This window comes from Streptomyces sp. NPDC057136 (assembly GCF_042670885.1).
GTDB lineage: Bacteria > Actinomycetota > Actinomycetes > Streptomycetales > Streptomycetaceae > Streptomyces.
Map to the genome: position 1 here is coordinate 1 of NZ_JBHUUV010000017.1, position 56868 is coordinate 56868.

Below are 56868 nucleotides of genomic sequence, written 5' to 3' on the forward strand. Positions count from 1 at the left end.
ATTCTGGGGGGGCCCCGCCTGTACGCAGGGGGCGCCGCTCCTGTTCTGCTGCCGTTCGCCGCCGGTTCGCTGCCGGTTCGCTGCCGTCAGACCAGCCGGATCATGTTCCAGGACATCGGCTCCAGGGTGGCCTTCAGCGTGGAACCGGTGAGCGTGGTGCCCCCGGCGAGGTGCGGGGTGACGCGGTCGGGTTCGGCCAGGGTGTTCCGGGCTTCCGGGTCCGCGTCGGCGAGGACGCTGTGCTCGGCGACGCCCGTCAGGCCGAGGCCGTGCAGCGCGACCTCCAGCGGCAGGGACTCGGTCTGGCCGCGGTTGACCGCGAACACGGTGACGGTGCCGTCCTCGGCGCGTACCGCCGTGGCGTGCAGCAGGTCCGCCTCGCCGTACTTCGCCGTCTCGTACGTGGGCGAGTCCACCCGGACGTCGAGGACCTGGCCCCGCCCGTGCTTCGCCGCCTGGGCGAAGGGGAAGAACGTGGTCTGCCGCCACGCGGGGCCGCCCGGCTCGGTCATGATCGGGGCGATGACGTTGACCAGCTGGGCGAGACAGGCGACCGCCACCCGGTCCGCGTGCCGGAGCAGGGCGATCAGCAACGAGCCGAAGACGACGGCGTCGGTGACCGAGTAGACGTCCTCCAGGAGGCGGGGGGCCTCCTGCCACTCCTCGAAGTCGCTCGGGTTGGGCTTGTCCAAGTACCAGACGTTCCACTCGTCGAAGGAAATGTTGATCTTCTTCTTGGACTTGAGCCGCGCGCCCACGTGGTCGCAGGTCGCGACGACGTTCTCGATGAACGCCTCCATGTCGACGGCGGAGGCCAGGAACGAGTCCCGGTCGCCGTCGGTCTCCCAGTAGTAGGCATGCATGGAGACGAGGTCGACCAGGTCGTACGTCTCCTTGAGCACCGTCGCCTCCCACTCGGCGAAGGTGTCCATCGAGGAGCCGGAGGAACCACAGGCCACCAGCTCCACGCTCGGGTCGAGCCGGCGCATCGCCCTGGCCGTCTCCGCCGCGACGCGGGCGTACTCCTCGGCTGTCTTGTGGCCGGTCTGCCAGGGGCCGTCCATCTCGTTGCCGAGACACCACAGCTTGATGCCGAAGGGGTCCTTGTCGCCGTGCTCGACACGCTGGTCCGACAGTGCGGTGCCGCCCGGGTGGTTGGCGTACTCCTGGAGCTCGATGGCCTCGGCCACACCCCGTGTGCCGAGGTTGACCGCCATCATCGGCTCCGCCTCCGGGCCCGCCTTCCGTACGAAGTCGACGAACTCGCTCAGCCCGAAACGGTTGGACTCGGTGGTCCGCCACGCCAGGTCCAGACGGCGCGGGCGGTCCTCGACGGGGCCGACGCTGTCCTCCCAGCGGTAGCCGGAGACGAAGTTCCCGCCGGGGTAGCGGATGGCCGTGGGGCCGAGCTCACGGACCAGTTCGAGCACATCACCGCGCAGGCCCGCCTCGTCGGCGGTGGGGTGGCCCGGCTCGTGGATGCCGGTGTAGACGCAGCGTCCGAGGTGCTCGACGAAGGAACCGAAGATACGGGGGTTCACCTCGCCGACGGTGAAGGCGGGGTGGAGGGTGAAGCGTGCGGGTCGGGTCATCATTCCCTCGTCATGTGTGTGCGAAATAGCGGGCGTCGGGATACCGGCCATGGAGACCTCAGACAACGGCCCGGCCAGCCGTCCTCGCCGTCGTAGCAGTGATGGACGATCACGTCGCGGCCCCGGTCCTTCATCTCTGTTCGGCATATCGAATGGCGCTCGTAACTTCGAACGGACCGTAAAATCGATTCAAGGGTGCGTCAATGGGTTACGCGAAGATTTCGAACAACAACCGAAATCCCGAACAGTGAAACACCGTCAGGCGACGATTCGTCCTGCCGCACGACAAAGGACCGCACCCCGAACAGGGTGCGGTCCTTTGGGCGTTATGCGGATCAGGCGGCCGACAGGGTGACCTTGATGTTGCCGCGGGTCGCGCTCGAGTACGGGCAGACCTGGTGGGCCTTCTCGATCAGCGACTGGGCGGTGGCCCTGTCGACGTTCGGGATGGTCGCGGTGATCGCGACCTCCAGGCCGAAGCCACCCGCCCCGGTCTTGCCGATGCCGACCGAAGCGGTCACGGTCGCGCCGGAGATGTCCGCCTTCTCCTGACGGGCGACCACACCGAGAGCGCCCTGGAAGCAGGCGCTGTAGCCCGCCGCGAAAAGCTGCTCCGGGTTGGTGCCCGCTCCGCTGCCGCCCATTTCCTTCGGCGGATTGACGACAACGTCGAGCTTGCCGTCATCGGTGGAGACACGGCCGTCGCGGCCGTTCTCCGCAGTGGCGACCGCGGTGTAGGCGACGTCTATCTGCTGAATGGTCATACCGAGGATTCCTCCTGCTGATGCGCCGCGACTCGCGCCCACGATCGCGACGGCCTGCCGGAGAGCCTAACGGGTGGCCCGGAACGGCCGGATGGCGGTCAGACCAGCGAGACGATCATCTTGCCGGTGTTCTCGCCGCGCATCAGACCGAGGAACGCCTCGAATCCGTTCTCGATGCCCTCGACGGTCGTCTCCTGGTACTTCAGCTCACCGGAGGCCAGCCAGCCCGCGACATCCCGGACGAACTGCGGCTGGAGCGCGGCGTGGTCGCTCACGAGCACGCCCTGGAGGCGCAGCCGCTTGCCGATGACCAGCGCGAGGTTGCGCGGGGCGGGGGTGGGCTCGGTCGCGTTGTACTGGGCGATCATTCCGCAGATGGTGGCGCGGCCGTGCACGTTGAACGAGGAGAGCGCCGCCTCCAGGTGCTCGCCGCCGACGTTGTCGAAGTAGACGTCGATACCGTCCGGGGCGGCTTCGCGCAGCTGCTGGCCGACAGGGCCGTTCTTGTAGTTGAACGCGGCGTCGAAGCCGTACTCCTCGACGAGGAGCTTGACCTTCTCGTCGGAGCCCGCCGAGCCGATGACCCGCGCGGCGCCCTTGATCTTCGCCATCTGGCCGACCTGGCTGCCGACGGCGCCGGCCGCGCCGGAGACGAAGACGGTGTCGCCCTCCTTGAAGGAGGCGACCTCGAACAGGCCCGCGTAGGCGGTGAGTCCGGTCATACCGAGCACACCGAGGTAGGCGGAGAGCGGGGCGAGGGAGGCGTCGACCTTCACCGCGTGCTTGGCGGGGACGTCGGCGTACTCCCGCCAGCCGAGCCCGTGCAGGACGTGGTCGCCGACGGCGAAGCCCTCGGCGTTGGAGGCGATGACCTCGCCGACCGCGCCGCCGTCCATGGGGTGGTCGAGCTTGAAGGGCGGGGTGTACGACTTCACATCGTTCATCCGGCCACGCATGTAGGGGTCGACCGAGAAGTGCAGATTGCGGACGAGGACGCGACCTTCGGCCGGGGCGGTGACGGGGGCCTCACGCAGCGCGAAGTCCTCGGCCACGGGCCAGCCGCTCGGGCGGGCGACGAGGTGCCATTCGCGGCTGGAGGTGGGAAGTGCTGCAGACATGGGCTCGGGCTCCTAGATGCCTTCCGGGGGAAGCAGAAAATGCTTCATGATGTGAAACAACCATGCGCCTGAATATTTCACCTTGTCAAGCAAGTGGGTATCCTGTGTGTCATGACCACCCCGCGCACAGACCCCGTGACCCTCGAAGTGGTCGAGCTGATCGGCACCGTAGTGGCGCGCTACTACGAGGAGTACGAGCAGGCGGCTGCCGCACACTCGCTCACCGGCGCGCAGGCCCGGGTGCTCGGGCTGCTCTCCCTGGAACCGATGCCCATGCGGAAGGTCGCCCGGAAGCTGCGGTGCGAGCCGTCGAACATCACCGGCATCGTCGACCGGCTGGAGGCCCGCGGCCTCGTGGAGCGGCGCCCCGACCCGTCCGACCGGCGGGTGAAGCTGGCAGCGCCCACCGAGGAGGGCATCGGGACCGCGCGCCAGCTGCGCGAGGCTCTCGGCTTCGCCCGTGAGCCCCTCGCCGAACTGTCGGACGCGGAGCGGACCGTGCTGCGGGATCTGCTGCGCCGCATGCTGGGCGCCGACGTCACCCCGTAGCCGACGTGACCCCGTAGCCGACGTGACCCCGTAACCGCCGCTACCGGGCGCGGCGGCCCGTCAGGTGCACCACCACAGGAACCAGTCGCACGTCTCGGTCGGCTGCGGGGTCGGGGTCGGGGCCGGGGCCGGGGGATCCTGCGGTGCGGACGGGGTCGGTTCGCCGGTGGGGCCCGACGGGCCGGCCGACCCGTCGGTGTCGTCAGGCACGGGTGGCACGGTCGTGGAGGCGGACCCGGAGGGCGAGGGCGTGGCCGAGGCGGTGGGCTTTTCGGCGCGCGGCGATTTCGTGGGCTTCGCCGCACCGGTTCCCGTGGCGCCGGCGGGGGTCGTGAGGCGTGCGGTGGGGCTGTCCACCGGTCCCGGGTGGTCGGGCGTGATGCTCCCCGAGGGCTCCGGGGCGGGCTCGGCCGTCGTGACGGACTCGCGCACATACTCCGCGGCGCCGCTGTCGCCCTCCGGTGCGGTGGCCAGCCGGGTCACGCCCAGCGCGCCGACCGCGAGCACCAGACCGAGCACCGCGAGCAGCGCCGTACGGCCCCGTCGCCGGTGACCGCGCCTGCCGCGGCCCTCACTCCTGCCCCGGCCCTCACTCCGACCACGGCCCTCGCGCTTCTTCGCGCCGCGTCCGGCACTCCGGCCGCGTGCGGGCTCGGCGGCACGACGGCGGCGCCCCGCGGCCACGGAGGGCTCACGGGTTTCGTCCCGCAGCTCCGGTTCATGGCCGGAGTACGCGGGGGCGGCGTAGAGGCCGAGCGCCTCGGCGGGGGTTCCGCATCCGGCGCAGGCCAGAGCGCCGTTGAGGTGTCGTCGGCACGGTTGGCAGTAATCCATGGCGCCCGCAGAGTAGACGTGCGCAGAACAACGGAGGAAGCCGCTCAGGTGAGGATCGTGTGTGGAAATCGCTGTTCCACGGCGTGGGAGTCCGATACGCGTGACACCGCTCCGATACGCGCCACACGCGGGAGGATGGGCGGCATGACCGCTCCCGCCCCGTTCGGGCCGCTCGAATTCCAGCTCGTCCTGCTGCGCCGGATGGCCGATCACCAGCCGGAGCTCGTCGAGGAAGCCCGGCAGGAACTGAGCGCATCGCTCGCCGATATGCGGGAGGCCAACCGTCGCTGGCAGGCCATGGCGAGGGCGCCCCGGGGGCGGGGGACGCTGCGGCGCTACCGCTCCGTACTCGGGGAGCCCGAGCTGTCCGTACGCCGCACGGTCGGCGATCTGGAATGCGACGCGCTGTTCTGGCCGATGCCGCTCTGGCCCGGTCTGCGGTTCGAGGTGATGGCCGCGCCGGGCGGAGCGGTATGGAACGAGTGGCTGGTCCGCGCGCCGGGGGCGACCGGCCCCGAGCTTCGTACCGTCGAGGATCTGCGCCCCTGGTCGTGCACCGTGGACGAGGTCGCCAGGGCCTTCGCGCCGGCCAGACCGATGGAGGGCAGCGCCCCGACCCGGTGGGCGCTGGCGATCACCGATCCCGGCAGCGGGCGGCCGTACGTCGCGGAGTTCACCTGGGGGCTGTTCCAGCGGCTACTGCCCGGCTGACCTGGCATCTCGTCAGCTCGATACCCTCCTACGGCTCATCCCAGCGGGCGTGACGCCTCCCCAGGGGCAACGATGCAAGGAGAACCGGCTGCCGCCGGTACCCCGCCCCAGCGTTCTCGGGAGAACCTGCCGTGACCGTCAGTCTTGAGCAGTTGCGCCGTTGCCACATCGCCGTCGATCTCGGGGCCGCAAGGACCCGTGTGTACGTCAAGGGGCTGGGGCTCGTCGTCGACGAGCCGAGTGTCGCAGCCGTGAACACCCGTACCGGTTCGCTCATCGCCGTCGGCGCGCTCGCCGAACAGATGACCGGCCGGACGCCCGCGTACATCCGGGTGGCCCGCCCGGTCTCCGGCGGGACCGTCGTCGACATCGATATGGCCCAGCGCATGCTGCGTCATCTGCTCGGCGACAAGCTCCGCCGCCAGTTGCGCCGCAAGCCCCGGCTGCGTGCCGCCGCCTGCACCCCGCACAACAGTGATCCGCTCGCCCAGCGCGCCGCCATCGAGACCCTCGTCGGGCTCGGTGCCCGGCGGGTCGAACTGGTCGACACCCTGATCGCGGCGGCTGTCGGCTGCGGTCTGCCCGTGGAGCAGCCGATCGCCACCATGATCATGGTGTGCGGGGCGGCCACCACCCAGATCGCGGTGCTGTCGCTCGGGTCGATCGTGACCGCCGTACGGATTCCGGTCGGGGGCAACGCCATCGACCACGCGATCATCCAGCACCTGCGCCAGCAGCACGAGCTGATGCTCCCGAGCCAGGCCGTGCGCCCCCTGCAACTGGCGCTCAGCGGCAACGGTCTGACGCCCAAGGGCCCAGCCATGACCGAGATCCACGGCCGCGACGTGGCCACCGGCCTGGCCCGCTCGGTGCAGGTCGACACCGCCGCCGTCCGGCAGGCCATCCACACCCCGCTGACCGCGGTGCTCGACGGGCTCGGCAAGGTGCTGCGCGACTGCCCGCCCGATCTGGTGGCCGACCTGGCGGACCGCGGCATCATGATGGTCGGCGGAAGCGCGCTGCTGCCCGGCCTCGACCAGATGCTGCGGGACGCGACGGGCATGCCCGTGAACATCGCCGAACGGCCCGACGTGTGCTCCGTGCTCGGTCTCGGCGCCATGCTGGACGGCAAGATCCAGCCAATGGTCCTCGACCCGCTCGCCGAATGACAGCCGGCGGCTCCTGAGGGGGAGCGCATGCCCGGGGATTGCACGGCACAGGACACGGCACTGCACACCGAGCAGGACACGGAGCAGGTCACGAAGCGGAACTCCGGGCGGGACGAGGAGGCGGCGGGCACGGGTGCGCGGCGCACCGCGCCGCCCCGGCTGCCCGAACTGCTGGAGGCGGTGCTCAGCGTCGGCTCCGATCTCGACCAGCGGGCCACGCTCCAGCAGATCGTGGACACCGCCACCGCCCTGACCGAGGCACGCTACGGGGCCCTCGGCGTCCTCGACCCCGTCCGCGACCGCATCACCGAGCTGTACACGACCGGTCTCACCGACGCGGAACGGCAGCGCATCGGCCGGCTCCCGGACGGCCACCACGGCGTCATCGGCCTCCTCGTCGACGATCCGCAGCCGCTGCGCTGCGACGACCTGACCACCGATCCGCGCGCCTGCGGCGTGCCGCCGGGCCACCCTCCGATGCGTTCCTTCCTCGGGGTCCCGATCCGGGTGCACGACGAGGTGTTCGGCAACCTCTACCTCGCGGACAAGCGCTCCGGCTCCTTCGACGACACGGATACTGGGCTGCTGCGGGTCCTCGCCGCCCAGGCGGGCATCGCGCTCGGCAACGCCCGCCTCTACGGGACGGCCCGCCAGCGGGAACGCTGGATCGAGGGCGCCGCCGCCGTGACCACGGCGCTGCTGACCCGCGCCGACGCCACGGACGCCCTGAGAACCGTCGCCGAGCAGGCCAGGGTGCTGGCAGGGGCCTCGGCCGGGGTGATCCTCCAGCCGACGGCGGAGGGCGGGATGGAGATCGTCACCGCGTCCACCCCCGACGACCCGGCCGGCATCGTCGGTACGGTCATCGAGCCCGGCTCCCCCGTCCTCGTCCAGCTCCTGGCCGGCGAACCCGTCTTCATCGACGACTCGGCCTCCGACCCCCGGATGACGACGCCGGTACGGTCACGGTTCGGCCCCAGCATGATGCTGCCGCTGCAGAGCGGGGGCCGGCTCATCGGCACCCTCGCCCTGCCCCGCGGGCGCGGCGAGCCCCCGTATTCGGCCGTGGAGCGGACGCTCGCCTCACAATTCGCCACGCACGCCGCCCTCGCGCTTGTCCTCGCGGACGCCCAGGACAACAGGGAGCAGCTCGCGGTCTACGAGGACCGCGACCGGATCGCCCGCGATCTGCACGACCTCGTCGTCCAGCGGCTGTTCGCGACCGAGATGATGCTGGAGTCGACCCGCCGCCGTTCCACCGCCCCGGAAACCGACGAACTGCTCGGCAGGGCCGTCGACGAGCTGGACTCCACCATCCAGGAGGTCCGCACCACGATCTTCGCCCTTCAGCAGCCGCCCGCAGAGGTGCCCACCACCTTCCGGGGCCGGGTCCTGCGCGAGACCGGGGGCGCGGCGGCCGTGCTCGGTTTTCAGCCGTCCGTGCACTTCACGGGGGCCGTCGACGCACTCGTCGGGGAACCCGCCGGCACGGATCTCCTCGCCGCGCTGCGCGGCGCCCTGGCCGCCGCGCACCGGCGGGCCGGGGTCTCCGCCATCGAGGTCGAGGTGGACGCGACGGTGCGTACGCCGACGGGCGGCACGGCGGTGCGTCTGGTGGTCGCCGACGACGGGCGCGAGGAGGACGGTACGCGGTCGCCGACCGTCACCTGGCAGGCGCCGCTCTGAGGGCGATCCGGGTGGTGGAGTGGGCGACGCCCGCCTCCCGTTTCAGCCGGCGCAGCAGCGTGTCCAGGGCACCCGGGTCCGCCGCCGTCGCGCGGACGAGGTAGTCGTGGCCGCCCGTCACATGCACCACTTCCGTGATGCCGGGCAGCATGAGCACCGAGCGCTCGAACTCCTCGTTCGTCGTGTCGAGGCGCAGGGACACATCGATGAAGACGACCAGGCCCGAACGGGTGTCGGCGGCCGGGTCCACGATGACGGTGAAGCCGCGGATGACTCCGTCGCGGCGCATGCGGCGTACCCGGTCGCCCGCGGCGTTGGCGCTGAGCCCGACGCGTACGCCCAGGTCCCGGTACGAGATCCGCGCATCCTCCTGGAGGACGGAGAGAATTTCTCTGTCGAGCCTGTCCATACTGCGATTGTCGCAGCATGGGCGGGAAAACGACTGTGCGGAGCCCGGATCCCGGTCCGCGGGCGGCCCCTGCCCCGCATGGAGCAGTCCGACGGGCCCGCAAAGGGCACGCACCCTTGACTTGTGCTGTGCATACCGCCGTCAAGCAGCCGCCCTCCACCCCCGAAGCGGAGGAGTCCGCTGCCCCCTACCGCAACCTCGCGATGGCCACGGTCGGTTTCGCGCTCACCTTCTGGGCCTGGAATCTCATCGCCCCGATGTCCGCGGACTACAAGGACAGGCTGGGGCTCAGCTCCTTCGAGCAGTCGTTCCTGGTCGCCGTGCCGGTGCTCGTCGGTTCGCTGGGCCGGATCCCGGTGGGCGCGCTCACCGACAAGTACGGCGCCCGGCTGATGTTTCCGCTGATCTCGGCGCTGACGGTCGTCCCCGTGCTGCTGCTGATCCCGGCGAAGAACTCGTATGGCGCGATGCTCGCGGTCGGCTTTCTGCTGGGCCTCGGCGGCACCACGTTCGCCATCGGCGTCCCGCTGGTCAACTCGTGGTTCCAGCCCGCCAAGCGGGGCTTCGCGCTCGGGATCTTCGGCATGGGCATGGGCGGGGTGGCACTGTCCGGCTACTTCACACCCCGCATCGCGAAGCACGGCGACAATCTGCCGTTCCTCGTGGTCGGCGGGGCGCTCGTGGTCTACGCCCTGCTCGCCGCCGTACTGATCACCGACCGTCCCGGCCGCAAGATCCCGACCGACACCCTGGCCCACCGCCTGGGCGAGGCCGGGAATCTGCGGGTGACCTGGGAGCTGTCCGCGCTGTACGCGATCGGCTTCGGCGGCATCGTCGCGTTCGGGGTCTATCTGCCGACGTACCTGAAGACGTGGTACGACCTCTCGCCGACCGACGCGGGCACCCGCGCCGCCGGGTTCGCCCTGGTCACGGTCGTCTTCCGGCCGATCGGCGGCTGGCTCTCGGACCGCATCCACCCTGCGCTGGTCACCTCGGTGGCCCTGCTGGCCGCCGCGCTTATGGCGATCGTCCAGGCCTTCGAGCCGCCGCTGGTGCCCGGCGGCACCATCGCGCTGCTCTGCATGGCGGCCGGGCTCGGCACCGCGAGCGGCAGCGTCTTCGCCCTGGTCTCGCAGGTGACACCGCAGCCCAAGGTGGGCAGCGTGACGGGCATCGTCGGCGCGATGGGCGGTCTCGGCGGCTTCGTACCGCCGCTGGTGATGGGCGCGATCTTCAGCGCCAAGGACTCGTACTCGATCGGCTTCATGCTGCTGTCCGACCTGGCCCTGGCCGGGTGCGTGTACGCGTACGGCCGGATGCGTTCGATCCAGCGCGACGACTGAGACCGCCGGGAACGGCAGCGGGCAGCGGGCAGCCCCTAGGCTTCGCCGGGTGACGCCTCTTCTGCCTGCACTCCAGGAACTGTCCGGCCCGTCCGGTCCGTCCGGCCCCGCGGCTTCCCGGGAAGCTGTCCGGTTCGGTGAACTCTCCCTTACGTATGCCCAGTTGGCCGCCGCCTCGGACGCGCTCGCGGCCCGTATCGCGGGTGCTGGACGGGTCGCCATCTGGGCCACGCCGACCGCGGAGACCGTCGTCGCGGTGGTGGCGGCGCTGCGCGCCGGAGTGCCGGCCGTGCCAATCAACCCGAGGACGGGCGAACGCGAACTGGCGCACATCGTCGCCGACAGCGCGCCCTCGACGGTACTCGCCGGGGCCACCGACGTGCTCCCGGCGGCGCTGGCCGGGCTCGAACGCCTGGACACCGATACGACGGCCGCCGCCTCCCCGGACGCCGTTTTCCCCGAGCCCTCCCCCGAGGCTCCCGCCCTGATCGTCTACACCTCCGGCACGACGGGCCCACCGAAGGGCGCGATCCTGCCCCGCCGCGCGATCGCCGCCTCGCTGGACGCGCTGGAGGACGCCTGGCAGTGGACCGGCGACGACGTCCTCGTCCACGCCCTGCCGCTGTTCCATGTGCACGGCCTGATCCTGGGCGTGCTCGGGCCGCTGCGCCGGGGCGGTTCGGTGCGCCACCTCGGCCGGTTCTCCGTCGAGGGGGTGGCCGGGGAGCTGCTGTCCGGGGGCACGATGCTCTTCGGTGTGCCGACGATGTACCACCGGCTGGCCGAGGCGCTCGGTGACCCGGCAGGCTCCCCCGGGCTCACGAAGGCGCTCGCGGGCGCCCGGCTGCTGGTCTCCGGCTCGGCTGCGCTGCCGGTCCACGACCACGAGCGGATCGCGGCGGCGACCGGCCGCCGGGTCATCGAGCGGTACGGGATGACGGAGACCCTGATGAACACGGGCGTACGCGCCGACGGCGAGGCGCGCCCCGGGACGGTCGGCCCGCCCCTGCGCGGCGTCGGGCTCCGCCTGGTCGAGGAGGACGGCACGGTGCTCGACGACCCGGCCGCCATCGGCGAGATCCAGGTACGCGGCCCCAACCTCTTCACCGGCTATCTGAACCGGCCCGACGCGACGGCCGCCGCCCTCACCGAGGACGGCTGGTTCCGTACGGGCGACATGGCCACGCTCGACGCCGACGGCTATGTGCGGATCGTCGGCCGCAGGGCCACCGATCTGATCAAGAGCGGTGGCTACAAGATCGGCGCGGGCGAGATCGAGAACGCCCTGCTGGACCACCCGGCTGTCCGTGAGGCCGCCGTCACCGGCGAGCCCGACCCGGATCTCGGCGAGCGGATCGTCGCCTGGGTGGTGCCCGCCGACCCCGGCTCACCGCCCTCGGCCGAGGAGCTGGCCGCCCATGTCGCAGGCCTGCTGGCCCCGCACAAGCGCCCGCGCACGGTCCGCTACCTGGACGCGCTGCCCCGCAACGACCTGGGAAAGATCATGAAGCGGTCGCTGGGTCGCTGACGCTCCGACGCGCACGGTGATGAATCGTTGGTTAGCGTGAAAAACCGGACGAATCACCGAGTGAAGAGAGAGCAGCGTCATGGCCGAAACACCTGAGGGCGCGCCGATCTGGGCGGACGCCACGTTTCCCGACATCGAAGCGGCCAAGAGCTTCTACGGGGATGTGCTGGGCTGGTCCTACGGCGAGTCGTCGCCGGAGTTCGGTAACTACACCCAGGCGTACGCGGACGGGAAGGCGGTGGCCGCCGTGTCGCCGCCCATGCCCGGCCAGGACGCCCCGGCCGCGTGGTGTCTGTACCTCGCTACCTCGGACGCCTCCGCCACCGCGGGCAAGGTCCGCGACAGCGGCGGCCAGGTGCTGATGGAGCCGATGCAGGTCGGCAACTTCGGCACGATGGTGCTGGCGGCCGACCCGGGCGGGACGGTGTTCGGGATCTGGCAGCCGGACACGCACAAGGGGTTCGAGGCGCAGGCCGTGCCCGGCGCGTTCTGCTGGGCGGAGGTCTTCACCCGGGCACCGGAGAAGTCGGACGCCTTCTTCCCCCGCCTCTTCCCGTACAAGGTGAAGAAGATGGAAGACGAAGCGATCGACTTCGCCGTCTACAACCTGGGCGAGGACACCGTGCTCGGGCGGATGAAGATGACGGACGACTTCCCGCCCGAGGTGCCCTCGTACGTCAACGTGTACTTCACCGTCGCGGACTGCGACGCGGCGGTGGCCAAGGCGACGGAGCGCGGCGCGGTGCTGCGGTTCGGGCCGATGAGCAGCCCGTTCGGACGGTTCGCGGCACTGTCCGACCCGCAGGGAGCAGCGTTCTCGGTCATCGACGTCACCACCACCGAGGGCGAGATGCCCTCGCTGCGCGACGCGGGCTGAGCAGCGACGCCTCGCGCGGGACCCCGGCCGTTTCCCCCTCTACGGCTGTGGGTCCCGTGCGTCGTAACGGGCGAACCCGCGCCACCGCAGCGCCAGCAGGGACACCGCGACCACGCACGCGATCCCGCCCCCGGTAACCGCCACGGCCGGTGAGGCCAGGTCGGCCACCGAACCGGCCAGGAAGTCGCCGAGCCTGGGCCCGCCCGCCACGACCACGATGAAGACGCCCTGGAGGCGCCCCCGCATCTCGTCGGGCACCGCCGCCTGGAGCATCGTGTTGCGGAAGACCATCGAGACGGTGTCCGCACACCCCGCGAGCGCGAGGAAGAGCAGGCCGAGCCAGAGCTGCCGGGTCAGCCCGAAGACGGCGATGGCGGCGCCCCAGCAGGCCACCGCGATCATGACCGCGAGCCCGTGCCGTCTGATCCGCCCCAGCCACCCGGAGAACACCCCGCCCAGCAGCGCGCCCAGCGCCGGGGCGGCGACCAGCAGCCCGGTGGTCTTCGCGTCACCGCCGAACCAGACCACCGCGACCACGGGAAAGAGCGCCCGGGGGTGGGCCAGCACCATGGCGCACAGGTCCGTGAAGAAGGTCATCCGCAGATTGGGCCGGGTCCCCAGGAACCGAAGCCCGTCCAGCACCGAAGCCCGCTTCCCCGCCGTGCCGGTGCCCTCGCCCCGGTCGGGGAGCATCGAGGGCAGCCGCCACATCGCGTACAGCGAGGCGGTGAACGTGAGCGCGTCGACGGTGTACGCGGCCCGGTACCCCCACCAGCCGACGATCAGCCCGCCCAGCATCGGCCCGACGAGCGCGCCCGTGGTGGAGGTCATGGAGTTGAGCGCGTTGGCCGCGGGCAGCTGCTCGGCCGGCAGCAGCCGGGCCACCATCGAGCTGCGGGCCGGTGAGTTGAGCGCGAAGCAGACGGCCTGGAGGGCGACGACCGCGTAGAGCGGCCCCACCCGCTCCACCCCCGCGACCGTCACGGCGACCAGCGCGAGCGACAGGACGAACGAACCGGTGGCGCTGAAGAGCCCGAGCCTGCGCCGGTCGACGGTGTCCGCGATCGCCCCGCCGTACAGCCCGAACACGACCAGCGGCACGAGCGAACAGAACCCGATGAGCCCGACGGAGAACGCGGACCCGGTGATGTCGTAGACCTGGAGCGACACGGCGAGCGCCGTCATGCCCTGACCGATCCAGGACACGGTGTTCCCGAACCAGAGACGCCGGTAGTCGGGGGAGGTCCGCAGCGGCGTCAGGTCCGCGAGTATGCGGGTGCGATGTGCGGGTTCTTCGGTCGTTTCGGTCACAGGGGATGGTAACGACCACCGGCACGAGCAGGGCGAACAGGCGATCGAGCCTCACTTCGACCGCTCCGCCGTACGCGTGCGGAGACGACCCGGATACGACCGAGCCCCCGGTGCGTCGCGTTCGATACGCGCGTCCTCGGGGGCATGCTGGTTCCCTCAGCTCGAAACGATTCTGCTGGGAACAGCGGGAGTGGGGCGGGTGGGACTCGAACCCACGGCCGACGGATTATGAGTCCGCTGCTCTAACCGGCTGAGCTACCGCCCCGTTTCGGCGTGGCGCGTACACGTGTGCGCGCCGTCTGCCGCAGCATAGCCGGTCATACGATCTCTCGCTTCGGATGCCCTGCTTCGCATGACCATGAGGACTGCGGTGCTGCCTGCCCGGTTCCGGCCGCCGCGAAGTCCCCACGAAAGAGTCACCGCGGGAGTCCTCCCGGGCACACGAAAAAGGACCCCGAAGGGCCCTCTTTCGTTCTGCTCCCCCGACTGGACTCGAACCAGTAACCCTCCGGTTAACAGCCGAATGCTCTGCCAATTGAGCTACAGGGGACCGCGCTCCCCCGACTGGACTCGAACCAGTAACCTGCCGGTTAACAGCCGGCTGCTCTGCCAATTGAGCTACAGGGGATTGTGGCGTTGCCTCGAAATCGTACCTACCTGGCGGCTGCCGGGCGGCGCGCGTTCGCTGCGACACATACATTAGCGCAAGCAGGGGGGTGCTCCGCCAATCGGTTCCGCCCGGGGTGATCTCGGGTGCCCACGGGTAGGCGGGCAAGCACACGTCGTACGGAGCGAAGGAAGGATGGCAGCCATGCGGTACCGGCTCACATTCATCGCCGGACTGGCCCTCGGTTACGTGCTCGGCACGCGAGCCGGGCGCGAGCGTTACGAGCAACTGAAGAGGTCCGCGCAGCAGCTGGCCCAGAATCCCGCCGTCCGGAACGCCGCCGAGTCGGCGGCCCAGGGCGGCCGGGAGTTCGCCGGCAAGGCGTACCACTCGGTGAGCGAGACGGTCGGGGACCGGGTGCCCGCGTCCGTCGCCGACCGGGTGCGCTCGCTGCGTGAACGCAGCGCGCACAACGGCGGCGACGACTGGGGCACAACCAATACCTAGTCGGCGCGAGGGGCCCGCGCCGGGCGTCCGACAACGTCCGGTGCGGGAAAGCTCCGCCGGTGCGGCAGAATCTTGGGTATGGGCATAGTCGCCGGCTTGGACAGTTCTTCCGCCTTCACTCACATCGTCGTCTGTGACACGGACACGGGCGCCGTGCTGCGGCAGGGGTATGCCGCACACCCCGTCGAGGCGAAGGCCACCGAGGTCGATCCGCAGGTCTGGCTGCTCTCGCTCGGCGAGGCGGCCGCCGGCGGGCTGCTCGAAGGCGTGCAGGCCATCGGCGTCTCCGCCCAGCAGCACGGCCTCGTCCCCCTGGACCACCAGGGCAATCTCGTACGTCCCGCGCTGCTCGGCAACGACCGGCGGGCGCAGGTCGCCGCGGCCGATCTGATCGACGGGCTCGGTGGCCGTCAGCCCTGGGCCGAGGCGGTCGGTGCCGTGCCGCAGGCCGCGCAGCCGGTGGCGAAGCTGCGCTGGCTGGCGCGGACCGAGCCGGAGAACGCCCAGCGCGTCGCCGCCGTCATGCAGCCGCACGACTGGCTGGTGTGGCAGCTGCTGGGCCGTCCGGCCCGGCGCACGACCGACCGCGGCGCCGCCTCCGGTACGGGGTACTGGTCTGCGGGCTCCGCCTCCTACCGTCCCGATCTGGTCGAGCTCGCGCTCGGCCACCAGGCGACGCTGCCCGAGGTGCTCGGCCCGTCGGAGTCCGCAGGGACCACGCCCGAGGGGCTGCTGATCTCCGCGGGTACGGGCGAGACGATGGCCGCCGCCTTCGGGCTCGGGGTCGCCGTCGGCGATGCCGTGGTATCGCTGGGGGCCTCGGGCTCCGTGATGGCCGTGCACCACGAGGCCCTGGCCGATCCGACCGGGATGATCACGTCGTTCGCCGACGCCACCGGGATGCATCTGCCGGTCGTCCACACCTCCAACGCGGTGCGTGCCCTGCGCGGTACCGCCGAGATGCTGGGGACCGAGGGGCTCGACGAGCTGTCCGAACTGGCGCTGAAGTCGACGCCGGGCGCCTCCGGCCTCGTACTCCTGCCGTATCTGGAGGGTGAGCGCACTCCTCAGCTGCCGCACACCGCGGGGACGCTGTGCGGGCTGCGCCGTGAGTCGATGAAGCCGGAGCATCTGGCGCGGGCGGCGTTCGAGGGGATGCTGTGCTCGCTGGCCGACGCGCTGGACGTACTGCGCGGCCGTGGGGTCGAGGTGCGGCGGGTGTTCCTGCTGGGGGCCGCGGCCGAGCTGTCCGCGGTGCAGGCTCTGGCGCCCGCGGTGTTCGGTACGCAGGTCGTCGTGCCGCAGCCCGCCGAGTACGCGGCGCTGGGTGCGGCCCGGCAGGCGGCATGGGCGCTCGGGGTCTCGCAGGGGACGCTCGACCCGCGCACTCCCCCGGCCTGGCAGGGTGCATCGGCCCAGGTGCTCGAGCCCGGTGAGGAACTGGCGGTCGGGCGGGCCGTGCGCCAGCAGTACGAGGCCACGCGGGACCAGATCCACCCCGGGGCCTTCAGCGGTTCCGTCTGAGAAGGAGCCAAGTGTGGGACCCCTTCCGTGATTTGACCTGGGTTTGAGGAAAAGCGTTCGCGGTCGCGGCGTGGAGTACCGGAAAATGGGTCGGCCTCTGCCCAACGCCGACTCCGAGAGACAAGCGTGCTCATAAAAATTCTGCGGACCTATCTCGGTCCGTACCGGAATCCCATCGCGCTGCTGGTCTTTCTCCAGCTGCTGCAGACCTGCGCCAGCCTCTATCTGCCCAGCCTCAACGCGGACATCATTGACAACGGTGTCGTGAAGGGGGATACGGGCTACATCCTGGAGTTCGGCGGCCTCATGATCGCCGTCAGCGTCATCCAGGTGGTGTGCAACGTCGGGGCGGTCTACTACGGGGCGCGCACCGCGGCCGCTCTCGGGCGCGATGTCCGGGCCTCGGTCTTCGACCGGGTGCAGTCCTTCTCCGCACGTGAACTCGGCCGCTTCGGTGCACCGTCGCTGATCACCCGTACGACCAATGACGTGCAGCAGGTCCAGATGCTGGTCCTGATGGCGTTCACCCTGATGGTCTCGGCGCCGATCATGTGTATCGGCGGCATCATCATGGCGCTCGGGCAGGACGTGCCGCTCTCCGCCGTGCTACTGGCCGTGGTGCCGGTCCTCGGGATCTCGGTGAGCCTCATCGTGAAGAAGATGCGCCCGCTGTTCCGCACGATGCAGGAGCGGCTCGACACGGTGAACCGGGTGCTGCGCGAGCAGATCACCGGCAACCGCGTCATCCGCGCCTTCGTCCGGGACGCGTACGAGGAGGAGCGTTTCCGCGGGGCCAACACGGACCTGACCGACGTGTCCCTGTCCACGGGCCGGCTGATGGCGCTGATGTTCCCGACCGTGATGACCGTGGTGAACGTGTCGTCCATCGCCGTGGTCTGGTTCGGTGCGCACCGCATCGACAACGGCGGGATGCAGATCGGCGCGCTGACCGCGTTCCTCGCGTATCTGATGCAGATCGTGATGGCGGTGATGATGGCCACCTTCATGTTCATGATGGTGCCGCGCGCCGAGGTCTGCGCCGAGCGCATCCAGGAGGTCCTGGAGACCGATTCGAGCGTGGTGCCGCCGCTCGCCCCGGTCACCGAGCTGCGCCGTCACGGCCATCTGGAGGTGCGGGGAGCGGAGTTCCGCTACCCGGGCGCCGAGGAGCCGGTGCTGCGCGCGGTGGATCTGGTGGCGCGGCCCGGTGAGACGACCGCGATCATCGGGTCGACGGGCAGCGGGAAGTCGACGCTGCTCGGTCTCGTACCGCGGCTGTTCGACGCGACGGACGGCGAGGTGCTGGTCGACGGCGTGGATGTGCGGACGCTCGCCCCGGTGCTGCTGGCGAAAACCGTGAGCCTTGTGCCGCAGAAGCCGTATCTGTTCTCCGGGACGGTCGCGACGAATCTGCGGTACGGGAATCCGGACGCGACCGACGAGGAGCTCTGGCACGCGCTGGAGGTAGCGCAGGCCAAGGAGTTCGTGGAGGGACTGGAGAACGGGCTGAACGCGCCGATCGCGCAGGGCGGCACCAATGTCTCCGGTGGCCAGCGGCAGCGTCTGGCGATCGCCAGGACGCTGGTGCAGCGGCCGGAGATCTATCTCTTCGACGACTCGTTCTCGGCGCTGGACTACGCGACGGACGCCGCGCTGCGCGGGGCGCTCGCGCGGGAGACGGCCGGGGCGACGGTGCTGATCGTGGCGCAGCGGGTGTCCACCATCCGTGACGCCGACCGGATTCTGGTGCTGGACGAGGGCCGGGTCGTCGGGACCGGCACCCATCACGAGCTGATGGACGGCAATGAAACATACCGGGAGATCGTGCTCTCCCAGCTGACGGAAGCGGAGGCCGCGTAATGGCCGGGCCTGGCGGACGCATGATGGCGGGCGGCGCTCCGACCGAGCGGTCCATGGACTTCAAGGGGTCCGGGAAGCGGCTGCTGAAGAGATTCAGCCAGGAGAAGTCCTCGCTGTACGCGATGCTCGTCGCCGTCGCGCTGAGTGTGGGTCTCTCCGTGGTCGGTCCGAAGATCCTCGGCAAGGCGACCGACCTGATCTTCGCGGGGGTCGTCGGCCGCGGAATGCCGGAGGGGGCCACGAAGGCGCAGGCCGTCGAGGACCTGCGGGAGAAGGGCAGCGGCGGTCTCGCCGACATGCTGTCCGCCGTGGACTTCACCCCGGGCGAGGGCATCGACTTCGGTGCGGTGGGCCATGTCCTGCTGGTGGCGCTGGTCGTTTATCTGGGCGCCGGGCTGCTGATGCTGGTGTCGACGCGGCTGTCGATCCGGGTGATCAACCGGGTCGTGTTCCAGTTGCGCGAGGACCTGCAGACGAAGCTGGCGCGGCTGCCGCTGTCGTACTTCGACCGGCAGAAGCGCGGCGAGGTGCTGAGCCGCGCGACGAACGACATCGACAACATCTCGCAGACGATGCAGCAGACGATGGGGCAGCTCATCAATTCCCTGCTGACCATCATCGGCGTGCTGATCATGATGTTCTGGATCTCGCCGCTGCTGGCGCTGGTCGCCCTGGTGACGATCCCGGTGTCGGTGCTCGTCGCGGCCAGGGTGGGCAAGCGTTCGCAGCCGCAGTTCGTGCAGCAGTGGAAGGTGACGGGCCGGCTCAACGCCCACATCGAGGAGATGTACACCGGCCACACCCTGGTGAAGGTCTTCGGCCGGCAGGAGGAGTCCGCGAGGGACTTCGCCGAGCAGAACGACGCGCTGTACGAGGCGGGCTTCAAGGCCCAGTTCAACAGCGGCATCATGCAGCCGCTGATGATGTTCGTGTCGAACCTGAACTATGTGCTGGTCGCGGTCGTCGGCGGGCTCAGGGTCGCTTCGGGCGCGCTGTCCATCGGTGATGTGCAGGCGTTCATCCAGTACTCGCGGCAGTTCTCGATGCCGCTGACCCAGGTCGCCTCGATGGCGAACCTGGTGCAGTCGGGTGTCGCGTCGGCCGAGCGGATCTTCGAGCTGCTGGACGCGGAGGAGCAGGAGCCGGACCCGGACCCCGAGCAGCGTGAGCGCCCCGGCAAGCCGCTGGGCAGTGTCTCGCTGGAGAAGGTGTCCTTCCGCTACGACCCGGACAAGCCGCTCATCGAGGATCTGTCGCTGAGCGTGGAGCCGGGCCACACGGTCGCGATCGTCGGCCCGACCGGGGCCGGCAAGACGACACTGGTCAATCTCCTGATGCGGTTCTACGAGGTGACGGGCGGCCGGATCGTCCTCGACGGCACCGATGTGTCGACGATGTCGCGCGACGAACTGCGGTCCGGAATAGGCATGGTCCTCCAGGACACCTGGCTGTTCGGCGGATCGATCGCGGACAACATCGCGTACGGCGCTTCGCGCGAGGTCGGCCGGGTGGAGATCGAGGAGGCGGCCAAGGCGGCCCACGCCGACCGCTTCATCCGCACCCTGCCGGACGGTTACGACACGGTGATCGACGACGAGGGCTCCGGGGTCAGCGCGGGCGAGAAGCAACTGATCACCATCGCGCGGGCGTTCCTGTCCGACCCGGTGATCCTGGTGCTCGACGAGGCGACCAGCTCGGTGGACACCCGTACCGAGGTGCTGATCCAGAAGGCGATGGCACGCCTCGCGCACGGCCGGACCAGCTTCGTGATCGCGCACCGGCTCTCCACGATCCGGGACGCGGACGTGATCCTGGTGATGGAGGACGGCTCGATCGTCGAACAGGGCACGCACGACGGCCTGCTGGCGGCGAAGGGCGCCTATGCCCGGTTGTACGCGGCACAGTTCGCCCAGGCGCTGGCCGAGGTGGACTAGAGCCTGCCCGGTTCAGTCCAGGTAGCCGCGTAGCTGGTCCGCGAAGGCGTGGTCCCGCAGCTTGTTGAGGGTCTTGGATTCGATCTGGCGGATGCGTTCGCGCGTCACGCCGAAGATCCGGCCGATCTCTTCGAGCGTGCGGGGCCGCCCGTCGGCCAGCCCGTAGCGCAACTGGACCACCTTGCGCTCCCGCTCCCCGAGCGTGGAGAGCACCGCCTCCAGGTGTTCGCGCAGCAGCAGGAAGGCGGCGGACTCCACGGGGGACGCGGCATCGCCGTCCTCGATGAGGTCGCCGAAGGAGACGTCGTCCTCCTCGCCGACCGGGGCGTGCAGCGACACCGGTTCCTGGGCGAGGCGCAGTACCTCGCCGACCCGTTCCGGTGTCAGGTCGAGCTGGGCCGCGACCTCTTCGGACGTCGGCTCGTAGCCCCGCTCCTGGAGCAGGCGGCGCTGGACCCGTACGACGCGGTTGATCAGTTCGACGACATGGACCGGGACCCGTATGGTCCGTGCCTGGTCGGCGAGCGCGCGGGACATGGCCTGGCGTATCCACCAGGTCGCGTACGTGGAGAACTTGTAGCCCCGGGCGTAGTCGAACTTCTCGACGGCTCTGATCAGTCCGAGGTTTCCCTCCTGGACGAGATCGAGCATCGTCAGCCCCCGGCCCACGTACCGCTTGGCTACGGATACGACGAGGCGGAGGTTGGCCTCGATGAGCCGGCGCTTCGCCATCCGCCCCATCACCACCAGACGGTCGAGGTCGACGGCGAGCCTGGTGTCGGGATCGGGGGTGCCGGCGAGCCGTTCCTCCGCGAAGAGCCCCGCTTCGACGCGGCGGGCGAGGTCCACCTCCTCGGCGGCGGTGAGCAGCGGAATCCTGCCGATCTCCCGCAGATACTGACGGAAGAGGTCGGACGAGGTGCCGCCGGTGTCGGGGCGGCTCCGCCGCTCCGGGGGTTCGGGCGGCTCCACTTTTTCTTCCATCACTGTGTCCGTCGCCTCCCCGGGTGGGGCCGCTGTGGCCTCCGGATGGCGCACGGCCCGGTTCTGCGTGGGGATCGCCGGGACATGCTCGGTCGGGCTCGTCACGGTCCGGGTCTGCACGGGGGCGACCTCCAGGTGATCGCGCTGCCGGACCGCGGCGGGTATGGGGTCCGCCCTCGGTGGACCGACCGCGCTCCGATGACTCAGGCACCGCCACCCAGTGTGGGGTACGACACATCGCTGCCACGAGGGGCGTGCGGTGACTTTCTGAGTCCGGTGCGTGACCGGACGGTTACGGGGCCCGGGACGGGAGCGGTTCGCTCCGGATGGTGGGCGGGCGCGTCAGAGCGCGTCGGCGCCGTTGCTGCGGAGGGACTGGGCGTACTGCTGGAGGACCCAGACCTCGTTCTGCGCGGCCGCGAGGTGCTCGGGGGCCACGTTGCTTCCGAGGCGGGCGAGGCTGCCCTGCACATCGTTGATACGGCGGTCGACGGCGCGCACACGGACCTGGACGAGCTGCATGCCCGCGTACGTCTCGTCGATGGACTTGCCGTGGAAGACCTCGACGGCCAGCTCGGTGACGAGGTTGCGCACGGTGTCGTCGGGGGCGGTGTCCAGGACGTTGACCAGGTATTCGCGGGTCTCGGCCAGGCCCTGTTCGGCGCCGCCCGCCTCCGCGATGCACTGGCGTACCGCCGCGTACGGCGGGGCGGTGAACTCGTCGATCCCGTAGGCGTCGAAGGCCGGTGACACCAGGGCGGGCTTCTGGAGGGCGAGCTTGAGCAGTTCGCGCTCGGTGCGGTGGGCGGGGCTGCGGAGGTTGAGCGCGGGGCCCGAGATGCCTGCCGGGGCGGCGGCGGCCGGGCCGGAGTGCTGGGGGCCGTTTCGGGACGGGCCACGGTCGGGGCCACGGTCGCCCCGGTTGCGGGCCCACTGGGCGAGCTGGGCGACGCGGCGCACGACGAACTCCTGGTCGAGGATGCCGATGAAGCCCGCGAGCTGGACGGCGACCTCCCGCTGCACGCTGCTCGTCTTGATCTTCGCCACGACCTGCGCCGCCTCGTCGAGCGCGGCGGCGCGGCCCGCCGGGGTCTCCAGGTCGTACCGGCCGACGATCTGGCGCAGGGCGAACTCGAAGAGCGGGGTGCGGGGTTCGACCAGGTCACGGACGGCGTCGTCGCCCTTGGCCAGCCGCAGATCGCACGGGTCCATATTGTCCGGGGCGATCGCGATATAGGTCTCGGCGGCGAACTTCTGATCGTCCTCGAAGGCGCGCAAGGCGGCCTTCTGGCCCGCCGCGTCGCCGTCGAAGGTGAAGATCACGCGGGCGCTGCCGTTGTCCATCAGGAGGCGGCGCAGGAGCTTGATGTGGTCGTTGCCGAAGGCCGTGCCGCAGGTGGCGATGGCGGTGGTGATCCCGGCGAGGTGGCAGGCCATGACGTCGGTGTAGCCCTCGACGACGACGGCGCGGCTGGCCTTGGCGATGTCCTTCTTGGCCAGGTCGATCCCGTACAGCACCTGGGACTTCTTGTAGATCGACGTTTCCGGGGTGTTGAGGTACTTCGGTCCGTTGTCGTCGTCGCGCAGCTTGCGCGCGCCGAAGCCGACGATCTCTCCGGAGGTGTCGCTGATCGGCCACATGAGGCGGCCGCGGAAGCGGTCGATGGGGCCTCGGCGGCCGTCCTGGGAGAGTCCGGAGGTGATGAGTTCCTTGTCGCTGAAGCCCTGGCCGCGCAGATAGCGGGTGAGGTGGTCCCAGCCCGCGGGGCTGTAGCCGACACCGAAGTGGGCGGCGGCCGCCTGGTCGAAGCCGCGTCCCGCGAGGAACTTCCGGCCGATCTCGGCCTCGGGACTGTCCAACTGCTCGATATAGAACTGGGCGGCGGCCTTGTGCGCCTCGACCAGCCGGATGCGTTCGCCGCGCTGGTGGGAGGGGTTGTAGCCGCCCTCCTCGTACCGCAGGGTGATGCCTGCCTTCGCGGCGAGGCGCTCGACCGTCTCGGAGAAGGTCAGGTGATCGATCTTCATCACGAAGGCGATCGTGTCGCCGCCCTCCTGGCAGCCGAAGCAGTGGAAGAGCCCCTTGCTGGGGCTGACCTGGAAGGAGGGGGACTTCTCGTCGTGGAAGGGGCAGAGTCCTTTGAGGTTTCCGCCGCCCGCGTTGCGCAGCTGGAGGTACTCGGAAACGACGGCGTCGATCGGGACCGCGTCCCGGACCGCCTTCACGTCGTCGTCATTGATCCTGCCTGCCACGCGTGAAGTCTACGGGTGGGCCACGACAGCCGGACCTCACGACGGTGTGATCCGTGGAACGGGCGGGGCGGCCGGGAGGGCGTAGAAGGGTGCTGAAGATCTTGGCCGGATCAGGGAGCGGCGTCTGGTGCGTGCAACTGCAAGGCGCCGGAGCGCCCTCATAGCGGAGCTATTAGGGCGTTTCGGCAACGCCGCAGATGCGCGTGCCAGACGCCGCGAGCCCGGCCAAGATCTTCAGCACCCTTCTAAGGCTCCTCCCGGCCGCCCCCGCGCGGTCAGAGCAGGGACTCCAACGGCACCGACGGGTCGGCGAGCGCGTCGGGATCGATCTGCCCGCCGGTCCGGATCAGCTGCTGGATCGGCTCGGTGACGTCCCACACGTTGACGTTCATCCCGGCCAGGACCTTGCGGTCCTTGAGCCAGAACGCGATGAATTCGCGCTTTCCCGCGTCGCCGCGGATGACGACCTGGTCGTAGCTGCCGGGCGGCGCCCAGCCCGAGTATTCGAGGCCGAGGTCGTACTGGTCGGAGAAGAAGTACGGCACCCGGTCGTACGAGACCTCCTGGCCGAGCATGGCGCGGGCGGCGGCCGGGCCGCTGTTCAGGGCGTTCGCCCAGTGCTCCACCCGCAGCCGGGTGCCGAGCAGCGGGTGCTGCACGGCGGCCACGTCGCCCGCGGCGAAGATGTGCGGGTCGGAGGTACGCAGCGAGGCGTCGACGGCGATGCCGCCGCCGTGCGCCCGGTCCGCGAGGTCGAGCCCGGCCGCCTCGGCGAGGGCGGAGCGCGGTGCGGCGCCGATCGCGGCGAGCACGTCGTGGGCGGGGTGTTCCTCGCCGTCGTCGGTGCGGGCGGCGAGGACCAGACCGTCCTGGCCGATGATCTCGGTGAGGCGGGCACCGAAGTGGAAGCGGACGCCGTGCTCGCTGTGCAGATCGGTGAAGATCTGGCCGAGCTCGGGGCCGATGACCTGGTGCAGCGGGGTCTGCTCGGGCTCGACGATCGTGACCTCGGCGCCGTAGCCGCGGGCCGCCGAGGCAACCTCCAGGCCGATCCAGCCGGCTCCGGCGATGATCAGGTGGCCGTTGTCCCGGCCGAGGGAGGCCAGGACGTTGCGCAGCCGGTCGGCGTGGGCGAGGCGTCGCAGATGGTGGACGCCGACCAGGTCCGTACCGGGGATGTCGAGCCGGCGGGGCTCGGCGCCGGTGGCGAGGAGCAGCTTGTCGTAGTGGATGACGGTGTTGTCACCGAGCTGCACGGAGCGGGCGGCGCGGTCGATGGCCGTGACGGGCTGGCCGAGGTGGAGTTCGACGTCGGCCCCGGCGTACCAGGCCGTCTCGTGGACGAAGACGCTGTCCCGTTCCTCCTTGCCGGTCAGGTAGCCCTTCGAGAGCGGGGGCCGTTCATACGGGTGGTCACGCTCATCGCCGAGCAGGATCACCCGGCCGCTGAAGCCCTCGGCACGGAGTGTTTCCGCTGCCTTCGCTCCTGCCAGTCCTCCGCCGACGATGACGAACGTGCGATGTGCGTCGACCACTTGTGCCTCCTCGGTGCTGGTGCTGTGCTCCGCCGCCACCTGCGAGCGTCCCGCACGCAGCGTGATGGCGAAAGAGGGTGTGCCCCGATCAGGTCACACCCAGTGGTCATCGGGCCAGTCTGCCGACCGTGGCCGGCGCCGCGCGGAGCAGGGGCCCCCGGCGGCAGGCATGTGCCCCCAGCACACCATTTGCGGTGCGGCCGACCGCCGTCGCCGCGCCCCATGGACCGGCCGGGTGGCGGGTCTCCCGCCAAAAACCTCTGTGCGGGGCCCGTCTGACGGGCTTTTCGGTCTCCGTGCAAAGGGGTGCGGATGTTCCGGGCACGGCGGCGGAGAAGTGGCTACGGTGGAATCGGGACGGCACGCGACGCGCGGGGGACGCATGTTACGTATCCAGTTCACCAGCAGGGATCTGAACCGATTACGGGTCTCGCCGGGGCCCGACCCCTTGTGGGAGGTGGCTCTCACTCTGCATCTGCTCCAGAACAGACAGGCTGCGCTGGTCTTCGACCCCTGGCGCAGAGAGGTCCGGGCGGCGATCGCACGGGCCGGCCTCGAAGAGACGGTCGCCGCGCTGATCCGGCTCTGCCCGTTCGCCGCGTACTTCCCCGACTTCCTCACGCCCGCGCCGGGCACCACGGACCTGGAGACCGGGATCGACCGGGTGCTCTCCACCCCGGCGGCCCGCATCGGCCGGGAGATCGCCCGGCTCTACGGGCCGGGCCGGATACCGTGCGGCGCACGGCGGCTGGCGGCCGGTGACACCGGGGCGCTCGCCCGGCTCGGCGAGGGGCTCCGCCGCTACTACACGGTGGCGGTGAAGCCGTACCTCGCCGCGATCGGGTCGGCGGTCTCGGCGGACCGTCCGGTACGCGCCGAGGCGGCGCTGACCGCGGGTACGGACGGGCTGCTGGCCAGCTACGGGCCGGACCTCTCCTGGCGGGGGGAGCGGGTGCTCGAAGCCCCGTATCCGGTGCGGTGGGAGCTGCCGCTCGGCGGGCGTCCGCTGACGATGATCCCGGCGTTCTTCTGCGTACGCTTCCCCGTCGCCCTCGCCGATCCGCGGCTGCCGCCCGTGCTCGTCCACCCCGTGACTCCGCTGCCCGGCTGGCTGGAACGGCACCGGGCCGGGGAGCGTGGCGACGGGGCGGGTCCGGGGCCGGTGGGCCATCTCGTCGGTCACACCCGGGCGGCGGTGCTGGACGCGCTGGAGCGACCGCTGACGACGACCCAGCTGGGGGCGGTGCTCCGGCTGGCTCTGTCGACGGCGAGCCGTCATGCCACGGTGCTGCGGGAGGCGGGGCTGATCAGCTCGGAGCGGCGCGGACCGTCCGTCGTCCACCGGCGCACCGGGCTGGGCGACGCCCTCATGAACGGTGCGGTCGGCGGGCGGAGCACGACGGTCGCGCTCAGCGGCGGTGCAGGGTGAGGGTCGTGTGCAGGGACAGGGCGGAGGCGTCGGTGAGCGCGGCGATCTGGTCGACCAGGACTCTCTTGCGGGCCCGGTCGTCCGCCGCGGCCTCGTACTGCGCGCGGAACTGCGGTTCCAGCCCTTCCGGCGCGCGGGCGGTGAGGGCGGCGGCCAGCTCCGCGATGACGATGCGCTGTTCGGCGCGGATGACCTCCTGCTCGGCGCGCTGCATCACGTAACGGTCGGCGACGGCCTTGAGCACGGCGCATTCGTTGCGTGCCTCGCGGGGGACGACGAGCTCCGCGCCGTACCGGCTGAGGCGTCCGGGGCCGTGCTGCTCGAACGTGGCGGCTTCGGCTGCCTGGCAGAACCGGCCGATGAGCTGGCTCGTCGCGTCCTTCAGCCGGGCCTGGGCGACGGCCGAGCCGTCGTAGTTGTGCGGCCACCACTCCTGGTCGACGAGCCGGTCGAGCGCCTCGGCGAGCTCCTGCGGGTCGGTGTCCGCCGGTACGTACCGGCCGATGGCGACCGACCAGATCTCGCGCCGCTCCGGCTCGGCGAAGAGACAGTTGGGGTCGATGTGCCCGGCGTGCAGTCCGTCCTCGAAGTCGTGCACGGAGTAGGCGACGTCGTCGGACCAGTCCATGACCTGGGCCTCGAAGCAGGTGCGGTCCCGCGGGGCGTCCTCGCGGACCCATTCAAAGACCGGCAGGTCGTCCTCGTACACCCCGAATTTCGGTGAGCCGGGGTCGGTGGGGTGGCCGCCGCGCGGCCAGGGGTACTTCGTGGCGGCGTCCAGGGCGGCGCGGGTCAGATTGAGCCCGACGCTGACGAGCTCGCCGCTGTGGGTGTCGCGCACGAATCGCTTGGGTTCGAGGCGGGTCAGCAGGCGCAGCGACTGGGCGTTGCCCTCGAAGCCGCCGCAGTCCGAAGCGAAGTCGTTGAGGGCCTGTTCCCCGTTGTGTCCGAACGGGGGGTGGCCCATGTCGTGGGAGAGGCACGCCGTCTCGACCAGATCGGGGTCGCAGCCGAGCGCGGCCCCCAGCTCGCGGCCGACCTGGGCGCACTCCAGGGAGTGCGTGAGCCGGGTCCTGGGGCTGGCGTCCCAGGCGGGGCTGCGGGTGCCGGGGGTGACCACCTGGGTCTTCCCGGCGAGCCGGCGCAGGGCCGCCGAGTGCAGCACGCGGGCGCGGTCGCGCTGGAACGCGGTGCGACCTGGCCGTTTGTCGGACTCGGTGTCCCAGCGCTCGGTGTCCCGGGCCCCGTATGCGGCCGTGTGCGTGTCGTGGCTGCCGTGCGTACCGTCCATGGTTCCGACAGTAATCGGCAGGGCTGACAAACCGGGGTCAGGCGGACGTCAGGAGCCGCTCGTTCACCGGGGATTCGTATCCGAGTGCCCGGTCGTACCGGTGCAGGAGCAGCCGTGCCATCGCCGGGTGCGCGCCGAGCGGGACAGCCGCGGCCACCGGTGCGGCGGCGGCCGCCGCGGTGGCGAAGCGGCCGGGTGCGGTGAAGTACGAGGCGATGGCGACCCGGTGGCGGCCCCGGGCGGCGAGGGCGCGCACGGCGGCCGGGACGGTGGGTGCGGCGGCGGAGGCGTAGGCGGGCACGACGGGTATGCCGCCGAGCCGGTCGTTGAGCATCCGGGCCGTGCGGCGGGTGTCGGTTGCCGAGTCCGGATCGCGCGAACCGGCGGCGGCGAGCACGACGGCGGCGCTGCGGCTCGTCCCGTCCCCCGGGTCCCAGCCGGTTTCGAGGAGCCTCCCGTGGAGCGCCTCGACGAGCAGCGGGTGCGGGCCGAGCGGTGCGGCGATCCGGCTCCGCAGGGCGGGTGCGGCGGCAGCGGCGGCGGGCAGGTCGTGCTTGACGTGGTGGCCGCGGCTGAGGAGCAGCGGTACGAGGACGGCGTCGCCCGCGCCCACGGCGGCCAGGGTCGTGGGCAGGAGGGGCTGGTTCAGTTCGATGTGGCCGAGGCGGACGTCGAGGCCGGGGCGGAGCTCCCTGACCCGGTCGAGGAGCTCCAGGACGGTGCGCAGGGCCCTGGGGTCCCGGCTGCCGTGCGCGACGGCGACCAGCGTGGGGGCGGGTATGCCGCCGGCCACGGGGGCGGGTCGGGCGTGGTGCCGGGTGCGGTGCATGGACCTGCGGGTTCCGTTCAGGGAGACGAGGCTGAGCTGGGTGCCGAGTTGATCGGTGATGCGGGACAGGAGTTGTGCGGTGCTGTCGAGGGGCAGGGGCTCACGGGGATGTTCCGATGCCGGCTCCTTCATGAACCGATGGTGCCGGTCGGACGTTGCCGTGCCGTTGCGCGAGGGTGACGGGTGTTTGCCATCGGCTCACGGGAGATGTCGCGGACGAGTGAACTCTTTCGGCCTGTCGCTCGTCCGGTCATAGGGGGACAGCAGACGTGATGAAGGCGAACCGACAGGGGGCTTGCGTGCCAAGGGGACGACCGAGACGGCCGGGAAAGCCCGGATGGGCGGGACGGCTGGGGTGGCCCGGGGGGCTGGGACGGCTGAGGTGGCCGGCACGGTTGAGGCCGTCGCTGCCGCGGACCCGCCGTGGGCAGCGGCTGGTCGTGCAGGGGCTCATGGTGGCCTGCGTGGTGGGGCTCGCGCCCGCCACCTGGATGCATGCCACGGCCGACGCGCGGGTACGGACGACGGCCGACGCGCCCGCGCAGAAGGTCGCCGTCGTGTTCGGGGCCGGACTGTGGCGGGGCAGGCCGTCGGCGTATCTCGCGCACCGGCTCGACGCCGCCGCCGAGCTGTACCGGACGGGCAAGGTGAAGGTCGTGCTGGTCACCGGGGACAACAGCCGGGTGGAGTACGACGAGCCGGACGCGATGCGGACGTATCTCACCGAGCGCGGGGTGCCGGACGGGCGGATCGTCAGCGACTACGCCGGATTCGACACCTGGGACTCCTGTGTACGGGCCAAGAAGATCTTCGGGGTCGACCGGGCGGTCCTGGTGAGCCAGGGATTCCACATCCGGCGGGCGATCGCGCTGTGCCGCACCGCGGGGATCGACGCGTACGGGGTCGGGGTCGACGCCGTACACGACACGACCTGGTACTACGGCGGCGCCCGGGAGATGCTCGCCTCGGGGAAGGCGGCGCTGGACGCCGTGTTCCGGCCGGATCCGCAGTTCCTGGGACCGCGTGAGCAGGGCGTCACTGAGGCGCTGGCGGCGGACTGAGACGGAGCGGGGGCCGTCCCGGGGGCGGACCTCACCGCTGGGTCCGGGGCGGGCTGAGGTGGGTGTACCTGGGGCGTAACCGGAAGCACCGGCCCTCGTAATACCCGGCTCGCACGCTGGGCGCATGGCCCGCACCGAGACTTCCACCCACTGCCCGTACTGCGCCCTGCAGTGCGGGATGAATCTGCGACCGGTCACCGATGGCGCGGTGGTCGAGGTCGTTGAGCGTACCGACTTCCCCGTCAACCGGGGAGCGCTGTGCGGCAAGGGCCGGACCGCGCCCGCCGTGCTCTCCTCGGCGGTACGGCTGACCGGACCGCTCGTACGGAACGCCGCGAGCGGCGAACTGGAACCGGCCGGCTGGGACGAGGCCCTGGAACGGATCGCCGACGGGCTGCGCGGGACCCGGGCGGCACACGGGGCGGACGCCGTGGGTGTCTTCGGCGGGGGCGGACTGACCAACGAGAAGGCGTACACGCTCGGGAAGTTCGCCCGGGTGGTGCTGGCCACCTCCCAGATCGACTACAACGGCCGCTTCTGCATGTCGTCGGCGGCTGCCGCGCACCAGCGGGCCTTCGGCCTCGACCGCGGACTGCCGTTCCCCCTGGAGGACATCCCCCGCACCGGGTGCGTGATCCTCGTCGGGTCGAACATCGCCGAGACGATGCCGCCCGCGCTGCGCTATCTGACCGAGCTGCGCGAGAACGGCGGCAAGCTGATCGTCATTGATCCGCGCCGCACCAGGACCGCCGAGCAGGCGGATCTCCATCTGGCACCCAGGCCCGGCACCGATCTGGCGCTCGCGCTCGGCATGCTGCATCTGGTGGTGGCCGACGGCCGGGTGGACGAGGAGTTCATCGGCTCCCGTACGAGCGGCTGGGACGAGGCCAGGGCCGGGGTGATGGCGCACTGGCCGGAGCTGGTGGAGCGCATCACCGGGGTGGCGGTGCCGCAGCTGCGCGAGGCCGTGGAGATGTTCTGCGGGGCGGAGACCGGCATGGTGCTGACCGCCCGGGGCCCCGAGCAGCAGTCGAAGGGCACGGACACGGTCGGTGCCTGGATCAATCTCTGTCTGGCCACCGGCCGGGCCGGGCGCCCGCTCTCCGGCTACGGCTGTCTGACCGGTCAGGGCAACGGGCAGGGTGGCCGCGAGCACGGCCAGAAGGCCGACCAGCTGCCCGGCTACCGCAAGCTCACCGACCCGGCGGCGCGCCGCCATGTGGCCGGGGTGTGGGGCGTGGACCCGGACTCGCTGCCGGGACCCGGCCGCAGCGCCTACGAGCTGCTCGACGCGCTGGGATCGGACGTGAAGGCGCTGCTGGTGATGGGCTCCAACCCGGTCGTCTCCGCACCGCGCGCCGGACATGTCGAGGAGCGGCTGCGGTCGCTGGACTTCCTGGCGGTCGCTGACGTGGTGCTGTCGGAGACGGCGGCGCTGGCCGATGTGGTGCTGCCGGTGACGCAGTGGGCGGAGGAGAGCGGGACCACGACCAATCTGGAGGGCCGGGTCCTGCTGCGCCAGCAGGCGGTGACCGCCCCGCAGGGCGTACGCAGCGACCTGGAGGTGCTGAACGGTCTGGCCGCACTCCTCGGGCACGGCAAGGGCTTCCCGACCGATCCGAAGGAGGTCTTCGACGAGCTGCGGCGGGCCTCGGCGGGCGGTCCCGCGGACTACGCGGGCATCACCTACGAGCGGATCGTGGCGGAGGACGGGGTGTTCTGGCCCTGTCCGGACGAGAAGCACTCCGGTACGCCCCGGCTGTTCCTGGACCGGTTCGCCACGGACGACGGGCGGGCCAGGTTCGTCCCGGTGACGCACCGCCCGGCGGCGGAGGAGACGGACGAGGAGTACCCGGTGGTGCTGACGACCGGGCGGGTCGTCTCCCAGTACCAGTCGGGGGCGCAGACCCGCCGGGTGGCGGAGCTGAACGCCGCGGCGCCCGGCCCGTTCGTGGAGCTGCATCCGCGGCTCGCGGAGCGGATCGGGGTGGCCGAGGGCGACGCGGTCGCGGTCACCTCACGACGGGGGCGGGCGGTGGCGCCCGCCCGGATCACCGTGGCGATCCGGCAGGACACCGTGTTCATGCCGTTCCACTGGGCGGGCGAGGGCCGGGCCAACACGCTGACGAACCCGGCCCTGGACCCGGTGTCGCGGATGCCCGAGTTCAAGGTGTGCGCGGTGCGGGTGGAGCCCGCAGGGTAAGACCGGTCGGGCTGAGCCAGTTCCCGCCGGGGAGCGGGGTGCCGCTCGCTCTCAGCGAGCGGGTGACGGCGGCGCCCGCGAGGTAGACCCAGGCGGCGGTCGTGGCCGCCTCCACCTGGACTTCCCTGGCCACCCGCTCGTACAGATTGCGCGGGTGGCCGGGGGCGACGTACCCCTCCAACTGGTCGAGCAGCCCGAGCAGTTCCCCGTACGCGCCGGGCGCCGGGACGACGAGAGAGCCGTGGACCGTGCCGTGGCCCTCGATGGCATACGGGTAGCCGGGACCCTCGTAGAGGAGCGCGCCCGGCAGCAGGGCGGGCCGCTCCTCCGCCGTACGTCCCCGGAGGAACCGGTCGTGGTTGCGCTGGCCCGGCAACAGCGTGCCGTAGACGAAGAACGGCAGTTCGCCGACGGTCACAGGGCCACTACGGGCGCCGTCTGGGCGGTCACCCAGGCGAGGTAGCGGGCGCTGCCGCGCACCACGGGGATCGCGATGATCTCGGGAGTCTCGTAGTCGTGCACCGCCTCGATGTGCTCCTCCAGCTCGTCGTACCGCTCGGCCGTCGTCTTGAGCAGCACCTGCCACTCCTCGGTGGACTCGATGGCGTTCTTCCACCGTTGAAGCTCTCTCCCGGCTGAAGGACTCCTGAAGCCGGGAGATTCCCACCTAGGTCACCCTGGCGGGTTTGACGGGTCATGCCCGTCCGACGACGATCCTCCCGACCGCCGGGGCAAGTACGAGACCCACCCAAGTCACGCTGCATCTCAACGACTTCAGCTTGGTTGTCGCTGAGGCCGCCGATGATCCTAACGCACTCCGGCGCCGGGCCAGGGACCGTGCCTTCTCCTCGCTGTCCGTCGTGGTCAGTACGGTCAGCCATGCCGGCTCGGTCATCGTCGGGCTCCTCGGGAGTACGTACGAAAGGCGGTCTCCCTGAATTGTCGGCCGGGACCGGGTCAGGCGCCGTACGGACGGTGCGTTTTGGCGTCGCGCAGCGCGTGGCCCCACCAGACCAGCTGGTCGAGCATCGACTTGACCGCCGCGTCGGGGGCCGTGGGGTCCTTGTGGCGGCCCTCGTCGTCGAAGTGGGCGCCCGCGTTGTGGAAGGAGACCGTGTCGCGCATCGTGACGGCGTGCAGCTCGGCGAAGACCTGCCGGAGCTGCTCGACGGCCCGGAGACCGCCGGAGATCCCTCCGTACGAGACGAAGGCGACGGGTTTGGCCTGCCATTCGGCGTGGTGCCAGTCGATGAGGTTCTTGAGGGGGGCCGGGAAGGAGTGGTTGTACTCGGGGGTCAGGACGACGAAGGCGTCGGCGTCGGCCAACCGGGGTGAGACCCGGGCGAGTTGGGCCTGTGCGGCGGGATCAGGGCGGTAGGAGAGGGCGAACGGGAGGTCCAGCTCGGCGACATCGATCAGTTCGGTCTCGATGCCGGGGTGGCCGGCCGCCCGGGAGAGGAACCAGTCGGCGACGACGGGGCCGAAGCGCCCTTCGCGGTTGCTGCCGAGGATGACCGCCACCTTCAGCGGCGCGGCGGTGGCAGTGGCGTTGGATACAGGTGCGGATGCGGAAGCGATGAGGTCCATGCCCAGAGGCTCACGCCTCAACCAAGGTTGAGGTCAAGCCCGCCGGTCATCGTGTTCCACGGCATACGGTGGACGGCATGACAACACCCGCACAGGCGCTGTACGTCGAGGTCAACGGGCACCCCGCCACCGAGGAAGATCTGCGCGTCGCCGCCTTCTTCAACTACGGCCACTTCACAGCCATGCAGATCAGGGACGGAAAGGTGCGCGGCCTGGATCTGCACCTCGCCCGGCTGGACGCCGGGAACCGGGAACTGTTCGACCTTCCGCTGGACGGTGAGCGGGTGCGCGGCCTGATCGGGCACGCGCTGGAGGGCGCCGGGGTCCTGGACGGCTCGGTGCGGGTGCAGGGCCTTCTGCCACCCGGTGACACGGCGACAACGCTGATGGTGACGGTGCGGGAACCCGCGTGGACGGCCGCCGCCCCGAAGAGCCTGATGTCCGTCCCGTACGCCCGCGTGGTGCCGCACATCAAGCGCCCCGGCGAGTTCGGGCAGACCTACTACGGCCTGCTGGCGGCACGGGCCGGTTTCGACGAGGCGCTGCTGACCGCACCCGGCGGCGTGGTGACGGAGGGGTCCATCACCAACATCGGTTTCTGGGACGGCACGTCGGTGGTCTGGCCGGACGCCCCCTCCCTGACCGGCATCACGATGGCCCTCCTTGAGAAGGGGCTCGGCCGGGCGGGCTCGGTGCGGCGGCCGGTGACCCTGAAGGATCTGGGGGCCTACCGGTCGGCGTTCGTCACCAACTCGCAGGGCATCGCAGCCGTCCACCGGATCGACGACGTCCCCTTCGAGGTCGACGAGGAGCTGATGGCGCGGATCGGGAAGGTGTACGAGGACGCCCCCTGGGACAGCGTCCGGTAGGCGGGCCGCGGAAGCCGCGCACTGCCGGGTCCGGTCCGGCAGTCCGGTCCGGCAGTCCGGTCCGGTGCAGGACCATGGGCCCCATGCAGATCCACATCGAAGCCTCCGCACTCCCGGGCCGCGCCTGCGGGCCGGACACCGATTTTCCCGGCTACGAGAACATCCACGTAGGTGTACAGCGCAAGGACAGGCCCGGCGAGCTGCTCGGGCTGCACCCCGGCGACGCCCCTTCCGCCACCTGGACGCTGGACTGTGTCACCGCACCCACGGAGGAGGGCGTGGAGGTGTCGGGGCCCTATGTGCAGAACCGGCTCGGCGGGCGCTTCGTCTATCTGTCCTGGGGCACGGTGGACGACTCCGGAGTGTTCTCGATGTTCCGGCGGGCCAAGCTGATGTTCAGCGATATCGACCCGGTCGTCCTCGACGCGGCCGTACGGACCGGGCATCTCACCGCGCGGCTCCCGCTGACCGATGCGAAGGGACAGCCCTTGTGCGGCCGGGTGCGCGCGCCGTCCATCGAATGGACCGCCACGGGCGGTGCCTGAACCGACGAACCCGGCGGGCACGACACCGCCCCCACGGTCCCGGGGGGGGCGGGTCCGTGGGGGCGGTTGCCGTGGGGCTACGGCGGGGGGATGCCGCGTCCCGTGGGGGGGTGTGCTTCGTGTGCCCTCGACCACCGGGACCATGCATGTGATCCGCGTCACACCCGCCCGTCGGCTCGTCACTCGATCGGCGCGGGGTGCCCCTCAGTCGACCGAACAGCCCAGTCGCACGACCTCTACCTGCACCGATACCCCGGAGCAAGGGTGCCGCGCCGGTCCATACGGGTGAAAGCTGACCGGGCGTCAGCAGGCGTGGGTCGCGGGGCGCCCGTTATCTCGGAGGCGGGACACACCCAGCTCGTGCCGTCTGCCCGGAGGAATTCCCATGCGCAGTCCTGCCCGCCTCGTGACCGGTACCGCCGCCGCGGCGCTCACCGTCGCCGCGCTCGGCCTCACGCTCGCCACCCCGTCCGCGTACGCGGGAGACCTCGGCAAGCTGGAGATCACCCCAGCGACCGCCACTCCCGGCGCCACGGTCACCGTGAACACCACCGCGTGCGGACCCGACGGCTCGGGCATCGGCGACGCGAACTCCCTGGACGCCGGTGACTTCGAACTGAGCCCCGGAACCCACAAGAAGGTCGTGGTCGGCCAGTTCACCGTGCCGCACGACACCAAGCCCGGAACGTATGGCATCGGCGTCTCGTGCGACAACGGCAAGGAGGCCGGCGGAGACCTCGAAGTGACCGCGGGCGGTGGCAGCCACAAGCCCGACCCTCTCAGGCCCGACCGCGACCAGCCCGCCGGGCACGTCAGGACGGGCGTCGGCGGCAGCGTCGGGCCCGACACCACCCAGATCGCCGCGGGCGTCGGCGTCATCGCCGCGGCAGCCGTCGGCGGGGCGCTGCTGATGCGCCGCCGGGCGAACGGCGCGCACGGCAACTGATGTCCCAGACGGCACAGAAGGCCAACGGCTGGCTGGTGGGCATCGCCGTGCTGTGCGGTCTCTGGCTGATCCAGAACGGGTCCGACACCCTGCTGGTGCCACCCCAGCCGTCCACCGCCGAGTCCTTTGCCGCCGGTCCCCAGCTCCAGCCCGGCTCCCCCGTCGCCGAACCGATGCGCCCGTCCGAACCGGTCCGCATCCGCATCCCCGGCATAGGGGTGGACGCCCCGATGATGCGGCTGGGGCTGGGCAAGGGCGGCGGCCTCGACGTACCGCCGGACGGAAACCGCAACATCGCCGGCTGGTTCAAGGACGGCATCCCGCCCGGCGCCAAGGGCACCGCGATCGTCGCCGGCCATGTCGACAACGCGCAGGGCCCGTCCGTCTTCTACGCCCTGGGGGCGCTGAAGCGGGGCACCCGCGTCGAGATCGACCGCAAGGACGGGCGTACGGCCGTCTTCTCGATCGACGCGATCGAGGTGTACGACAACGAGGACTTCCCCGACCAGCGGGTGTACGGAGATCAGCCGCACGCCTCACTGCGGCTGATCACCTGCGGCGGCGGATTCTCGGAGAAAACCGGCTACCAGGGCAACGTCGTGGCGTACGCGCACCTCGCCGAGGTGCGCTGAGCGCCCCGGTCAGGCCGTCCACTGATCGAAGCCGAGCTTGGCGACCAGCGAGAACACCACGACCAGCAGCACACCGCGGACGAACTCGCTGCCCTTCCTGAGCGCCATCCGCGCACCGAACATGCCGCCCGCCAGATTGAATACGGCCATCAGGGCGGCCAGTTGCCACAGCACGGTGCCGTGGTAGGCGAACATCGCCAGCGCCCCGGCGTTCGTACAGACGTTGACGATCTTGGCGTTGGCGGATGCGGTCACCAGGTCGAGGTGGAGTACCGCGGTCAGCGCGAGGACCAGGAAGGTGCCGGTGCCCGGCCCGAACAGCCCGTCGTAGAAGCCGATGCCGCCGCCGACCAGCACGATCGCGGTGACAGTACGGGCCCGGGTGACCTGCCGGCCCGTACCGTCCCCCGCGACCGCCGTGCCGAACGACGGCCGCACCAGCACGAAGGCCGCGACGCCCAGCAGCACCACCATGATCACCGGGCGCAGGACCTCGCTGCTGATCCCGGCGGCGAAGAACGCGCCGGCCATCGAGCCGGTCAGCGCCATGAGCCCGATCCGTACGGCCGTCTTCACCTGCACGGGAGCCTTGCGCAGATAGGTCACGGCAGCGCCCGACGTACCGACGATCGCGACCGCCTTGTTGGTACCGAGGATGTGCGCGGCGGGCACCTGGGGCAGGCCCAGCAGCATCGCGGGCAGGAGCAGCAGCCCTCCCCCGCCCACCACCGCGTCGATCCAGCCGGCCGCCGCGGCGGCGAGGCAGAGGAGAACGAGGGTGGTCAGGGATATCTCGGGCATGATCCCGACCCTAAGCTGCCGGCCGGCCCGCCCCGCACGCCCCCTCACACACACCCCGGGCCCGCCGGCCAGCCCCCTCACACACACCCCGGCACCGCGCTGAGCGCAAGGTTCCTCCCGGGAAACAGCGGGGATGCGGTCGGGTAACACCCGCCACGCACTCTCGTCGTCATGAGGACACAGACGGAGAACGCGGCACGTGTGGTGGTGATCGGCGCCGGGATGGCGGGCGCACGGCTCGCCGCCCGGGTCCCCGGTGTCACCGTCATCGGCGAGGAGGAGCACGCCCCGTACAACCGGGTGCTGCTGGCCGAGGTGCTGGCCGGACGGTACGCACCGGACGTGATCGCCCTGCCGCCCGCCGAGGTGCGGCGCGGGGTGCGGGTGGTCCGTATCGATCCGGCCGACCGGCTGGTGCACTGCGACGACGGCATTGTCGTCCGGTACGGGCGCCTGGTGCTGGCCACCGGTTCCAACCCGGTCCTGCCGCCGCTGCGCGGTCTCGGGAACACGCTGCCCGACGGTGTGCACCCGTTCCGCACGCTCGACGACTGCCTGGCCCTGCGCGCGGCGGTACGTCCCGGAACACGCGCCGTCGTCATCGGCGGCGGCCTCCTCGGGGTGTCCGCCGCCCGCGCGCTCGCCGAGTGCGGCGCCCAGGTGGTGCTGGCCCAGCAGGGCGAGCACCTCATGGAGCGGCAGCTGGACGCCGAGTCGGCCGGGCTGCTGCGGCGCCACCTCGAAGCCCTCGGGGTCGAGGTGCACACCGAGTGCCGCGTCCGGGGTCTGCGCTGCACGGACTCCGCGGTACGCGCAGTGGAGCTCGCCGACGGCTACGAGCTGGAGGCCGAGATCACGGTGCTGGCCTGCGGGGTCCGCCCCCGTACGGGCCTGGCACACGCCGCCGGTCTCGACGTCCGCAAGGGCATCGTGGTGGACGACGAACTGCGCACGTCCGACCCGTACATCCACGCGGTCGGCGACTGTGCCGAGCACCGCTCCACCGTCTACGGGCTCGCGGGCGCCGCACTGGAACAGGCGGACGTGCTGGCCGAGGTACTGGCCGGCCGTCCCGCCCGCTACACCGGCACCCGGGCCCTGACCCGGCTGACCCTGCGCTCCCCCGCCCCGGCGCTCGCCGCCGCACTCCCTGCCAGCCCTGCCGCCCTCGCCGCCGCCCCGGTCACCGGGGCGCTCGACCTGGCCGCGTTCGGGGACTCCCGGCCGCTGCCCGGTGACGACGTGATCCGGCTGGCCGACGCCACCAAGGGCGCGTACCGCTCGGTCGTCGTCCGCGGCGACCGGCTGGCCGGCGGGGTGCTGTTCGGCGATCTGGGCGCGGTCGGCACCCTCGCCCGCACCTGGCAGAACGACGAACCGCTGCCCGCCGACATGTCCCTGCTCCACCTGCTCACCAACGACGGAGGTCTCTGAGATGCCGGTGCCCACTTCCCCGAACGCTCCCGCCGCCGGAGTGCCGACGATCGTGGTCGTCGGGCACGGCATGGTCGGCCAGCGGTTCCTGGAGGCACTCGCCGACCGCGGACTGACCGCCACGGCGGGCACCGCCCGGGTCGTCGTGCTCTGCGAGGAGCCCCGCCCGGCGTACGACCGGGTCCAGCTGACCTCGTACTTCTCCGGGAAGACCCCGGACGATCTGTCCCTCGTCGAGCCGGACTTCATGGAACGGCACGGCATCGAGCTGTACCTCGGCGACCCGGCCGAGACCGTGGACCGCGAGGCGCGCCGGGTGGTCTCCCGCTCCGGCCTGACGTTCACGTACGACACGCTGGTCCTGGCGACCGGCTCGTACCCGTTCGTGCCGCCCGTCCCCGGCAAGGACGCCGAGGGGTGCTTCGTCTACCGCACCATCGAGGACCTCCTCGCCATCGAGGAGTACGCGAAGACGGCGACGACGGGCGCGGTGGTCGGCGGCGGGCTGCTCGGCCTGGAGGCGGCCGGAGCACTCAAGGGCCTCGGGCTCGACACGCACGTGGTGGAGTTCGCGCCCCGGCTGATGCCCGTCCAGGTCGACGCGGGCGGCGGCGCCGCGCTGCTGCGCACCATCGAGAACATGGGGCTCAGCGTCCACACGGGCGTCGGCACGCAGGAGGTCACCGCGGACGAGAGCGGCGCGGTGAACGGCATGGCCCTCTCCGACGGCTCCTCCCTCGCCACGGACCTCGTGGTCTTCTCGGCGGGCGTACGGCCCCGGGACCAGCTGGCCCGTGACTGCGGTCTGGCGGTCGGCCAGCGCGGCGGCGTCATCGTCGACGAGGAGTGCCGTACGTCCGACAGCGACGTGTTCGCGATCGGCGAGTGCGCCCTGGCCTCGGACGGCCGGGTGTACGGGCTGGTGGCGCCGGGGTACGAGATGGCGCAGACGGTGGCAGGGGTGATCGCGGGCGAGACGGCCTCGTTCACCGGCGCCGATCTGTCGACCAAGCTGAAGCTGCTCGGTGTGGACGTGGCCTCGTTCGGTGACGCGCACGGCGCGGCCGAAGGCTGCCTCGACGTCGTGTACTCGGACTCCCGCTCGGGGGTCTACAAGAAGCTGGTGATCGGCCAGGACGGCACCCTGCTCGGCGGGGTGCTCGTCGGGGACGCCGACCAGTACGGCACGCTGCGGCCGATGACCGGCACGGTCCTGCCCGTGGCGCCCGAGCAGCTGGTGCTGCCCGCGGGTGCGGGCGGTCCGGTCACGCTCGGCCCGTCCTCGCTGCCGGACGACGCGGTGATCTGCTCCTGCCACAACGTCACCAAGGGCGCGATCTGCGAGCACAGCACCCTGCCCGAGGTGAAGAAGTGCACCAAGGCCGGTACCGGCTGCGGGAGTTGCGTCAAGGTCATCGGCCAGCTGCTGCCGCAGAGCGCCGACAAGGGCCTGTGCGGCTGCTTCTCGTACACCCGCAGCGAGCTCTACGAGATCGTCAAGACGCTGGGGACCACCTCGTACGCGGCGCTCCTCGACTCGCACGGCCGGCCGGCTGCACGCGGCGGGGACGGCTGCGAGATCTGCAAGCCGACGGTCGGTTCGATCATCGCCTCGCTGGCGCCCACACTCGGAGCGAGCGGCTATGTACTGGACGGCGAGCAGGCGGCCCTCCAGGACACCAACGACCACTTCCTGGCCAACCTCCAGCGCAACGGCTCGTACTCGATCGTGCCGCGCATCCCGGGCGGTGAGATCACCCCGGAGAAGCTGATCGTGATCGGCGAGGTGGCCCGGGACTTCGGGCTCTACACGAAGATCACCGGCGGCCAGCGCATCGACATGTTCGGCGCCCGCGTCGACCAGCTGCCGCTGATCTGGACCCGGCTCGTGGACGCGGGCTTCGAATCGGGGCACGCGTACGGGAAGTCGCTGCGGACGGTCAAGTCCTGTGTGGGGCAGACCTGGTGCCGCTACGGCGTGCAGGACTCGGTGAAGATGGCCATCGACCTGGAGCTGCGCTACCGGGGGCTGCGCTCCCCGCACAAGCTGAAGTCCGCGGTCTCGGGCTGCGCCCGCGAGTGCGCAGAGGCCCGCGGCAAGGACTTCGGGATCATCGCCACCGCCAACGGCTGGAATCTGTACGTCGGAGGCAACGGCGGCGCCGAACCGCGCCACGCGGACCTGCTGGCCCAGGACCTGTCCGATGCCGAACTGGTGCGTCTCATCGACCGGTTCCTGATGTTCTACATCCGCACGGCCGAGCGGCTGGAGCGCACCTCGACCTGGCTCGACCGGATCGAGGGCGGCCTCGACCACGTACGCGACGTCGTGGTCCACGACTCGCTGGGGATCTGCGCGGAGCTGGAACGGCTGATGAGCGACCACGTCGCCGGCTACCGCGACGAGTGGGCCGAGACCATCAACGACCCCGAGCGGCTGCGCCGCTTCGTCACCTTCGTCAACGCACCCGACGCACCCGACCCCTCGGTGAAGTTCGTCCCGGAGCGGGACCAGGTCAAGCCCGACCTGGACATCCTCGCGGGGCCTGTGCTCGCCATCCGCACGCTTGAAGGGACTGCCTCCTGATGACAGTACAGACGGCAACGACAGAGACGGCTCAGGACACCCAGGTGATCCAACTCGCCTACGGAAACGACTGGTTCACCGTCTGCGACCGCTCACTGCTGACCCCTGGGCGCGGCGTCGCGGCCCTGCTCCCGGACGGCCGGCAGGTCGCCCTCTTCGTGGACCGGTCGGGGCAGGCGTACGCGATCGACAACCGCGACCCGTTCACGGGGGCGTACGTGCTCTCGCGGGGCCTGGTCGGCTCCGCCGAGGGCCGGCCGTTCGTCGCCTCGCCCCTGCTGAAGCAGCGGTTCGATCTGGCGACGGGCAGCTGCCTGGACGACGACGAGATCTCCGTACCGGTCTTCGGAGTACGGGCGGACTGACCTCGGGTGCGGGCGGACCGACCGCGTCCGCAAGGCGTTCACCAACCGTTGACGCTCCGTCAACGGTGCCGCTCTACAGTCCTGACGCGCGACCCGTCGCCCGACCGGGCGGCGGGCCCTCACGTCACCTGTGGAGTGATCGTGGAACGTCGGACCTTTCTGCGCACAGCCGTGATCGGCACGTCGGCGGCGGCCTTCGGCGGCACCTTGTGGCGGGGCGCCGCCTTCGCGGCCCCGGCCCAGCCGGCCCCCGGCCCGTACGGAGCACTGCAGCCGGCCAACGCCAACGGCATCCTGCTGCCCAGCGGTTTCACCAGCAGAATCATCGCCCGCTCGGGTCAGACCGTCGCCGGAACCTCGTACACCTGGCACAGCGCACCCGACGGCGGCGCCACCTTCGCCGACGGCACCGGCTGGATCTACGTCTCCAACGCCGAGGTCTCCTCGGGCAGCGGCGGCGGCGCGAGCGCCGTGCGCTTCAACTCCTCGGGCACCGTCACCTCCGCCTCGCGCATCCTGTCCGGCACCAACAACAACTGCGCCGGCGGCCGGACGCCGTGGAACACCTGGCTGTCCTGTGAGGAGGTCAGCCGCGGCTTCGTGTACGAGACCGACCCGTGGGGCGTCAACGCGGCCGTGCAGCGTCCCGCGCTGGGCCGCTTCAAGCACGAGGCGGCGGCGGCCGACCCCGACCACGGCTACATCTACCTCACCGAGGACGAGACGGACGGCCGCTTCTACCGTTTCCGGCCCACGACCTGGGGCAACCTGTCGAGCGGCACCCTTGAGGTGCTCGTGGCGGGTACCGGCACCTCGGGCCCGGTGACCTGGGCCGCTGTCCCCGACCCGGACGGCTCGCCCACCCTGACCCGCTACCAGGTCTCCGGCGCCAAGGTCTTCAACGGCGGCGAGGGCTGCTTCTACGCGGCGGGCACCTGCTGGTTCACCACCAAGGGCGACAACCGGGTGTGGGCGTACGACGCCAACAGCTCCTCGCTGTCCCTCGCCTACGACGACTCCCTCGTCACCAGCGGTACGGCTCCGCTGACGGGCGTCGACAACGTCACCCGGTCGGGCTCCGGTGACCTCTACGTCGCGGAGGACGGCGGCAACATGGAGATCTGCCTGATCACGCCGACCAGCACGATCGCCCCGTTCCTGCGGATCAGCGGGCAGTCCGGCTCGGAGATCACCGGCCCGGCCTTCTCCCCCGACGGCACACGCCTCTACTTCTCCTCGCAGCGTGGCACGAGCGGGAGTTCGTCCGGCGGCATCACCTACGAGGTGACCGGGCCGTTCCGCAGCTAGTTTCCGGCTTCGCTGTCCGGCGGCTGTGGCGGGTCAGGACTGGCCCTCCACCGCCGCCGGGTCCATCCACATGACCTCCCACAGGTGGTGGTCCGGGTCCTGGAAGGAGCGGCCGTACATGAAGCCGTGGTCCATGGGCTCGTTGGCCGGGAATCCACCGGAGGCGAGTGCGGTGTCGACGAGCTCGTCGACCTTCTCGCGGCTCTCCGCGCTCAGACAGAGGATGACCTCGGTCGACTTCTCGGAGTCGGCGATCTCCTTCTTGGTGAAGTCCTTGAAGCGCGGCTCGGTGATGAGCATGGCGAAGATCGTGTCGCTGATGACCAGGCAGGCGGTCGTCTCGTCACTGAACTGCGGGTTGAAGCCGTAGCCGAGCTTCCCGAAGAAGCCCTTCGTCGTCTCCAGGTCCTTGACCGGCAGGTTCACGAAGATCATCTGAGGCATGACGTCCCACTCTTCCGTCTCGGTACTTTGTGGTGCTCCGTGGCGCTCTGTTCGGGCGCCTTCGATGGTTAGACGACCGGGCCGGACGGAACTCATCGCTCTGCCGACAGGAAATTCGGCCGACCGGTCAGGACAGCGCGAGCGGGGCGCCGCCCCTGAGCAGCGATCCGCCCAGCGGTGTGAGGGTGTGCAGCACCGAGCTGCCGTGGCGCAGGGTGCGGACCAGGCCCGCTTCGCGCAGCACGCAGGCGTGCTGGCTCGCCGAGGCCATGGACACCCCGGCCCTGCGGGCGAGTTCGCTGGTCGTACAGCCGTTGCCGATGGCTCCGAGGACGGCCGAGCGGGTGTGCCCGAGGAGCCGGCCGAGCCAGGGGCCCGGTTCGGCGAAGACGGGGGCGCCAGGGTGGGTGACCGGATAGACGAGGACCGGCGCCAGCTGCGGGTCGCGGTAGACGACCGGGGTGCCGCGGCAGAAGAAGGAGGGCTGGAGCAGCAGCCCACGCCCGTCCAGGCGCAGTTCCCGGTCGACGGGGTAGTCGGCCTCCAGCACGGGTGCCCGCCAGCGGATCATGGGTGGCAGGCCGGCCAGGAGTTCGTCGGCGCCCCCGTCGAGCAGGGCCCGGCCCCGTACGGCCCGGTCGGCCTCCACGCTTGCCTGGATGTGCGGCCAGTACGGTTCGACGGCGGCCCGGTGGTAGCCGCGCACGGCGGCGATGAGCCGGCCGAGGGGGTCGGCGCGCCCCTCGGAGAGCGCGTCCAGCAGCGCTTCGGGCGAGCGGCCGCCGTGGCGCCCCTGCCCGGCGCCCAGGTGGGCCAGCTCGCGGTGCAGCCGGCCGACGGTGGTGTCGCGCAGGGCTTCCATCCCGACGCCCAGCGAGAAGGGCTCGGCGCCCTCCTCGGAAGGCGTGAGAAAGTCCGGGAAATAGCCGCGCGGCGGAACCACCGCCGCCAGCAGACGTGTTTCACCATTCAACCGGGTCCGGGATTCTGTACGCCATTTCCCGAACACCGTGGAAGCACGCCGGTCTCTCAGTCGGTGAAAACTGAGAATGGTTTCCCATAATGCGTCCGGCCGTGTGGCCATCCGCACCTTGGAAAGGTCCATTCCGGACACATGGATACGCAGCACCGATCCCCCACCTGTTGCAACCGCAATCGCCCCGATCGAAGGGTATGCATACCGTCACACGACGTCACCACGGGGTTTCGGCCACAGTTGAAACGTCTCGCTTGCATCCGCTTCACCCGAAAAGCTGTACGACGTCGGGCACGAAACCGGAGCCGCCGAAAGAACGAGTGAAGGCCGTGGGGGGCTTTGCTCGTTCGGCGGCGGTCGGCTCCGGTTACGGCTCCGTGTCCGACGGGGGTAAGCCGGGTGCGGTCCATGGGTGGGGATCCATGGACCGCACCCCGGTCCCCGTACGGCGCAGAATTTGCGCAACGAACGAGAAAAGGAACAGCACTCAACCATCCGAAATTCAACGGAATCCACCATTCTCGCGATTCCACGGATGCCCGGATGCACGCCGGCTCTCCTCCAGATGTCCCTCGCGCATATTCGTAAGGAACATGGCGAAGCGGCGGCACCCCCGCACAGGGTGCCGCCGCTTCTTTCGGAGCTCCGGGGCCGCCGTAGGGTCCGGCGAGGGTCGTTCACGGTCCGACGGCAGCCCAGGAGTCAGCCAGTCACCGCCGGGTCAGCGGCTGTCGCTTCCCTTGTCCGTCGAGATCGCAGCCGCCGCCCGGCCCGCCTCCAGGCGGGCCACCGGGATGCGGAACGGCGAGCAGGACACGTAGTCCAGGCCCACCTCGTGGAAGAAGTGCACCGACTCCGGGTCACCGCCGTGCTCGCCGCAGACCCCGAGCTTGAGGTCAGGACGGGTCGCGCGGCCGGCCTCGACGGCGCTGCGCACGAGCGCACCGACACCGTCCCGGTCGATCGTCTCGAACGGCGACACCCCGAAGATGCCCTTCTCCAGGTACGCGGTGAAGAACGAGGCCTCCACGTCGTCACGGGAGAAGCCCCACACCGTCTGGGTCAGGTCATTCGTGCCGAAGGAGAAGAACTGCGCGGCCTCGGCGATCTGGCCGGCGGTCAGCGCGGCCCGCGGCAGCTCGATCATCGTGCCGATGGTCAGCTTCAGCTCCGTGCCGGTGGCGGCCTCGACCTCGGCGATGACCTGGTCGGCCTCGTCGCGGACGATCTCCAGCTCCTGGACCGTGCCGACGAGCGGAATCATGATCTCGGGGCGCGGGTCGCCCTTGGCGTTCTTGCGCTGCGCCGCCGCTTCCGCGATGGCACGGACCTGCATCGCGAAGAGCCCGGGGATGACCAGACCGAGGCGTACCCCGCGCAGACCCAGCATCGGGTTCTGCTCGTGCAGCTTGTGCACGGCCTGGAGGAGGCGCAGGTCGTTCTCGTTGGCGTCCTTGCGGGACTCGGCGAGGGCGACCCGCACCGAAAGCTCGGTGATGTCGGGCAGGAACTCGTGCAGCGGCGGGTCGAGCAGCCGTACGGTGACGGGCAGCCCGTCCATCGACTCGAACAGCTCGATGAAGTCGGCCTTCTGGAGCGGCAGCAGCGCGGCGAGCGCGGCCTCGCGCTCGGCGTCGGTGTCCGCCAGGATCAGCCTCTCGACCATCTCGCGGCGCTCACCGAGGAACATGTGCTCGGTGCGGCACAGGCCGATGCCCTGCGCTCCGAAGCGGCGTGCCCGCAGGGCGTCCTCGGCGTTGTCCGCGTTGGCCCGTACGCGCAGCCTGCGTACTCGGTCCGCGTACGCCATGATCCGGTGCACGGCGGCGACGAGCTCGTCGGCGTCGTCGGCGCCCGCGTGCATCCGGCCCTCGAAGTACTCGACGACCGGCGACGGCACGACGGGGACCTCACCGAGGTACACCTTGCCGGTGGAACCGTCGATCGAGACGGTGTCGCCCTCCTCGATCACCCGGCCGCCCACCGTCATCCGGCGGCGCTTGGTGTCGACCTCCAGGTCCTCGGCTCCGCAGACACAGGTCTTGCCCATGCCGCGGGCCACGACGGCCGCGTGCGAGGTCTTGCCGCCGCGCGAGGTCAGGATGCCCTCGGCGGCGATCATGCCGTCGAGGTCGTCGGGGTTGGTCTCGCGGCGGATGAGGATGACCTTCTCGCCGGACCGGGACCACTTGACCGCGGTGTACGAGTCGAAGACGGCCTTGCCGACCGCCGCACCCGGGGAGGCGGCGATGCCGCGGCCCAGCAGCTCGGTCTTCGCCTCGTCGTCGAAGCGGGGGAACATCAGCTGCGCGAGCTGCGCCCCGTTGACGCGCTGGAGCGCCTCGGCCTCGTCGATGAGGCCCTGGTCGACGAGCTGGGTGGCGATCCGGAAGGCGGCACCTGCGGTGCGCTTGCCGACCCGGGTCTGGAGCATCCAGAGCTGGCCGCGCTCGATGGTGAACTCGATGTCGCAGAGATCCTTGTAGTGGGTCTCCAGCGTCTCCATGATCTGCATCAGCTGGTCGTACGACTTCTTGTCGATCGACTCAAGGTCGGCGAGCGCCACGGTGTTGCGGATGCCCGCGACGACGTCCTCGCCCTGCGCGTTCTCCAGGTAGTCGCCGTAGACGCCCTGGTGGCCGCTGGCCGGGTCGCGGGTGAAGGCGACACCCGTACCGGAGCCCGCGCCGAGGTTGCCGAAGACCATCGAGCAGACGTTGACGGCCGTGCCGAGGTCGCCGGGGATGCGCTCCTGGCGGCGGTAGAGCTTGGCGCGGTCGGTGTTCCACGAGTCGAAGACCGCGTTTATGGCGAGGTCCATCTGCTCACGCGGGTCCTGCGGGAAGTCGCGGCCGGCCTCCTGCTTGACGATCTTCTTGAAGTGCTTGACCAGCTTCTTCAGATCGTCGGCGCCGAGGTCGGTGTCGACGGTGACCTTCTTGGCGTGCTTGGCTGCCTCAAGAGCCTCCTCGAAGAGGTCTCCGTCGACCCCGAGGACCGTCTTGCCGAACATCTGGATGAGGCGGCGGTAGGAGTCCCACGCGAAGCGCTCCTCGCCGGCCTGGGTGGCGAGCCCGACGACGGACGCGTCGGAGAGGCCGATGTTGAGGACCGTGTCCATCATGCCGGGCATCGAGAACTTGGCGCCGGAGCGGACGGAGACCAGCAGAGGGTCGTCGGCCTGGCCGAGCTTCTTGCCCATCTTCTGCTCAAGGGCGTCGAGGTGGGCGCTCACCTCCTCGCGCAGAGCGGTCGGCGCCTCGCCACTGTCGAGGTAGACCTTGCACGCCTCGGTGGTGATGGTGAAGCCGGGAGGAACGGGCAGCCCGAGATTGGTCATCTCGGCGAGGTTGGCACCCTTGCCGCCCAGGAGATCTTTCAGATCCTTGTTGCCCTCGGTGAAGTCGTAGACGAACTTCTGGGGATCTTTGTTTTCCGACACGGGTCTCGACTCCTCGAGGACGCGGTGGCTGCCCTGACGGCGAGGAACATACCCAGATCGAAGGTGTCTGGGTACGTCCACTTGCGCGTCATGCGGCCTCAACCACCCGTCCGCCAGCAGATCGAAAGTGGCACGCCACTCGGGCAGCCGCTGGACATCGCTTCAATTCTTGAACGCATAACTACTGTGCGCGAGCGAGAGTGGGCATTTCAGGCACGGTACGTAACGGAAGCGTCGATCGATCAAAGTAAAGTGACCTGGCACCCAGTGCCATCATTTGATAAATACACCGTGCAAATTGGTGCTCATCTGAGCAACTCACCCCTCAGGGGTGGCGAGAATCACGCCCCTGAGCGCGCTCAGATGTCACCATCCGGACGTCATATGGGCACCACCTGGTCACCCAGCGGCGAGGAAAACCGAGCAGAGCGTGAGACCGGCGACGAAATCTCGCCGGATCGCTGCGGATCAGTGCGGATCGCCTCGAATCAGCCGCTCAGATGAGCAATCAGATGCGGGGCACTCGGTGCCCCGCCCCCCGGCATGCGAAACGGGTCCCGCGGGAGCGCCGAGGCTCTCCCGCGGGACCCGCTCCAGAGGCTGGAAGGCCGACCGGGAAGGCTCAGCCGCCCGAGGTGTCGAGCTCCGCCTCCGCGCTCACTCCGGCGCAGTCGTAGGGGTCCTTCAGCCAGCCGTCCGGCAGCACCACCCGGTTGTTGCCCGAGGTGCGCCCGCGCGGCCCGTCCGCGCCGTCCGGCCACGGCTGGTCCAGGTCCAGTTCGTGCAGCTGACCGTCGAGCTCCTCCAGCGAGGAGGTGATGGCGAGCTTCTTGCGCATCTCGGAGCCCACCGCGAAGCCCTTGAGGTACCAGGCCACGTGCTTACGGAAGTCGATCACGCCACGGGTCTCGTCGCCGATCCACTCCCCCAGCAGCGTCGCGTGCCGCACCATCACGTCCGCGACCTCACGGAGGCCGGGCGCCCGTCGCGTCTCCGTGCCCTCGAAGGCGCTCACAAGGTCGCCGAAGAGCCAGGGGCGGCCCAGGCAGCCCCGGCCGACCACCACGCCGTCACAGCCGGTCTCACGCATCATGCGCAGGGCGTCGTCCGCGCACCAGATGTCGCCGTTGCCGAGGACGGGGATCTCCGGGACGTGCTCCTTGAGGCGGGCGATGGCGTCCCAGTCGGCCGTGCCGCCGTAGTGCTGGGCCGCGGTCCTGCCGTGCAGGGCGACGGCCGTCACGCCCTCCTCGACGGCGATCCGGCCCGCGTCCAGGAACGTGATGTGGTCGTCGTCGATGCCCTTGCGCATCTTGATGGTGACCGGGATGTCACCGGCGTTGGAGACCGCCTGGTTGAGGATCGCGCGCAGCAGCGGCCGCTTGTACGGGAGCGCGGAGCCGCCGCCCTTGCGGGTGACCTTGGGGACCGGGCAGCCGAAGTTCAGGTCGATGTGGTCGGCGAGGTTCTCGTCGACGATCATGCGGACCGCCTTGCCGACGGTGACCGGGTCCACTCCGTACAGCTGGATGGAGCGCGGGGTCTCGCTCGCGTCGAAGTGGACGAGCTGCATGGTCTTCTCGTTGCGCTCGACCAGCGCCCGCGTCGTGATCATCTCGCTGACGAACAGCCCCTTGCCCCCGGAGAACTCCCGGCACAGGGTGCGGAAGGGGGCGTTGGTGATGCCGGCCATGGGGGCGAGCACCACGGGCGGCTGCACAGTGTGCGGGCCGATCCGGAGCAGCGGGGGCGCGGGGGCGAGCGTGGTCATCCACCCATTGTCGCGTACCGCGAAAGTGCCACCGGCGGCCAGGACCGCAGGGCGGGCGTCCGCACCGGTCAGCTCTCGGCGAGCGCGAGGGCGTGCAGACGCTCCAGCGCCTCGCGGGAGGCGGCGTCGACGGGGACGTAGACCACCATGCGGGGCCGTTCGGGGACCCGAGCCACAGATTGGTGTGCTCGACCCGCACGAGGCTCACCCGGTCGTTGCGGAAGAGCTTGGTGCTTGGTCGTCCCGCCGGGGCCGACGACCTCGTGCCGAGCCCAGATCGTGACGCTGCTGGTGCAGCTGGCGGCGGTGGCACCACCACGCTGCTGGGTCTGCGGCTGCCGCGCGCGGTCGGCTGAGCCCGGACACGGGTGTGGGCCCGGATCACACGAGGTGATCCGGGCCCACGGTCGTACGGGTGAGGCGGAGGCGTCAGCTCTGGGCCGGCGCGTCCTGGTCCGCGGAGTCGTCCGAGGAGGCGGCGGAGGCCTGCGCGCGCTCACGCATCTTGCGCACCAGCTCCTGCTTCTTCTCCTCGGCGGTCTGGCGGTCGGCGTTGCGCGAGGGACCGGCGGCCTGCTGTTCGGCGCGGGACAGCTTCTTGCGCTGTCCGCCCACACCGAGGAGGTTGTTACGGCTCTTTGCCACGGGGTTCTCCCATTCGTGGTGAGAAGTGAGTCTGAAGTGATCGGGGATCGATCCGATGGGCGACGGGTGGTCAGTCCCGCCGCGCTCTCACTCGTAGATCTGGAAGAACGAAGACATGCCGGAAACGGTACCCCGGCTCCGATGGCCCCGGCACCCACTTTTCAGGCGGTCGGGTCCACGGTCGCCTGGTGGGCCTCCGCGAGGTGTTCCTGGGCCTTCAGCCACGGCAGGAACTGTGCGCTCTTGCGCCAGCCGCAGGTCTCGCAGCTCAGCTGACGCTGCATCCCCGACTTGCTGACGTGGACTATGTGCTCACGGCCGTGGCCGTCCCATCTGCTGACCTTGCTGGTGGTCATGGACGGCATCCTGGGCCTCCTGTGGACGGGTGCGCCCAGTGTGCAACGAAGCCCCCGGTCCCGTGCAAGGAACCAGGGGCTTCGCCTGTGCATACGTACCAAATGTCAGCAGCCGAGCAGCCGGGCACCCAGGTACGCCTGGATCTGGTCCAGGGAGACGCGCTCCTGCTTCATGGTGTCGCGCTCGCGCACGGTCACCGCGTCGTCATCGAGGGTGTCGAAGTCGACGGTGACGCAGAACGGCGTACCGATCTCGTCCTGGCGGCGGTAGCGGCGGCCGATGGCGCCCGCGTCGTCGAACTCGATGTTCCAGTTCTTGCGCAGGTCGGTCGCCAGACCCTTGGCCTTCGGCGACAGCTGCGGGTTGCGGGACAGCGGCAGGACCGCGACCTTGACCGGCGCCAGGCGCGGGTCGAGGCGCATCACGGTGCGCTTCTCCATGACGCCCTTGGCGTTCGGCGCCTCGTCCTCGATGTACGCGTCGAGCATGAAGGCGAGCATGGCGCGGTTGACACCGGCCGCCGGCTCGATGACGTACGGAGTCCAGCGCTCGCCGGCCTCCTGGTCGAAGTACGTGAGGTCGTGACCCGAGGCCTTGGAGTGCGCCTTGAGGTCGTAGTCGGTGCGGTTGGCCACGCCTTCGAGCTCGGAGAACTCGTTGCCACCGAAGTTGAAGCGGTACTCGATGTCGGCGGTGCGCTTCGAGTAGTGCGACAGCTTGTCCTTGGGGTGGTCGAACCAGCGCATGTTCTCCTCGCGCAGGCCGAGGCCCGTGTACCAGCTCCAGCGCTGGTCCATCCAGTACTGCTGCCACTCCTCGTCCTCGCCCGGCTTGACGAAGAACTCCATCTCCATCTGCTCGAACTCGCGGGTGCGGAAGATGAAGTTGCCCGGAGTGATCTCGTTCCGGAAGGACTTGCCGATCTGCGCGATGCCGAACGGCGGCTTCTTACGCGAAGTCTGCTGCACCTGGGCGAAGTTGGTGAAGATGCCCTGGGCGGTCTCGGGACGCAGGTACGCGGCCGAACCGGCGTCCTGGGTCGGGCCGAGGTGCGTCTGCAGCATGCCGGAGAACTGCTTGGGCTCGGTGAACTGGCCCTTGTTGCCGCAGTTCGGGCAGTTGATGTCGGCGAGACCGTTGGCGGGCGGGCGGCCGTGCTTGGCCTCGTAGCCCTCCTCCAGGTGGTCCGCGCGGTAACGCTTGTGGCAGGAGGTGCACTCGGTCAGCGGGTCCGAGAAGGTCGCCAGGTGACCGGACGCCTCCCAGACCTCGGAGGCCAGGATCACCGACGAGTCGAGACCGACGATGTCCTCGCGCGCGGTGACCATGGAGCGCCACCACTGACGCTTGATGTTCTCCTTGAGCTCGACACCCAGCGGCCCGTAGTCCCAGGCGGCCTTGGAGCCACCGTAGATCTCACTGCAGGGGTAGACGAAGCCACGGCGCTTGCTCAGGCTGACGATGGTGTCGATCTTGTCGGCGGCCACGGTGCTCTCTTCATTACGACGGCGAAATTGGACAGGAGCGGCGCGAAGCGCCTCGGTGGGGGGATGGAGGTCGGGAGACGGGCGGGCGAATGACTCAGATTACCGGCGGGCGCACCCCTTGGATCAAATCGGCGGGGAGGCCGGGCGATCTGCTCGCTGCGTGGTGAGCATCTCATCCGCCTTGTTGACAATCGTTTCCACAATTGTTGAAAATGACTGTCATGAACGTACGTCGCCACATACCCACCGCCGCCGTCGCCGGAGCAGTCGTCCTCGGCCTCACCGCCCTCTCCGCCTGCTCCGCGTCCGACGCCGCCGACCGCAAGAACGGCGACAAGCTGAACGTGGTCACGTCCTTCTACCCGATGCAGTTCCTGGCCGAGGAGATAGGCGGGGACCACGTCTCCGTCGAGAGCCTCACCAAGCCGGGCGTCGAGCCGCACGACCTGGAGCTCACCCCGCGGCAGATCGGTGGTCTCGGCGACGCGGACTACATCCTCTACCTCAAGGGCATCCAGCCGGCCGTCGACGACGCGGTCACCCAGGCCGGGGTCGAGAACACGGTCGACGCAGCGACGCTCACCACGCTGGAGGACCACGGCTCCGAGGTCGGTGGCGACGAGCACGGCCACGAGCACGAGGGCGAGGAAGCGGGCGCCGACCCGCACATCTGGCTGGACCCCGTGAAGTACGCGGAGGTCGCCAAGGGTGTCGGCAAGTCCCTGGAGAAGGCCGACCCGGACCACGCCGCGGACTACGCCAAGAACACGGACGCCCTGGTCAACAGGTTGGACGCGCTGAACACGGCCTTCGAGACGGGCCTGAAGGACACCGCGACCAAGACGTTCATCACCACGCACTCCGCCTTCGGATACCTCGCCGAGCGCTACGGCCTGACCCAGGAGGGCATCGCCGGCATCGACCCCGAGGCCGAGCCCAGCCCGGCCCGGATCAACGAGATCCACACCGTCGCGAAGAAGAACAAGGCCACCACCGTGTTCTTCGAGACGCTCGCCAGCGACAAGACCGCGAAGACCGTCGCCGAGGACACCGGCCTGAAGACGGACGTCCTGGACCCGCTCGAGGGAATCACGAAGCAGTCCAAGGGCGCTGACTACATCGAGGTCATGGAGTCCAACCTCGCCGCGCTCCAGAAGGCACTCGGCGCGAAGTGACCGACGTAACACCCGTTCCGTCCTCAGCAGCATCGGAGGCGTTCATGCCGCAGCCCGAGAGCACCACCCCCGACCCCGTGATCCGCCTGCGCGGCGCCACGGCCGCGCTCGGCGGGCGTCCCGTGCTGCGTGGGGTCGACGTCACCGTGCACCGCGGTGAGGTCGTGGCCCTTCTCGGCGCCAACGGTTCGGGCAAGTCCACGGCCGTGCGCTCCGTCATCGGGCAGGTCCCGCTGACCGGAGGCACCGTCGAACTCTTCGGCACCGAGCTGCGCCGCTTCCGCCAGTGGGCCCGCATCGGCTACGTACCGCAGCGCACGACGGCGGCCGGCGGCGTCCCCGCCACGGTCCGCGAGGTCGTCGCCTCCGGGCGGCTGTCCCGTACGAAGCTGAGGCTGCCCCGCAAGGCGGACCGGGAGGCCGTCGGCCGGGCCATCGAACTCGTCGGCCTGACAGACAGGGCCAAGGACTCCGTGAGCGCGCTCTCGGGCGGGCAGCACCAGCGGGTGCTGATCGCGCGGGCGCTCGCCGCCGAACCCGAGCTGCTGATCATGGACGAGCCGATGGCGGGCGTCGACCTGGCCAGCCAGGGGATCCTGGCCCGCACGCTGCGCGAACAGGTCGCGGCCGGCGCATCCGTCCTGCTCGTCCTGCACGAGCTCGGCCCGCTGGAGCCGCTGATCGACCGCGCGATCGTGCTGCGCGACGGCTGCGTGATGCACGACGGCCCGCCCCCCGAGGCACTCGGCCAGCACGCGCTGCCCGGCCACGACCACGTACACCCCCACGCGGCTTCCGAGCCCGTACGGACCGGACTGCTGAGCTGATCACGATGGAATTCCTCGAACCCGCCTTCATGCAGCGCGCCCTCATCGCCGCCGTGCTCGTCGGCATCACCGCCCCGGCCATCGGCATCTTCCTGGTGCAGCGCCGTCAGGCCCTGATGGGCGACGGCATCGGGCACATCGCGATGACCGGTGTCGGCCTCGGCTTCCTGCTCTCCACCAGCCCCGTGTGGATGGCCACGGCCGTCGCCGTCGCGGGCGCGATCGTCATGGAACTGATCCGCTGGTACGGGCACACCCGCGGCGACCTCGCGCTGGCCATGCTCTTCTACGGCGGTATGGCGGGCGGTGTCCTGCTGATCAACATCTCCGACACCGGGTCCAACGCCAACCTCACCTCGTACCTCTTCGGCTCGCTGTCGACGGTCTCCGAGGAGGACGTCACCGCGATCTGTGTGCTCGCCGCCTTCGTGGTGCTGGTGACGCTCGGGCTGCGGCGGCAGTTGTTCGCGGTCAGCCAGGACGAGGAATTCGCCCGGGTCACCGGGCTGCCGGTGCGCGTGCTGAACCTCCTGGTCGCGGTGACGGCGGCCGTGACGGTCACCGTCGCGATGCGGGTCGTCGGGCTGCTGCTCGTCAGCGCGCTCATGGTCGTGCCGGTGGCGGCGGCGCAGCAGATCTCGAAGTCCTTCAAGGTGACGTTCGTCCTCGCGGTGGTCATCGGTACGGCGGTCACGCTGGCCGGCACGGTGACCTCGTACTACCGGGACGTCCCGCCCGGCGCGACGATCGTGCTCCTGGCCATCGCCGTGTTCATCGTCCTCACCGCGCTCGCCGCGCCGCTGGCACGGCGCCGGGCCCGGGTGGCCGAGGCGGACCGGGCGTGCACCCTTGAAGGGAAGACCGCTGTCCCGCCCGGCCCCCGGGAGCCGGACGACGTGCGGGTGTGACCGTGGGCCCGGGGCGGGCTGGCACAATGGCCCGACACATGGACGGGCGACACGAGGAGGCAGCTGTGACGGCGCCGATCAGTGGCACGAACGCAGCGCCGGTACGCGGCCGGTCGACCCGGCAGCGGGCGGCGGTCGCGGCGGCGCTCGACGAGGTGGCCGAGTTCCGCAGCGCCCAGGAGCTGCACGACGTACTCAAGCACCGCGGTGACTCGGTCGGGCTGACCACGGTCTACCGCACCCTGCAGTCCCTCGCCGACGCGGGCGAGGTCGACGTGCTGCGCACCGCGGAGGGCGAGGCGGTCTACCGCCGGTGCTCGACCGGCGACCACCACCACCATCTGGTGTGCCGGATGTGCGGCAAGGCCGTCGAGGTCGAGGGCCCGGCCGTGGAGCAGTGGGCGGAGACGATCGCCGCACAGCACGGCTATGTGAACGTGGCCCACACGGTGGAGATCTTCGGGACCTGCGCGGACTGCGCGGCCACCGCGAAGAGCTGACCCGGCGCGGGCACAGTCTGCCGTCCCCGCCCCACAGGTGTCATGGGGCGGGAGCGCAGCGACAGGGTCAGACGGCCGGGCCCTCGGCGGTTCCCGCCTCCACCGCGCCGCCGAAGCGGCGGTCGCGCTGGGCGTACTCCAGGCAGGCCCGCCACAGGTCCCGCCGGTCGAAGTCCGGCCACAGGACGTCCTGGAAGACCATCTCCGCGTACGCGCTCTGCCAGATCAGATAGTTGGACGTGCGCTGCTCACCGCTGGGGCGTACGAAGAGGTCCACGTCCGGCATGTCCGGGTAGTAGATGTACTTCGCGAACGTCTTCTCGTTGACCTTCGACGGGTCGAGCTTCCCGGCCGCGACGTCCTGCGCGATGCGCTGCGCGGCGTCGGCGATCTCGGCCCGGCCGCCGTAGTTGACGCAGAAGTACAGCGTCATCTTGTCGTTGTCCTTCGTCTGCTCCTGGGCGATCTGGAGCTCCTGCACGACGGACTTCCACAGCTTCGGCATGCGGCCGACCCAGCGGATGCGGATGCCCAGCTCGTCCATCTCGTCACGGCGGCGGCGGATGACGTCCCGGTTGAAGTTCATCAGGAACTTCACCTCGTCCGGCGAGCGCTTCCAGTTCTCCGTGGAGAAGGCGTACAGCGAGAGGTTCTTGACGCTCATCTCGATGCAGCCCTTGAGGACGTCCATGACGACGCCCTCGCCGACCTTGTGGCCCTCGGTGCGCGGGAGTCCCCGCTCCTTGGCCCAGCGGCCGTTGCCGTCCATCACGACGGCTACGTGCTTGGGCACCAGCTCCCCGGGGATCTTCGGGGGTGTGGCTCCGGAGGGATGCGGCTCGGGGGTCTTGAATGTGCGCCGGTTACGGCCGCCGAGGATTCCGCGTACTGCCATGAGCTTCTTCGTCTCCCTGTGTCACTTCTCTACGTACCGCAGCGAGCGCAGTCCCCGCTCCAGATGCCAGTGCAGATAGGCGGACACCAGTCCGCTCCCTTCCCTGACATGACGCGCCTCGCACGCGTCCGCCGTCTCCCAGTCGCCGGTGAGCAGCGCGCTCAGCAGGGTGACGGCCTCAGCTGAGGGTACGACGCTGCCGGGCACCCGGCAGTCGCCGCATACGACGCCGCCCGCCGCGACGGAGAAGAACCGGTTCGGACCGGGCATTCCGCACTTCGCGCAGTCCTCGAAGCTGGGTGCGTAGCCGTTCACGGCGAGGGAACGCAGCAGGAACGCGTCGAGGATGAGGTTGGGCGCGTGTTCCGCGCGGGAGAGGGTGCGCAGCCCGCCCACGAGCAGCAGGTACTGCTGGACCGCGGGCTCGCCCTCGTGGTCGGTGAACCGTTCGGCGGTCTC

Annotated in this window: 49 protein-coding genes, 3 tRNA genes and 1 pseudogene (1 of these 53 only partly in view); 26 read left to right on the plus strand and 27 right to left on the minus strand. The window is 70.4% G+C overall.

Annotated elements, in window-relative coordinates; translation table 11 throughout:
• Positions 1–86: 86 nt before the first annotated feature.
• The 3 genes from ACFT7S_RS20815 to ACFT7S_RS20825 all read right to left on the minus strand — a co-directional run bounded on the left by ACFT7S_RS20815 (position 87) and on the right by ACFT7S_RS20825 (position 3474).
• Positions 87–1592 (minus strand): alpha-N-arabinofuranosidase, encoded by a 1506-nt coding sequence (locus ACFT7S_RS20815; protein WP_382734263.1) that lies wholly within the window; start codon positions 1590–1592, stop codon positions 87–89.
• 335 nt (positions 1593–1927) lie between these two features.
• Positions 1928–2356 (minus strand): organic hydroperoxide resistance protein, encoded by a 429-nt coding sequence (locus ACFT7S_RS20820; protein ID WP_382733944.1) that lies wholly within the window; start codon positions 2354–2356, stop codon positions 1928–1930.
• A 98-nt stretch (positions 2357–2454) separates the two neighbouring features.
• The gene (locus ACFT7S_RS20825; protein WP_382733946.1) at positions 2455–3474 is read right to left on the minus strand and encodes an NADP-dependent oxidoreductase; all 1020 of its coding nucleotides are present in this window, start codon (positions 3472–3474) and stop codon (positions 2455–2457) included.
• Between the two features lie 111 nt (positions 3475–3585).
• On the opposite strand from ACFT7S_RS20825, the gene ACFT7S_RS20830 reads away from it, so the two are divergent.
• On the plus strand, positions 3586–4023 hold the full coding sequence (locus ACFT7S_RS20830; protein ID WP_382733948.1) for a MarR family winged helix-turn-helix transcriptional regulator: 438 nt from the start codon (positions 3586–3588) through the stop codon (positions 4021–4023).
• A gap of 60 nt (positions 4024–4083) precedes the next feature.
• Here the strand turns inward: ACFT7S_RS20830 and ACFT7S_RS20835 are convergent, their stop codons facing one another.
• Positions 4084–4857, minus strand: a complete 774-nt coding sequence (locus ACFT7S_RS20835; RefSeq protein WP_382733951.1) for a hypothetical protein — start codon at positions 4855–4857, stop codon at positions 4084–4086.
• A 144-nt stretch (positions 4858–5001) separates the two neighbouring features.
• On the opposite strand from ACFT7S_RS20835, the gene ACFT7S_RS20840 reads away from it, so the two are divergent.
• From ACFT7S_RS20840 to ACFT7S_RS20850, 3 genes are all read left to right on the plus strand, one after another.
• Positions 5002–5568, plus strand: a complete 567-nt coding sequence (locus tag ACFT7S_RS20840) for a hypothetical protein (RefSeq protein WP_382733954.1) — start codon at positions 5002–5004, stop codon at positions 5566–5568.
• 131 nt (positions 5569–5699) lie between these two features.
• Positions 5700–6737, plus strand: a complete 1038-nt coding sequence (locus tag ACFT7S_RS20845) for a rod shape-determining protein (protein WP_382733956.1) — start codon at positions 5700–5702, stop codon at positions 6735–6737.
• A 27-nt stretch (positions 6738–6764) separates the two neighbouring features.
• Positions 6765–8423 (plus strand): GAF domain-containing protein, encoded by a 1659-nt coding sequence (locus ACFT7S_RS20850; RefSeq protein ID WP_382733959.1) that lies wholly within the window; start codon positions 6765–6767, stop codon positions 8421–8423.
• On the opposite strand, the gene ACFT7S_RS20855 is transcribed toward ACFT7S_RS20850, so the two are convergent.
• Positions 8401–8832 (minus strand): Lrp/AsnC family transcriptional regulator, encoded by a 432-nt coding sequence (locus ACFT7S_RS20855; RefSeq protein ID WP_382733962.1) that lies wholly within the window; start codon positions 8830–8832, stop codon positions 8401–8403. The genes ACFT7S_RS20850 and ACFT7S_RS20855 overlap by 23 nt on opposite strands.
• A gap of 128 nt (positions 8833–8960) precedes the next feature.
• Here ACFT7S_RS20855 and ACFT7S_RS20860 point away from each other — a divergent pair, with 128 nt between their 5' ends.
• The 3 genes from ACFT7S_RS20860 (at position 8961) to ACFT7S_RS20870 (ending at position 12580) form a co-directional block, all read left to right on the plus strand.
• Positions 8961–10175, plus strand: coding sequence for a nitrate/nitrite transporter (locus ACFT7S_RS20860; protein WP_382733965.1), 1215 nt, complete (start codon positions 8961–8963; stop codon positions 10173–10175).
• A 49-nt stretch (positions 10176–10224) separates the two neighbouring features.
• On the plus strand, positions 10225–11703 hold the full coding sequence (locus ACFT7S_RS20865) for an acyl-CoA synthetase (RefSeq protein WP_382733967.1): 1479 nt from the start codon (positions 10225–10227) through the stop codon (positions 11701–11703).
• A gap of 79 nt (positions 11704–11782) precedes the next feature.
• Positions 11783–12580: a VOC family protein gene (locus ACFT7S_RS20870; protein WP_382733969.1), complete on the plus strand. Its 798-nt coding sequence runs from the start codon at positions 11783–11785 to the stop codon at positions 12578–12580.
• 39 nt (positions 12581–12619) lie between these two features.
• Here the strand turns inward: ACFT7S_RS20870 and ACFT7S_RS20875 are convergent, their stop codons facing one another.
• The 4 genes from ACFT7S_RS20875 to ACFT7S_RS20890 all read right to left on the minus strand — a co-directional run bounded on the left by ACFT7S_RS20875 (position 12620) and on the right by ACFT7S_RS20890 (position 14519).
• Entirely contained in the window at positions 12620–13891 is a 1272-nt protein-coding gene (locus ACFT7S_RS20875; protein ID WP_382733972.1) for an MFS transporter, read from the minus strand.
• A gap of 191 nt (positions 13892–14082) precedes the next feature.
• Positions 14083–14156 (minus strand) — tRNA-Ile (locus ACFT7S_RS20880).
• 212 nt (positions 14157–14368) lie between these two features.
• Positions 14369–14441, minus strand: a tRNA-Asn gene (locus ACFT7S_RS20885).
• A gap of 5 nt (positions 14442–14446) precedes the next feature.
• Positions 14447–14519 (minus strand) — tRNA-Asn (locus ACFT7S_RS20890).
• Positions 14520–14702: 183 nt separating this feature from the next.
• On the opposite strand from ACFT7S_RS20890, the gene ACFT7S_RS20895 reads away from it, so the two are divergent.
• From ACFT7S_RS20895 to ACFT7S_RS20910, 4 genes are all read left to right on the plus strand, one after another.
• Positions 14703–15005 (plus strand): YtxH domain-containing protein, encoded by a 303-nt coding sequence (locus ACFT7S_RS20895; protein WP_382734265.1) that lies wholly within the window; start codon positions 14703–14705, stop codon positions 15003–15005.
• Positions 15006–15083: 78 nt separating this feature from the next.
• A complete protein-coding gene (locus ACFT7S_RS20900) occupies positions 15084–16529 on the plus strand; it encodes an FGGY family carbohydrate kinase (protein ID WP_382733975.1) in 1446 nt (481 codons plus the stop codon).
• Between the two features lie 126 nt (positions 16530–16655).
• Complete coding sequence (locus tag ACFT7S_RS20905) at positions 16656–18389, plus strand: ABC transporter ATP-binding protein (RefSeq protein WP_382733978.1); 1734 nt, start codon at positions 16656–16658, stop codon at positions 18387–18389.
• Entirely contained in the window at positions 18389–20323 is a 1935-nt protein-coding gene (locus tag ACFT7S_RS20910; protein WP_382733981.1) for an ABC transporter ATP-binding protein, read from the plus strand. The genes ACFT7S_RS20905 and ACFT7S_RS20910 overlap by 1 nt, the downstream gene beginning before the upstream one ends.
• A 12-nt stretch (positions 20324–20335) precedes the next feature.
• Here the strand turns inward: ACFT7S_RS20910 and ACFT7S_RS20915 are convergent, their stop codons facing one another.
• From ACFT7S_RS20915 to ACFT7S_RS20925, 3 genes are all read right to left on the minus strand, one after another.
• On the minus strand, positions 20336–21427 hold the full coding sequence (locus tag ACFT7S_RS20915; protein ID WP_382733984.1) for an RNA polymerase sigma factor: 1092 nt from the start codon (positions 21425–21427) through the stop codon (positions 20336–20338).
• A 222-nt stretch (positions 21428–21649) separates the two neighbouring features.
• Positions 21650–23560: a DNA primase gene (dnaG, locus tag ACFT7S_RS20920; RefSeq protein ID WP_382733987.1), complete on the minus strand. Its 1911-nt coding sequence runs from the start codon at positions 23558–23560 to the stop codon at positions 21650–21652.
• 275 nt (positions 23561–23835) lie between these two features.
• Positions 23836–25095 carry an NAD(P)/FAD-dependent oxidoreductase gene (locus ACFT7S_RS20925; protein ID WP_382733990.1) on the minus strand — a complete coding sequence of 420 codons (1260 nt, stop codon included), beginning with the start codon at positions 25093–25095 and terminating at the stop codon, positions 23836–23838.
• Between the two features lie 457 nt (positions 25096–25552).
• Between ACFT7S_RS20925 and ACFT7S_RS20930 the strand changes: the two genes are divergently transcribed.
• The gene (locus ACFT7S_RS20930) at positions 25553–26524 is read left to right on the plus strand and encodes an ArsR/SmtB family transcription factor (RefSeq protein WP_382733993.1); all 972 of its coding nucleotides are present in this window, start codon (positions 25553–25555) and stop codon (positions 26522–26524) included.
• Here the strand turns inward: ACFT7S_RS20930 and ACFT7S_RS20935 are convergent.
• Together ACFT7S_RS20935 and ACFT7S_RS20940 are read right to left on the minus strand one after the other, a co-directional pair.
• Positions 26505–27815, minus strand: a complete 1311-nt coding sequence (locus ACFT7S_RS20935; RefSeq protein WP_382733995.1) for a deoxyguanosinetriphosphate triphosphohydrolase — start codon at positions 27813–27815, stop codon at positions 26505–26507. The two genes, ACFT7S_RS20930 and ACFT7S_RS20935, sit on opposite strands and share 20 nt — an antisense overlap.
• A gap of 37 nt (positions 27816–27852) precedes the next feature.
• Positions 27853–28776: a sirohydrochlorin chelatase gene (locus tag ACFT7S_RS20940; protein ID WP_382733997.1), complete on the minus strand. Its 924-nt coding sequence runs from the start codon at positions 28774–28776 to the stop codon at positions 27853–27855.
• 140 nt (positions 28777–28916) lie between these two features.
• On the opposite strand from ACFT7S_RS20940, the gene ACFT7S_RS20945 reads away from it, so the two are divergent.
• Positions 28917–29705: a vancomycin high temperature exclusion protein gene (locus ACFT7S_RS20945; protein WP_382733999.1), complete on the plus strand. Its 789-nt coding sequence runs from the start codon at positions 28917–28919 to the stop codon at positions 29703–29705.
• A gap of 124 nt (positions 29706–29829) precedes the next feature.
• Entirely contained in the window at positions 29830–31908 is a 2079-nt protein-coding gene (locus tag ACFT7S_RS20950; RefSeq protein WP_382734002.1) for a molybdopterin oxidoreductase family protein, read from the plus strand.
• Here ACFT7S_RS20950 and ACFT7S_RS20955 read toward each other — a convergent pair.
• The 3 genes and pseudogenes from ACFT7S_RS20955 to ACFT7S_RS20965 form a co-directional block, all read right to left on the minus strand.
• Positions 31871–32326 (minus strand): gamma-glutamylcyclotransferase family protein, encoded by a 456-nt coding sequence (locus ACFT7S_RS20955; RefSeq protein ID WP_382734004.1) that lies wholly within the window; start codon positions 32324–32326, stop codon positions 31871–31873. The two genes, ACFT7S_RS20950 and ACFT7S_RS20955, sit on opposite strands and share 38 nt — an antisense overlap.
• Positions 32323–32526: pseudogene (gene cutA, locus ACFT7S_RS20960) on the minus strand (divalent-cation tolerance protein CutA); the annotation flags it as partial. The gene ACFT7S_RS20955 and the pseudogene cutA, both read right to left, overlap by 4 nt.
• A 339-nt stretch (positions 32527–32865) precedes the next feature.
• Positions 32866–33495, minus strand: coding sequence for an NADPH-dependent FMN reductase (locus tag ACFT7S_RS20965; RefSeq protein ID WP_382734007.1), 630 nt, complete (start codon positions 33493–33495; stop codon positions 32866–32868).
• A 77-nt stretch (positions 33496–33572) separates the two neighbouring features.
• On the opposite strand from ACFT7S_RS20965, the gene ACFT7S_RS20970 reads away from it, so the two are divergent.
• From ACFT7S_RS20970 to ACFT7S_RS20985, 4 genes are all read left to right on the plus strand, one after another.
• Positions 33573–34364: an aminotransferase class IV family protein gene (locus ACFT7S_RS20970; RefSeq protein ID WP_382734010.1), complete on the plus strand. Its 792-nt coding sequence runs from the start codon at positions 33573–33575 to the stop codon at positions 34362–34364.
• Between the two features lie 83 nt (positions 34365–34447).
• On the plus strand, positions 34448–34909 hold the full coding sequence (locus ACFT7S_RS20975; protein WP_382734012.1) for a DUF5990 family protein: 462 nt from the start codon (positions 34448–34450) through the stop codon (positions 34907–34909).
• Positions 34910–35294: 385 nt separating this feature from the next.
• Entirely contained in the window at positions 35295–35855 is a 561-nt protein-coding gene (locus ACFT7S_RS20980; RefSeq protein ID WP_382734014.1) for a hypothetical protein, read from the plus strand.
• A complete protein-coding gene (locus ACFT7S_RS20985; RefSeq protein WP_382734017.1) occupies positions 35855–36487 on the plus strand; it encodes a class F sortase in 633 nt (210 codons plus the stop codon). Before ACFT7S_RS20980 ends, ACFT7S_RS20985 begins: the two co-directional genes overlap by 1 nt.
• A gap of 9 nt (positions 36488–36496) precedes the next feature.
• Here ACFT7S_RS20985 and ACFT7S_RS20990 read toward each other — a convergent pair whose 3' ends face one another.
• Complete coding sequence (locus ACFT7S_RS20990) at positions 36497–37288, minus strand: sulfite exporter TauE/SafE family protein (protein ID WP_382734018.1); 792 nt, start codon at positions 37286–37288, stop codon at positions 36497–36499.
• Positions 37289–37459: 171 nt separating this feature from the next.
• Here ACFT7S_RS20990 and ACFT7S_RS20995 point away from each other — a divergent pair, with 171 nt between their 5' ends.
• From ACFT7S_RS20995 to ACFT7S_RS21010, 4 genes are all read left to right on the plus strand, one after another.
• Positions 37460–38722 (plus strand): NAD(P)/FAD-dependent oxidoreductase, encoded by a 1263-nt coding sequence (locus ACFT7S_RS20995; protein WP_382734020.1) that lies wholly within the window; start codon positions 37460–37462, stop codon positions 38720–38722.
• 1 nt (position 38723) lies between these two features.
• On the plus strand, positions 38724–41309 hold the full coding sequence (gene nirB / locus ACFT7S_RS21000; protein WP_382734022.1) for a nitrite reductase large subunit NirB: 2586 nt from the start codon (positions 38724–38726) through the stop codon (positions 41307–41309).
• A complete protein-coding gene (nirD, locus tag ACFT7S_RS21005) occupies positions 41309–41674 on the plus strand; it encodes a nitrite reductase small subunit NirD (RefSeq protein WP_382734025.1) in 366 nt (121 codons plus the stop codon). The genes nirB and nirD overlap by 1 nt, the downstream gene beginning before the upstream one ends.
• Positions 41675–41815: 141 nt before the next feature.
• Entirely contained in the window at positions 41816–42982 is a 1167-nt protein-coding gene (locus tag ACFT7S_RS21010; RefSeq protein WP_382734027.1) for an alkaline phosphatase PhoX, read from the plus strand.
• A gap of 33 nt (positions 42983–43015) precedes the next feature.
• Here the strand turns inward: ACFT7S_RS21010 and ACFT7S_RS21015 are convergent, their stop codons facing one another.
• The 7 genes from ACFT7S_RS21015 to ACFT7S_RS21045 form a co-directional block, all read right to left on the minus strand.
• Complete coding sequence (locus ACFT7S_RS21015; protein ID WP_382734030.1) at positions 43016–43426, minus strand: VOC family protein; 411 nt, start codon at positions 43424–43426, stop codon at positions 43016–43018.
• Positions 43427–43553: 127 nt separating this feature from the next.
• A complete protein-coding gene (locus tag ACFT7S_RS21020) occupies positions 43554–44555 on the minus strand; it encodes an ArsR/SmtB family transcription factor (RefSeq protein WP_382734033.1) in 1002 nt (333 codons plus the stop codon).
• Between the two features lie 568 nt (positions 44556–45123).
• Positions 45124–47844: a pyruvate, phosphate dikinase gene (gene ppdK, locus ACFT7S_RS21025; protein ID WP_382734036.1), complete on the minus strand. Its 2721-nt coding sequence runs from the start codon at positions 47842–47844 to the stop codon at positions 45124–45126.
• Positions 47845–48466: 622 nt separating this feature from the next.
• Entirely contained in the window at positions 48467–49615 is a 1149-nt protein-coding gene (dusB, locus tag ACFT7S_RS21030; protein ID WP_382734038.1) for a tRNA dihydrouridine synthase DusB, read from the minus strand.
• Positions 49616–50044: 429 nt separating this feature from the next.
• Positions 50045–50260, minus strand: coding sequence for a DUF6243 family protein (locus ACFT7S_RS21035; RefSeq protein ID WP_382734041.1), 216 nt, complete (start codon positions 50258–50260; stop codon positions 50045–50047).
• A gap of 161 nt (positions 50261–50421) precedes the next feature.
• Positions 50422–50625, minus strand: coding sequence for a hypothetical protein (locus tag ACFT7S_RS21040; protein WP_382734044.1), 204 nt, complete (start codon positions 50623–50625; stop codon positions 50422–50424).
• 96 nt (positions 50626–50721) lie between these two features.
• Positions 50722–52104, minus strand: a complete 1383-nt coding sequence (locus ACFT7S_RS21045; protein WP_382734047.1) for a glycine--tRNA ligase — start codon at positions 52102–52104, stop codon at positions 50722–50724.
• A gap of 221 nt (positions 52105–52325) precedes the next feature.
• On the opposite strand from ACFT7S_RS21045, the gene ACFT7S_RS21050 reads away from it, so the two are divergent.
• From ACFT7S_RS21050 to ACFT7S_RS21065, 4 genes are all read left to right on the plus strand, one after another.
• Positions 52326–53279, plus strand: coding sequence for a metal ABC transporter substrate-binding protein (locus ACFT7S_RS21050; protein ID WP_382734048.1), 954 nt, complete (start codon positions 52326–52328; stop codon positions 53277–53279).
• A 44-nt stretch (positions 53280–53323) separates the two neighbouring features.
• Positions 53324–54106, plus strand: a complete 783-nt coding sequence (locus ACFT7S_RS21055) for a metal ABC transporter ATP-binding protein (RefSeq protein ID WP_382734051.1) — start codon at positions 53324–53326, stop codon at positions 54104–54106.
• A 5-nt stretch (positions 54107–54111) separates the two neighbouring features.
• On the plus strand, positions 54112–55014 hold the full coding sequence (locus ACFT7S_RS21060; protein WP_382734053.1) for a metal ABC transporter permease: 903 nt from the start codon (positions 54112–54114) through the stop codon (positions 55012–55014).
• Positions 55015–55079: 65 nt separating this feature from the next.
• On the plus strand, positions 55080–55514 hold the full coding sequence (locus ACFT7S_RS21065; protein ID WP_382734055.1) for a Fur family transcriptional regulator: 435 nt from the start codon (positions 55080–55082) through the stop codon (positions 55512–55514).
• Between the two features lie 67 nt (positions 55515–55581).
• On the opposite strand, the gene ACFT7S_RS21070 is transcribed toward ACFT7S_RS21065, so the two are convergent.
• Together ACFT7S_RS21070 and recO are read right to left on the minus strand one after the other, a co-directional pair.
• The gene (locus tag ACFT7S_RS21070; RefSeq protein ID WP_382734057.1) at positions 55582–56409 is read right to left on the minus strand and encodes an isoprenyl transferase; all 828 of its coding nucleotides are present in this window, start codon (positions 56407–56409) and stop codon (positions 55582–55584) included.
• A 21-nt stretch (positions 56410–56430) separates the two neighbouring features.
• Positions 56431–56868, minus strand: the 3' portion of a protein-coding gene (gene recO, locus ACFT7S_RS21075; RefSeq protein ID WP_382734059.1) for a DNA repair protein RecO. Its footprint extends 309 nt past the window's final position; only the last 438 of its 747 coding nucleotides appear in the window; the start codon falls outside the window, past its right edge; its stop codon occupies positions 56431–56433.

Bases quoted from the DNA above. Each gene is read 5' to 3' on its own strand.
- ACFT7S_RS20815 (WP_382734263.1), bottom strand. From the start codon at position 1,592: ATGACCCGACCCGCACGCTTCACCCTCCACCCCGCCTTCACCGTCGGC.
- ACFT7S_RS20820 (WP_382733944.1), bottom strand. From the start codon at position 2,356: ATGACCATTCAGCAGATAGACGTCGCCTACACCGCGGTCGCCACTGCG.
- ACFT7S_RS20825 (WP_382733946.1), bottom strand. From the start codon at position 3,474: ATGTCTGCAGCACTTCCCACCTCCAGCCGCGAATGGCACCTCGTCGCC.
- ACFT7S_RS20830 (WP_382733948.1), top strand. From the start codon at position 3,586: ATGACCACCCCGCGCACAGACCCCGTGACCCTCGAAGTGGTCGAGCTG.
- ACFT7S_RS20835 (WP_382733951.1), bottom strand. From the start codon at position 4,857: ATGGATTACTGCCAACCGTGCCGACGACACCTCAACGGCGCTCTGGCC.
- ACFT7S_RS20840 (WP_382733954.1), top strand. From the start codon at position 5,002: ATGACCGCTCCCGCCCCGTTCGGGCCGCTCGAATTCCAGCTCGTCCTG.
- ACFT7S_RS20850 (WP_382733959.1), top strand. From the start codon at position 6,765: ATGCCCGGGGATTGCACGGCACAGGACACGGCACTGCACACCGAGCAG.
- ACFT7S_RS20855 (WP_382733962.1), bottom strand. From the start codon at position 8,832: ATGGACAGGCTCGACAGAGAAATTCTCTCCGTCCTCCAGGAGGATGCG.
- ACFT7S_RS20870 (WP_382733969.1), top strand. From the start codon at position 11,783: ATGGCCGAAACACCTGAGGGCGCGCCGATCTGGGCGGACGCCACGTTT.
- ACFT7S_RS20895 (WP_382734265.1), top strand. From the start codon at position 14,703: ATGCGGTACCGGCTCACATTCATCGCCGGACTGGCCCTCGGTTACGTG.
- ACFT7S_RS20900 (WP_382733975.1), top strand. From the start codon at position 15,084: ATGGGCATAGTCGCCGGCTTGGACAGTTCTTCCGCCTTCACTCACATC.
- ACFT7S_RS20910 (WP_382733981.1), top strand. From the start codon at position 18,389: ATGGCCGGGCCTGGCGGACGCATGATGGCGGGCGGCGCTCCGACCGAG.
- ACFT7S_RS20935 (WP_382733995.1), bottom strand. From the start codon at position 27,815: ATGGACGGTACGCACGGCAGCCACGACACGCACACGGCCGCATACGGG.
- ACFT7S_RS20940 (WP_382733997.1), bottom strand. From the start codon at position 28,776: ATGAAGGAGCCGGCATCGGAACATCCCCGTGAGCCCCTGCCCCTCGAC.
- ACFT7S_RS20945 (WP_382733999.1), top strand. From the start codon at position 28,917: ATGAAGGCGAACCGACAGGGGGCTTGCGTGCCAAGGGGACGACCGAGA.
- ACFT7S_RS20950 (WP_382734002.1), top strand. From the start codon at position 29,830: ATGGCCCGCACCGAGACTTCCACCCACTGCCCGTACTGCGCCCTGCAG.
- ACFT7S_RS20965 (WP_382734007.1), bottom strand. From the start codon at position 33,495: ATGGACCTCATCGCTTCCGCATCCGCACCTGTATCCAACGCCACTGCC.
- ACFT7S_RS20970 (WP_382734010.1), top strand. From the start codon at position 33,573: ATGACAACACCCGCACAGGCGCTGTACGTCGAGGTCAACGGGCACCCC.
- ACFT7S_RS20975 (WP_382734012.1), top strand. From the start codon at position 34,448: ATGCAGATCCACATCGAAGCCTCCGCACTCCCGGGCCGCGCCTGCGGG.
- ACFT7S_RS20980 (WP_382734014.1), top strand. From the start codon at position 35,295: ATGCGCAGTCCTGCCCGCCTCGTGACCGGTACCGCCGCCGCGGCGCTC.
- ACFT7S_RS20985 (WP_382734017.1), top strand. From the start codon at position 35,855: ATGTCCCAGACGGCACAGAAGGCCAACGGCTGGCTGGTGGGCATCGCC.
- ACFT7S_RS20990 (WP_382734018.1), bottom strand. From the start codon at position 37,288: ATGCCCGAGATATCCCTGACCACCCTCGTTCTCCTCTGCCTCGCCGCC.
- ACFT7S_RS20995 (WP_382734020.1), top strand. From the start codon at position 37,460: ATGAGGACACAGACGGAGAACGCGGCACGTGTGGTGGTGATCGGCGCC.
- nirB (WP_382734022.1), top strand. From the start codon at position 38,724: ATGCCGGTGCCCACTTCCCCGAACGCTCCCGCCGCCGGAGTGCCGACG.
- nirD (WP_382734025.1), top strand. From the start codon at position 41,309: ATGACAGTACAGACGGCAACGACAGAGACGGCTCAGGACACCCAGGTG.
- ACFT7S_RS21015 (WP_382734030.1), bottom strand. From the start codon at position 43,426: ATGCCTCAGATGATCTTCGTGAACCTGCCGGTCAAGGACCTGGAGACG.
- dusB (WP_382734038.1), bottom strand. From the start codon at position 49,615: ATGACCACGCTCGCCCCCGCGCCCCCGCTGCTCCGGATCGGCCCGCAC.
- ACFT7S_RS21040 (WP_382734044.1), bottom strand. From the start codon at position 50,625: ATGCCGTCCATGACCACCAGCAAGGTCAGCAGATGGGACGGCCACGGC.
- ACFT7S_RS21050 (WP_382734048.1), top strand. From the start codon at position 52,326: ATGAACGTACGTCGCCACATACCCACCGCCGCCGTCGCCGGAGCAGTC.
- ACFT7S_RS21055 (WP_382734051.1), top strand. From the start codon at position 53,324: ATGCCGCAGCCCGAGAGCACCACCCCCGACCCCGTGATCCGCCTGCGC.
- ACFT7S_RS21060 (WP_382734053.1), top strand. From the start codon at position 54,112: ATGGAATTCCTCGAACCCGCCTTCATGCAGCGCGCCCTCATCGCCGCC.
- ACFT7S_RS21070 (WP_382734057.1), bottom strand. From the start codon at position 56,409: ATGGCAGTACGCGGAATCCTCGGCGGCCGTAACCGGCGCACATTCAAG.